Origin of the sequence: Salmonella sp. 741265050_HSA (genome assembly GCF_046569445.1) — a bacterium.
Classification (GTDB): domain Bacteria; phylum Pseudomonadota; class Gammaproteobacteria; order Enterobacterales; family Enterobacteriaceae; genus Salmonella; species Salmonella enterica.
Map to the genome: position 1 here is coordinate 1 of NZ_JBKFSV010000008.1, position 56701 is coordinate 56701.

The 56701-nt window shown below is 53.9% G+C and carries 59 protein-coding genes (1 of these 59 cut by a window edge); 34 read left to right on the top strand and 25 right to left on the bottom strand.

What is annotated here, in order from left to right; genetic code table 11:
• The 3 genes from ACLD4F_RS14405 to ACLD4F_RS14415 all read left to right on the top strand — a co-directional run.
• The coding region (locus ACLD4F_RS14405; RefSeq protein ID WP_411010872.1) for a biotin/lipoyl-containing protein at positions 1-1131 on the top strand (1131 nt) is incomplete at its 5' end.
• Positions 1132-1146: 15 nt separating this feature from the next.
• Positions 1147-2448, top strand: a complete 1302-nt coding sequence (locus tag ACLD4F_RS14410) for an oxalacetate decarboxylase subunit beta (RefSeq protein ID WP_001748593.1) — start codon at positions 1147-1149, stop codon at positions 2446-2448.
• A 19-nt stretch (positions 2449-2467) separates the two neighbouring features.
• Positions 2468-3199, top strand: a complete 732-nt coding sequence (locus ACLD4F_RS14415) for a triphosphoribosyl-dephospho-CoA synthase (RefSeq protein WP_000602026.1) — start codon at positions 2468-2470, stop codon at positions 3197-3199.
• A gap of 33 nt (positions 3200-3232) precedes the next feature.
• On the opposite strand, the gene degS is transcribed toward ACLD4F_RS14415, so the two are convergent.
• From degS to zapG, 3 genes are all read right to left on the bottom strand, one after another.
• Positions 3233-4303 (bottom strand): outer membrane-stress sensor serine endopeptidase DegS, encoded by a 1071-nt coding sequence (gene degS / locus ACLD4F_RS14420; RefSeq protein WP_000497705.1) that lies wholly within the window; start codon positions 4301-4303, stop codon positions 3233-3235.
• Positions 4304-4395: 92 nt separating this feature from the next.
• Positions 4396-5763, bottom strand: a complete 1368-nt coding sequence (gene degQ / locus ACLD4F_RS14425; protein WP_058331958.1) for a serine endoprotease DegQ — start codon at positions 5761-5763, stop codon at positions 4396-4398.
• 156 nt (positions 5764-5919) lie between these two features.
• Positions 5920-6318 (bottom strand): Z-ring associated protein ZapG, encoded by a 399-nt coding sequence (zapG, locus tag ACLD4F_RS14430; RefSeq protein WP_001519074.1) that lies wholly within the window; start codon positions 6316-6318, stop codon positions 5920-5922.
• A 192-nt stretch (positions 6319-6510) separates the two neighbouring features.
• Here zapG and zapE point away from each other — a divergent pair, with 192 nt between their 5' ends.
• From zapE to nanQ, 12 genes are all read left to right on the top strand, one after another.
• Positions 6511-7635: a cell division protein ZapE gene (gene zapE / locus ACLD4F_RS14435; RefSeq protein WP_079981808.1), complete on the top strand. Its 1125-nt coding sequence runs from the start codon at positions 6511-6513 to the stop codon at positions 7633-7635.
• A 301-nt stretch (positions 7636-7936) separates the two neighbouring features.
• On the top strand, positions 7937-8365 hold the full coding sequence (gene rplM / locus ACLD4F_RS14440) for a 50S ribosomal protein L13 (RefSeq protein WP_000847559.1): 429 nt from the start codon (positions 7937-7939) through the stop codon (positions 8363-8365).
• Positions 8366-8380: 15 nt separating this feature from the next.
• Complete coding sequence (gene rpsI / locus ACLD4F_RS14445; RefSeq protein WP_000829815.1) at positions 8381-8773, top strand: 30S ribosomal protein S9; 393 nt, start codon at positions 8381-8383, stop codon at positions 8771-8773.
• A 199-nt stretch (positions 8774-8972) separates the two neighbouring features.
• Positions 8973-9725, top strand: coding sequence for a DUF695 domain-containing protein (locus ACLD4F_RS14450; RefSeq protein WP_001739021.1), 753 nt, complete (start codon positions 8973-8975; stop codon positions 9723-9725).
• 262 nt (positions 9726-9987) lie between these two features.
• Positions 9988-10626 (top strand): stringent starvation protein SspA, encoded by a 639-nt coding sequence (sspA, locus tag ACLD4F_RS14455; protein ID WP_000257298.1) that lies wholly within the window; start codon positions 9988-9990, stop codon positions 10624-10626.
• 5 nt (positions 10627-10631) lie between these two features.
• The gene (gene sspB, locus ACLD4F_RS14460; protein WP_000366112.1) at positions 10632-11132 is read left to right on the top strand and encodes a ClpXP protease specificity-enhancing factor; all 501 of its coding nucleotides are present in this window, start codon (positions 10632-10634) and stop codon (positions 11130-11132) included.
• Between the two features lie 108 nt (positions 11133-11240).
• Positions 11241-12032: a transcriptional regulator NanR gene (nanR, locus tag ACLD4F_RS14465; RefSeq protein WP_000382926.1), complete on the top strand. Its 792-nt coding sequence runs from the start codon at positions 11241-11243 to the stop codon at positions 12030-12032.
• A 134-nt stretch (positions 12033-12166) separates the two neighbouring features.
• The gene (nanA, locus tag ACLD4F_RS14470; RefSeq protein WP_001029667.1) at positions 12167-13060 is read left to right on the top strand and encodes an N-acetylneuraminate lyase; all 894 of its coding nucleotides are present in this window, start codon (positions 12167-12169) and stop codon (positions 13058-13060) included.
• Positions 13061-13175: 115 nt separating this feature from the next.
• Positions 13176-14666, top strand: coding sequence for a sialic acid transporter NanT (gene nanT, locus ACLD4F_RS14475; RefSeq protein WP_000108071.1), 1491 nt, complete (start codon positions 13176-13178; stop codon positions 14664-14666).
• A gap of 46 nt (positions 14667-14712) precedes the next feature.
• A complete protein-coding gene (locus ACLD4F_RS14480; RefSeq protein ID WP_000054444.1) occupies positions 14713-15402 on the top strand; it encodes an N-acetylmannosamine-6-phosphate 2-epimerase in 690 nt (229 codons plus the stop codon).
• Positions 15399-16274, top strand: a complete 876-nt coding sequence (gene nanK / locus ACLD4F_RS14485; protein WP_000208982.1) for an N-acetylmannosamine kinase — start codon at positions 15399-15401, stop codon at positions 16272-16274. Before ACLD4F_RS14480 ends, nanK begins: the two co-directional genes overlap by 4 nt.
• Positions 16271-16738, top strand: coding sequence for an N-acetylneuraminate anomerase (nanQ, locus tag ACLD4F_RS14490; protein ID WP_058331954.1), 468 nt, complete (start codon positions 16271-16273; stop codon positions 16736-16738). Before nanK ends, nanQ begins: the two co-directional genes overlap by 4 nt.
• An 82-nt stretch (positions 16739-16820) precedes the next feature.
• Here the strand turns inward: nanQ and ACLD4F_RS14495 are convergent, their stop codons facing one another.
• The 4 genes from ACLD4F_RS14495 to tnpA all read right to left on the bottom strand — a co-directional run bounded on the left by ACLD4F_RS14495 (position 16821) and on the right by tnpA (position 21118).
• Positions 16821-18101 carry a cytosine deaminase gene (locus ACLD4F_RS14495; RefSeq protein ID WP_001180680.1) on the bottom strand — a complete coding sequence of 427 codons (1281 nt, stop codon included), beginning with the start codon at positions 18099-18101 and terminating at the stop codon, positions 16821-16823.
• Entirely contained in the window at positions 18088-19341 is a 1254-nt protein-coding gene (gene codB, locus ACLD4F_RS14500; RefSeq protein WP_411010907.1) for a cytosine permease, read from the bottom strand. The genes ACLD4F_RS14495 and codB overlap by 14 nt, the downstream gene beginning before the upstream one ends.
• Before the next feature lie 115 nt (positions 19342-19456).
• Entirely contained in the window at positions 19457-20560 is a 1104-nt protein-coding gene (locus ACLD4F_RS14505) for a YhcG family protein (RefSeq protein WP_023376143.1), read from the bottom strand.
• A gap of 153 nt (positions 20561-20713) precedes the next feature.
• On the bottom strand, positions 20714-21118 hold the full coding sequence (tnpA, locus tag ACLD4F_RS14510; RefSeq protein WP_170909864.1) for an IS200/IS605 family transposase: 405 nt from the start codon (positions 21116-21118) through the stop codon (positions 20714-20716).
• A 58-nt stretch (positions 21119-21176) separates the two neighbouring features.
• Between tnpA and ACLD4F_RS14515 the strand changes: the two genes are divergently transcribed.
• On the top strand, positions 21177-22382 hold the full coding sequence (locus tag ACLD4F_RS14515; RefSeq protein WP_170909866.1) for an RNA-guided endonuclease InsQ/TnpB family protein: 1206 nt from the start codon (positions 21177-21179) through the stop codon (positions 22380-22382).
• 204 nt (positions 22383-22586) lie between these two features.
• Here ACLD4F_RS14515 and gltD read toward each other — a convergent pair whose 3' ends face one another.
• Positions 22587-24005 (bottom strand): glutamate synthase subunit GltD, encoded by a 1419-nt coding sequence (gltD, locus tag ACLD4F_RS14520; protein ID WP_000081635.1) that lies wholly within the window; start codon positions 24003-24005, stop codon positions 22587-22589.
• 9 nt (positions 24006-24014) lie between these two features.
• Entirely contained in the window at positions 24015-28475 is a 4461-nt protein-coding gene (gltB, locus tag ACLD4F_RS14525) for a glutamate synthase large subunit (protein ID WP_001748595.1), read from the bottom strand.
• A gap of 671 nt (positions 28476-29146) precedes the next feature.
• Here gltB and ACLD4F_RS14530 point away from each other — a divergent pair.
• From ACLD4F_RS14530 to mtgA, 4 genes are all read left to right on the top strand, one after another.
• Positions 29147-30076, top strand: a complete 930-nt coding sequence (locus ACLD4F_RS14530; RefSeq protein ID WP_172496390.1) for a TIGR01212 family radical SAM protein — start codon at positions 29147-29149, stop codon at positions 30074-30076.
• 93 nt (positions 30077-30169) lie between these two features.
• Positions 30170-32506, top strand: coding sequence for an aerobic respiration two-component sensor histidine kinase ArcB (arcB, locus tag ACLD4F_RS14535; protein ID WP_000809819.1), 2337 nt, complete (start codon positions 30170-30172; stop codon positions 32504-32506).
• Positions 32507-32732: 226 nt separating this feature from the next.
• Complete coding sequence (gene elbB, locus ACLD4F_RS14540) at positions 32733-33386, top strand: isoprenoid biosynthesis glyoxalase ElbB (RefSeq protein WP_061383776.1); 654 nt, start codon at positions 32733-32735, stop codon at positions 33384-33386.
• Positions 33383-34111 (top strand): monofunctional biosynthetic peptidoglycan transglycosylase, encoded by a 729-nt coding sequence (gene mtgA, locus ACLD4F_RS14545; protein ID WP_061383777.1) that lies wholly within the window; start codon positions 33383-33385, stop codon positions 34109-34111. Before elbB ends, mtgA begins: the two co-directional genes overlap by 4 nt.
• A 73-nt stretch (positions 34112-34184) precedes the next feature.
• Here the strand turns inward: mtgA and yrbL are convergent, their stop codons facing one another.
• The 12 genes from yrbL to ACLD4F_RS14605 form a co-directional block, all read right to left on the bottom strand.
• Positions 34185-34817, bottom strand: a complete 633-nt coding sequence (gene yrbL / locus ACLD4F_RS14550) for a PhoP regulatory network protein YrbL (protein ID WP_262944049.1) — start codon at positions 34815-34817, stop codon at positions 34185-34187.
• A 245-nt stretch (positions 34818-35062) separates the two neighbouring features.
• Positions 35063-35335, bottom strand: a complete 273-nt coding sequence (npr, locus tag ACLD4F_RS14555) for a PTS phosphocarrier protein NPr (RefSeq protein ID WP_000216797.1) — start codon at positions 35333-35335, stop codon at positions 35063-35065.
• The gene (rapZ, locus tag ACLD4F_RS14560; RefSeq protein ID WP_000243749.1) at positions 35332-36186 is read right to left on the bottom strand and encodes an RNase adapter RapZ; all 855 of its coding nucleotides are present in this window, start codon (positions 36184-36186) and stop codon (positions 35332-35334) included. The genes npr and rapZ overlap by 4 nt, the downstream gene beginning before the upstream one ends.
• Positions 36187-36231: 45 nt before the next feature.
• Positions 36232-36723: a PTS IIA-like nitrogen regulatory protein PtsN gene (ptsN, locus tag ACLD4F_RS14565; protein ID WP_000609332.1), complete on the bottom strand. Its 492-nt coding sequence runs from the start codon at positions 36721-36723 to the stop codon at positions 36232-36234.
• 117 nt (positions 36724-36840) lie between these two features.
• Positions 36841-37128 (bottom strand): ribosome hibernation promoting factor, encoded by a 288-nt coding sequence (gene hpf / locus ACLD4F_RS14570; protein ID WP_001176589.1) that lies wholly within the window; start codon positions 37126-37128, stop codon positions 36841-36843.
• 22 nt (positions 37129-37150) lie between these two features.
• The gene (gene rpoN / locus ACLD4F_RS14575) at positions 37151-38584 is read right to left on the bottom strand and encodes an RNA polymerase factor sigma-54 (protein ID WP_000809020.1); all 1434 of its coding nucleotides are present in this window, start codon (positions 38582-38584) and stop codon (positions 37151-37153) included.
• A 47-nt stretch (positions 38585-38631) separates the two neighbouring features.
• Complete coding sequence (gene lptB, locus ACLD4F_RS14580) at positions 38632-39357, bottom strand: LPS export ABC transporter ATP-binding protein (RefSeq protein WP_000224104.1); 726 nt, start codon at positions 39355-39357, stop codon at positions 38632-38634.
• Positions 39358-39363: 6 nt separating this feature from the next.
• The gene (gene lptA, locus ACLD4F_RS14585) at positions 39364-39918 is read right to left on the bottom strand and encodes a lipopolysaccharide ABC transporter substrate-binding protein LptA (protein WP_000669770.1); all 555 of its coding nucleotides are present in this window, start codon (positions 39916-39918) and stop codon (positions 39364-39366) included.
• Positions 39887-40462 carry an LPS export ABC transporter periplasmic protein LptC gene (gene lptC, locus ACLD4F_RS14590; RefSeq protein ID WP_000047845.1) on the bottom strand — a complete coding sequence of 192 codons (576 nt, stop codon included), beginning with the start codon at positions 40460-40462 and terminating at the stop codon, positions 39887-39889. The genes lptA and lptC overlap by 32 nt, the downstream gene beginning before the upstream one ends.
• The gene (kdsC, locus tag ACLD4F_RS14595; protein ID WP_000030029.1) at positions 40459-41025 is read right to left on the bottom strand and encodes a 3-deoxy-manno-octulosonate-8-phosphatase KdsC; all 567 of its coding nucleotides are present in this window, start codon (positions 41023-41025) and stop codon (positions 40459-40461) included. The genes lptC and kdsC overlap by 4 nt, the downstream gene beginning before the upstream one ends.
• Positions 41026-41045: 20 nt before the next feature.
• Positions 41046-42032 (bottom strand): arabinose-5-phosphate isomerase KdsD, encoded by a 987-nt coding sequence (kdsD, locus tag ACLD4F_RS14600; RefSeq protein WP_000018619.1) that lies wholly within the window; start codon positions 42030-42032, stop codon positions 41046-41048.
• A 13-nt stretch (positions 42033-42045) separates the two neighbouring features.
• A complete protein-coding gene (locus ACLD4F_RS14605) occupies positions 42046-43023 on the bottom strand; it encodes a calcium/sodium antiporter (RefSeq protein ID WP_000922736.1) in 978 nt (325 codons plus the stop codon).
• Between the two features lie 212 nt (positions 43024-43235).
• Here ACLD4F_RS14605 and mlaF point away from each other — a divergent pair, with 212 nt between their 5' ends.
• The 7 genes from mlaF to murA all read left to right on the top strand — a co-directional run bounded on the left by mlaF (position 43236) and on the right by murA (position 48099).
• Complete coding sequence (gene mlaF, locus ACLD4F_RS14610) at positions 43236-44048, top strand: phospholipid ABC transporter ATP-binding protein MlaF (protein WP_000531566.1); 813 nt, start codon at positions 43236-43238, stop codon at positions 44046-44048.
• Positions 44049-44055: 7 nt separating this feature from the next.
• The gene (mlaE, locus tag ACLD4F_RS14615) at positions 44056-44838 is read left to right on the top strand and encodes a lipid asymmetry maintenance ABC transporter permease subunit MlaE (RefSeq protein ID WP_000925786.1); all 783 of its coding nucleotides are present in this window, start codon (positions 44056-44058) and stop codon (positions 44836-44838) included.
• Positions 44839-44842: 4 nt separating this feature from the next.
• A complete protein-coding gene (gene mlaD, locus ACLD4F_RS14620; RefSeq protein ID WP_001193591.1) occupies positions 44843-45394 on the top strand; it encodes an outer membrane lipid asymmetry maintenance protein MlaD in 552 nt (183 codons plus the stop codon).
• An 18-nt stretch (positions 45395-45412) separates the two neighbouring features.
• Positions 45413-46048 carry a phospholipid-binding protein MlaC gene (gene mlaC, locus ACLD4F_RS14625; RefSeq protein ID WP_000476475.1) on the top strand — a complete coding sequence of 212 codons (636 nt, stop codon included), beginning with the start codon at positions 45413-45415 and terminating at the stop codon, positions 46046-46048.
• The gene (gene mlaB, locus ACLD4F_RS14630; protein ID WP_000188844.1) at positions 46048-46344 is read left to right on the top strand and encodes a lipid asymmetry maintenance protein MlaB; all 297 of its coding nucleotides are present in this window, start codon (positions 46048-46050) and stop codon (positions 46342-46344) included. Before mlaC ends, mlaB begins: the two co-directional genes overlap by 1 nt.
• Positions 46345-46531: 187 nt before the next feature.
• Positions 46532-46786: a BolA family iron metabolism protein IbaG gene (gene ibaG / locus ACLD4F_RS14635; protein ID WP_001518349.1), complete on the top strand. Its 255-nt coding sequence runs from the start codon at positions 46532-46534 to the stop codon at positions 46784-46786.
• A gap of 53 nt (positions 46787-46839) precedes the next feature.
• On the top strand, positions 46840-48099 hold the full coding sequence (gene murA, locus ACLD4F_RS14640; RefSeq protein WP_000357288.1) for a UDP-N-acetylglucosamine 1-carboxyvinyltransferase: 1260 nt from the start codon (positions 46840-46842) through the stop codon (positions 48097-48099).
• A 57-nt stretch (positions 48100-48156) separates the two neighbouring features.
• Here the strand turns inward: murA and sfsB are convergent, their stop codons facing one another.
• Together sfsB and ispB are read right to left on the bottom strand one after the other, a co-directional pair.
• Entirely contained in the window at positions 48157-48444 is a 288-nt protein-coding gene (sfsB, locus tag ACLD4F_RS14645; RefSeq protein ID WP_000444168.1) for a DNA-binding transcriptional regulator SfsB, read from the bottom strand.
• Positions 48445-48676: 232 nt separating this feature from the next.
• Positions 48677-49648, bottom strand: coding sequence for an octaprenyl diphosphate synthase (ispB, locus tag ACLD4F_RS14650; protein ID WP_001047354.1), 972 nt, complete (start codon positions 49646-49648; stop codon positions 48677-48679).
• A 257-nt stretch (positions 49649-49905) separates the two neighbouring features.
• On the opposite strand from ispB, the gene rplU reads away from it, so the two are divergent.
• The 4 genes from rplU to cgtA all read left to right on the top strand — a co-directional run bounded on the left by rplU (position 49906) and on the right by cgtA (position 52777).
• On the top strand, positions 49906-50217 hold the full coding sequence (rplU, locus tag ACLD4F_RS14655) for a 50S ribosomal protein L21 (RefSeq protein WP_000271398.1): 312 nt from the start codon (positions 49906-49908) through the stop codon (positions 50215-50217).
• 19 nt (positions 50218-50236) lie between these two features.
• Positions 50237-50494 (top strand): 50S ribosomal protein L27, encoded by a 258-nt coding sequence (rpmA, locus tag ACLD4F_RS14660; protein ID WP_000940593.1) that lies wholly within the window; start codon positions 50237-50239, stop codon positions 50492-50494.
• Positions 50495-50623: 129 nt separating this feature from the next.
• The gene (locus ACLD4F_RS14665) at positions 50624-51589 is read left to right on the top strand and encodes a DMT family transporter (RefSeq protein WP_079943884.1); all 966 of its coding nucleotides are present in this window, start codon (positions 50624-50626) and stop codon (positions 51587-51589) included.
• A 15-nt stretch (positions 51590-51604) separates the two neighbouring features.
• Positions 51605-52777, top strand: a complete 1173-nt coding sequence (gene cgtA / locus ACLD4F_RS14670) for an Obg family GTPase CgtA (RefSeq protein ID WP_000673556.1) — start codon at positions 51605-51607, stop codon at positions 52775-52777.
• A 130-nt stretch (positions 52778-52907) separates the two neighbouring features.
• On the opposite strand, the gene dacB is transcribed toward cgtA, so the two are convergent.
• A complete protein-coding gene (gene dacB / locus ACLD4F_RS14675; protein WP_001212675.1) occupies positions 52908-54341 on the bottom strand; it encodes a serine-type D-Ala-D-Ala carboxypeptidase in 1434 nt (477 codons plus the stop codon).
• Positions 54342-54588: 247 nt separating this feature from the next.
• Here dacB and greA point away from each other — a divergent pair, with 247 nt between their 5' ends.
• Complete coding sequence (gene greA, locus ACLD4F_RS14680; protein ID WP_001148008.1) at positions 54589-55065, top strand: transcription elongation factor GreA; 477 nt, start codon at positions 54589-54591, stop codon at positions 55063-55065.
• Between the two features lie 155 nt (positions 55066-55220).
• On the opposite strand, the gene yhbY is transcribed toward greA, so the two are convergent.
• The gene (gene yhbY, locus ACLD4F_RS14685; protein WP_001592995.1) at positions 55221-55514 is read right to left on the bottom strand and encodes a ribosome assembly RNA-binding protein YhbY; all 294 of its coding nucleotides are present in this window, start codon (positions 55512-55514) and stop codon (positions 55221-55223) included.
• Positions 55515-55640: 126 nt separating this feature from the next.
• Between yhbY and rlmE the strand changes: the two genes are divergently transcribed.
• Positions 55641-56267: a 23S rRNA (uridine(2552)-2'-O)-methyltransferase RlmE gene (gene rlmE, locus ACLD4F_RS14690; protein WP_000145974.1), complete on the top strand. Its 627-nt coding sequence runs from the start codon at positions 55641-55643 to the stop codon at positions 56265-56267.
• Between the two features lie 103 nt (positions 56268-56370).
• Positions 56371-56701 carry the 5' portion of an ATP-dependent zinc metalloprotease FtsH gene (gene ftsH, locus ACLD4F_RS14695; protein WP_001107481.1) on the top strand. The gene runs 1604 nt beyond the window's last position, so 331 of the gene's 1935 nt are visible here — the first part of the coding sequence; the start codon lies at positions 56371-56373; the stop codon falls past the right edge of the window.

Genomic DNA, 56701 nt, shown 5'->3' on the forward strand with positions numbered 1-56701 from the left:
CTGCTGAAGGCTATCGAGGCGGGTGTTGACGGCGTGGACACGGCGATTTCCTCCATGAGCGCCACCTACGGCCACCCGGCCACCGAAGCGCTGGTGGCGACGTTGGCAGGTACTGAGCATGACACCGGTCTGGATATCCTGAAGCTGGAGAGCATCGCCGCGTACTTCCGCGAGGTGCGCAAAAAGTACCACGCCTTTGAAGGCCAACTGAAGGGCTACGACAGCCGCATCCTCGTGGCCCAGGTGCCGGGCGGAATGCTCACCAACCTGGAAGGCCAGCTGAAGCAGCAGAACGCGGCGGACAAACTCGACCAGGTGCTGGCGGAAATCCCCCGCGTGCGCGAGGACCTCGGCTTTATCCCGCTGGTGACCCCGACCTCGCAGATTGTCGGCACCCAGGCGGTGCTCAACGTCCTGACCGGCGAACGCTACAAAACCATCGCCAAAGAGACCGCCGGCATTCTGAAAGGCGAATACGGCCACACGCCGGTGCCGGTCAACGCCGCGCTACAGATCCGCGTGCTGGAAGGGGGCGCTCCGGTGACCTGCCGTCCGGCGGATTTACTCAAACCGGAACTGGCTGAACTGGAAGCGGACGTCAGGCGCCAGGCGCAGGAGAAGGGGATTACTCTGGCGGGAAACGCCATCGACGACGTGCTCACCGTGGCGCTGTTCCCGCAGATTGGCCTCAAATTCCTCGAAAACCGCCACAACCCGGCGGCGTTTGAGCCGGTACCGCAGGCGGAAGCCGCGCAGCCGGTGGCAAAAGCAGAGAAGCCTGCAGCTTCCGGTATCTACACCGTGGAAGTGGAAGGCAAAGCCTTTGTGGTGAAGGTCAGCGACGGCGGCGATATCAGCCAGCTCACTGCTGCCACCCCGTCTTCCGCACCGGTTCAGGCTGCCGCCCCGGCAGGCGCCGGCACCCCGGTCACCGCCCCGCTGGCGGGCAATATCTGGAAGGTGATTGCCACCGAGGGCCAGAGCGTGGCCGAAGGCGATGTGCTGCTGATTCTGGAAGCCATGAAGATGGAAACCGAAATCCGCGCCGCGCAGGCCGGGACGGTACACGGTATCGCGGTGAAGTCCGGGGACGCGGTTTCCGTCGGCGACACCCTGATGACGCTGGCGTAAGGACGAGGAGCGGAAATGGAAAGTCTGAACGCCCTGCTTCAGGGCATGGGGCTGATGCACCTTGGCGCAGGCCAGGCCATCATGCTGCTGGTGAGCCTGCTGCTGCTGTGGCTGGCGATAGCGAAGAAGTTCGAGCCGTTACTGCTGCTGCCAATTGGCTTCGGCGGCCTGCTCTCCAATATCCCGGAAGCGGGCATGGCGCTGACCGCGCTGGAGAGCCTGCTGGCCCATCACGACGCCGGGCAGCTGGCGGTGATTGCCGCGAAGCTGAACTGCGCGCCGGACGTGCACGCGATTAAAGAGGCATTAGCGCTGGCGCTGCCCTCCGTCCAGAGCCAGATGGAGAACCTGGCGGTGGACATGGGCTACACGCCGGGGGTGCTGGCGCTGTTCTATAAAGTGGCGATTGGCTCCGGTGTCGCACCGCTGGTCATCTTCATGGGCGTCGGCGCGATGACCGACTTCGGCCCGCTGCTGGCCAACCCGCGCACCCTGCTGCTGGGGGCGGCGGCGCAGTTCGGCATCTTCGCCACCGTGCTGGGGGCGCTGACGCTGAACTACTTCGGCCTGATTTCCTTCACCCTGCCGCAGGCGGCGGCGATAGGCATCATCGGCGGCGCGGACGGTCCGACGGCCATTTACCTGTCGGGCAAGCTGGCGCCGGAGCTGCTGGGGGCCATTGCGGTGGCGGCGTACTCGTATATGGCGCTGGTGCCGTTAATCCAGCCGCCGATTATGCGCGCGCTGACCAGCGAGAAAGAGCGCAAAATCCGCATGGTGCAGCTGCGTACGGTGAGTAAGCGGGAAAAAATCCTCTTTCCGGTGGTGCTGTTACTGCTGGTGGCGCTGCTGCTGCCGGACGCCGCGCCGCTGCTGGGGATGTTCTGCTTTGGCAATCTGATGCGTGAAAGCGGCGTGGTGGAGCGTCTGAGCGACACGGTACAGAACGGTCTGATTAATATCGTGACCATCTTCCTCGGACTGTCGGTGGGCGCCAAGCTGGTGGCGGACAAGTTCCTGCAGCCGCAGACGCTGGGCATTCTGCTGCTGGGTGTGATTGCCTTTGGTATCGGGACTGCCGCCGGGGTGCTGATGGCGAAGCTGCTGAACCTGTGCAGTAAGAACAAAATCAACCCGCTTATCGGTTCGGCGGGGGTGTCGGCAGTGCCGATGGCGGCCCGCGTATCGAACAAAGTGGGGCTGGAATCGGACCCGCAGAACTTCCTGCTGATGCATGCGATGGGGCCGAACGTGGCGGGTGTTATTGGTTCGGCCATTGCCGCCGGCGTGATGCTCAAGTACGTGCTGGCAATGTAATCCAATCTAATCGGGAGCAGTGATTCTGCTCCCGCAAAATGAGGACACAGTAATGAGTGAAATGGTTGCGTTTCGGCAAGGTACATCCATGCCATCCAGAGAAACCATCTTGCATTATGTTGTTGAGACGGTGAATCAGATAACTGAGCTTGAGCCAGCGCTGCATTTGCTGCCGTGGTCTGGCGTCAACTCAGCAATATATGAGCAACGTTTTGCACAGTGTTACGACGAGGGGCTTTGTGCCGCACAGACGTCGGCACCGAATGTTCCGCAGGGGATTCTGCCATCGACCGATTGGGCTCAGGGTATCGGGTTACTCTGTTTTGCCGCAGGGTATATGAGCGCAGGCGAGCGGCCATTAACACACAATCAGTTATGCGATTTCGTCAAACAGGCGGCTGTTGGTTTATCGCCGATTGAGGGGGAGGCGGCGAGCGGTTTCTCGACGGTACGTAGTATTGCATTACCCGTATTCAGGCGATTACAACGCGATGGTCACGCGTCTCGGATCCTGCTGTTACAAACGTTGCTGCATCTGGTCGCCTGGAAAAGCGCATCGCAGTATGCGCGTCAACAGGCGCAACGACTGCTCTGGATGGGCGGCATTCTGGGGGAAGGGGGCGAGTCTGGCTTATTGGCACTCGATAAGGCGCTGCGTGAAGAGGCCGTCGGGGAGAAAAGTCTCCCCGCTCTGCTGATCTTCACGAGTTTCCTGGCGCATTTTCCGGCAGGGCCAGTCTTTATTGACTAGCCGTCGAACGACGCGGGCAAAAGCAGCGTCGTTTTAGTTCGACGCCGGGTATTCCTGCACTGTCACCTGGAACGTGAGCTGCTTATCATCCCGCATTACCACGACCGGAATGACGGAGCCCGGGCGGATTTCCGCCACCTGATCCATCGTCTCCAGCGCGGACACGGCGGGTTTATTATTGACCGAAATAATCAAATCATTAACCTGAATACCGGCAAGCGCGGCGGGGCCGTTTGGCGTCACTTCATTAACGACAATGCCCTGAATCGGGTCCATGCCGCTACCCTGCTGCGCGTGCAGCGGCGCGATTTCTCGTCCGCCAATACCGATATAGCCGCGAATCACGCGACCGTCGCGGATAAGCTTATCCATAATTTTCGTGGCTAGCTGGAAAGGAATCGCAAAACCCAGGCCTTCCGGCGTTTCGCCATCGTTACTCTTATCAAAAGAGAGGGTGTTGATCCCCATCAGTTCGCCTAACGAGTTGACCAGCGCGCCGCCGGAATTACCGTGGTTAATCGAGGCGTCGGTCTGGAGAAAATTCTGTCGCCCCGTCGGGTTCAAGCCGATACGACCCGTTGCGCTGATGATCCCCTGGGTGATGGTCTGTCCCAGATTATATGGGTTGCCGATAGCCAGTACGACGTCGCCAATATGCGGTGTACGCTTTGTATTAATCGGGATGGTAGGTAGCCCGCCAGTGGCGTTGATCTTCAGCACCGCCAGATCGGTAAGCGAATCGGAGCCAACCAGTAGCGCTTCAAAGACGCGGCCATCCTGTAGCGCGACGATAATCTGATCGGCATCGTTAATCACGTGCTTGTTAGTAATAATATAACCGCGTTGATCCATGATCACGCCGGAACCCAGCGTGCGGATCTCCAGTTGATTATGCGCGGTACTGTTCATACTGCGGTTATAGACATTGACGACGGCAGGCGCGGCGCGGCGAACCGCAAAATTATAACTGGCTGGCGTCTCATCGGTACTGTCGAATTGCGGGACGGCGATAGGATTAATTTTGCGCAAAGAAGGCATGACGGCCAACAGAATAGCGCCGACAATTAAACCTATTGCGACCGAACGTAAGAGCTTCACAAACATGATGGAGGCGTCGTTAAAAAAGGGAACGGCAGCAGCATACCATGAGTTAACCGGACATCACATCGCAGGCTGATGCCCGGTTTAAGACAGGATTAGCGCAGCAATAGATAAATGTTCTCGTTGCCGCGTACTACCTGAAGAGCAATGATGGACGGTTTTGCCGCCATCACTTTGCGCATTTCGGCGATAGAACTGATGCGATCGCGATTAACGCCGGTGATAACATCATCTTTTTGCAAACCGGCCTGCGCGGCAGGACTGCTTTTTTCGACGCTATCAACCTTAACGCCTTTCGTCCCGTCTTTCAGCTGGCCGTCGCTCAACGTCGCGCCTTGCAACGCCGGGGCGATCATTTCGGCGCTGGCGGAAGAAGAGGTATTGGAATCCAGCGTGACTTCCACCTCCAGCTGCTTACCATCGCGCAGCAGGCCCAGCTTCACTTTCGTGCCCGGTTCGGTGGTGGCGATACGTGAACGCAGTTCGGCAAAGCTATTCAACGGTTTACCGTTAAGACTGATAATCACGTCTCCGGATTTCACTCCGGCCTTCGCCGAACCTGAATTGGGTAAAACCTCGCTGACAAAAGCGCCACGCTGAACGTTCAGTTTGAATGCCTTAGCGATATCAGCGGTCATTTCAGTGCCTTTAATTCCCAGCAATCCGCGTTTGATTTCGCCGAACTGAATCAACTGCTGCGCCAGCGTCTGCGCCATATTGGAAGGAATAGCAAAGCCAATGCCGATACTCCCGCCACCTGGTGCGAGGATCGCGGTATTAATCCCGATCAGCTCGCCGTTCAGGTTAAGCAGCGCGCCGCCGGAGTTGCCGCGGTTAATAGAGGCATCGGTTTGAATAAAGTTCTCAAGCCCTTCCAGATTAAGCCCGCTGCGTCCCAGCGCTGAAATAATCCCGGAGGTGGCGGTTTGTCCAAGACCAAACGGATTACCGACCGCCACGGCGAAATCGCCGACGCGGAGTTTGTCGGAATCGGCGATGGCAATTTGCGTTAACTTGCTGGGATTCTGAATTTGTAACAGAGCGATATCGCTCTGGTCGTCGCCGCCGATCAGCTTCGCGTCGAATTCGCGTCCGTCATTCAGTTGAATGCTGATCTTTTGTGCCTGATTAATCACATGATTATTGGTTAATACATAGCCTTTCGCGGCATCGATAATCACCCCCGAACCGAGTCCTTCAAACGGCTGGGACGGCTGGTCTGGCAGATCCTCGCCAAAGAATTTTTTAAACTCCTCCGGCACTTTTTGGCTCTGGGCGGCGGTTCCCTCGACTTTTACGCTGACGACAGCAGGCAGCACTTTCTCCAGCATAGGGGCAAGGCTTGGCAGCGTCGCCTGGCCTGGTACCTGGCCTGGTATCGATGCAAGGGCTGGAAACGGTGCCGAAAGAGTTAACCCGACACTTAACGCTAATGCACTTAACAGCTGGGTGTGTTTTTTCATGGATGCTGCTCTCGTACCTTGAATGAACGGATAGACAATTCAAAACAGATTGATGTTATTGAATTTTCAGCCTGGTAACAATGATAATAGCTGGGACAGGAAAGATAGAGAGAGGGCGCAAGCGATGCGCCCGATAAATTTCTTAACGGCGTGCGATTAATCGCGCTTTGCGCCGCTACGTAACAGGCCAGACGCGCCTTCAGAATAATCACGTGGCATTTGTACTGGTGCCTGATCGTTGCTCGCCTCAGACTCCGCCAGACGGTTACGGAACGGATTCGACTCCGCAGACATTTCCGGCAGCAGACTGCTGGAGCTTTTCGCCATATGCTGATACAGCTGGCGGTAATCATGCGCCATGGTATCCAGCAGTTCCGCGCTGCGGGCGAAGTGGCTAACCAGCTCTTCACGGTACTCTTCCAGCTCAGCTTTGTTTTTTTCCAGTTCGTACTGCAATGCCTGCTGTTGACGTAACTTACGATTACCAAAACGCATGGCCACGGCACCAATGATGATACCGACGACTAATCCAATTAGCGCATATTCCCAGGTCATGAACATCTCCCGTTGTCTTATGTTTCCGTAGGGTGTTGGCTCCAGGCTCCATGCCCGCGCCTGATTATGCCACTATAACCGCTAATTCCGTAGAAGTGGAATCCCGACAGCATATCGCGTAGTGTAGAACGGCCTTTTTTTCGTCAGCCGTGAACGACGGCACATCGATTTTCAAGGAATAACAATAACATTATGCAAAGCCTTTCCCCTACATCGCGTTATCTCCAGGCACTCAACGAAGGCACCCATCAGCCTGACAACGTACAGAAAGAGGCGGTCGACCGTCTGGAAACCCTTTATCAGGCGCTCACCGCGAAAAAATCGTCGGCTACGCCACCCGGCGGTCTGATAGCGCGACTGGGGAAATTATTAGGCAAAAACGAACCGGACGCGCAAATACCGGTTCGCGGGCTGTATATGTGGGGGGGCGTGGGGCGCGGCAAAACATGGCTCATGGATCTCTTCTACCACAGCCTGCCGGGCGAGCGAAAACTACGTCTGCATTTTCATCGGTTTATGCTGCGCGTGCATGAAGAACTTACCGCGTTACAGGGACAGATCGATCCGTTAGACATTATTGCCGATCGGTTTAAAACCGAGACGGACGTACTGTGTTTCGATGAGTTTTTCGTCACCGATATTACCGACGCCATGCTGCTGGGCGGTTTAATGAAAGCGCTTTTTGCACGCGGCATTACGCTGGTCGCGACCTCCAATATTCCGCCGGATGAACTCTACCGCAACGGTTTGCAACGCGCCCGCTTCCTGCCGGCTATCGATGCCATTAAACAGCACTGCGACATTATGAATGTGGACGCCGGCGTCGATTACCGACTGCGGACGCTGACGCAGGCCCATTTATGGCTAACGCCGCTTAATGATGAAACCCGGCGGCAAATGGATAAACTATGGTTGGCGTTAGCGGGGGCCGCGCGCGAGCACGCTCCGACGCTGGAAATCAATCATCGCCCTTTATCCACCCTGGGCGTTGAAAACCAAACGTTAGCGGTCTCTTTCGCTACGCTGTGCGTCGAGGCCCGCAGCCAGCATGATTACATTGCGCTCTCAAGGTTATTTCACACGGTTCTGCTGTTTGGCGTGCCGGTCATGACGCCGCTGATGGAGAACGAAGCGCGCCGCTTTATTGCTCTGGTGGATGAGTTTTACGAGCGCCACGTTAAGCTGGTGGTCAGCGCCGCCGCGCCGTTATATGAGATTTATCAGGGGGAGCGCCTCAAGTTTGAATTTCAGCGCTGTCTGTCACGCCTGCAAGAGATGCAGAGTGCGGAGTATCTCAAGCGGGAGCATATGCCGTAAGCCGGACAAGCGCAGCGCCCCGGCATTGTGCGGTATCATATCTGTGCAACCTCCCCTACCGGAGGGTGAACCAGGCCTGAATAAAACCCGCGGCAAATCGCAAAAAGGGGTCGATCTTTGACCTGGACTTCTCTATAATCCTGCGACCCCACGTTACAAGAGAGTTTTTTCCCAAACTTTCTCTGTGCCGGCCAAACATATCCGAGGGGGTAGGTTTACCGGACTTTGTCGTGTGAACCTCAACTATTTAAACGTTTGGGTGTTCACCAACGTGTAACTTATTTATTTGGGTAAGCTTTTAATGAAAACTTTTACAGCTAAACCAGAAACCGTAAAACGCGACTGGTATGTTGTTGACGCGACCGGTAAAACTCTGGGCCGTCTGGCTACTGAACTGGCTCGTCGCCTGCGCGGTAAGCACAAAGCGGAATACACTCCGCACGTAGATACCGGTGATTACATCATCGTTCTGAACGCTGACAAAGTTGCTGTAACCGGCAACAAGCGTACTGACAAAGTGTACTATCACCACACCGGCCACATCGGTGGTATCAAACAAGCGACCTTTGAAGAGATGATTGCCCGCCGTCCTGAGCGTGTGATTGAAATCGCGGTTAAAGGCATGCTGCCAAAAGGCCCGCTGGGTCGTGCTATGTTCCGTAAACTGAAAGTTTACGCGGGCAACGAGCACAACCACGCGGCACAGCAACCGCAAGTTCTTGACATCTAATCGGGATTATAGGCAATGGCTGAAAATCAATACTACGGCACTGGTCGCCGCAAAAGTTCCGCAGCTCGCGTGTTCATCAAACCGGGCAACGGTAAAATCGTTATCAACCAACGTTCTCTGGAACAGTACTTCGGTCGTGAAACTGCCCGCATGGTAGTTCGTCAGCCGCTGGAACTGGTCGACATGGTTGAGAAACTGGATCTGTACATCACTGTTAAAGGTGGTGGTATCTCTGGTCAGGCTGGTGCGATCCGTCACGGTATCACCCGCGCTCTGATGGAGTACGACGAGTCCCTGCGTGGCGAACTGCGTAAAGCTGGCTTCGTTACTCGTGACGCTCGTCAGGTTGAACGTAAGAAAGTCGGCCTGCGTAAAGCACGTCGTCGTCCGCAGTTCTCCAAACGTTAATGGGGTTCTGCTTCGGCAGACAACTGTTAGCGAAAAAACCCGCTTCGGCGGGTTTTTTTATGGCTAAAGTCCGAATCCAGTCTCTTTTCCTCCCTATCTTTAGCATTATTCTCATCTTATTCATTTTTCATGCACGCTCAGAGAAAAGGAAGTCACAGTGGGATTTTTTAACTCATTGTTTACTAAGAAAGAGTCGTTAATGCTGTCGAATAAATGGGAATTCTTTATAACAACGGTGGATGACCATGTTACGGGTATACGTGTGGATATCGGCGCCATTCAGGATGAAAAATTTGATCGCCTTATCCATACCGGGTTCTTACGTGTTCATTACACCAACTGTTATGAAAATGGTTTACCGCAGCCCGATGAAACACAGAGTTTAAATCGTATAGAGGACTGGCTTGATGAAAAGGGGAAGACGTTTCCGATCTGGCTGGTGGGTGTGGTTACCCAACAAGGCTGGCGCGATTTTGTGTTCATGTCGGAAGAGGATCTTAACTGGGAAAAGACGCTGGATAAATTGCTCGCTGGTGGCCCGGAAATCTCTTTTAGTTATAGAGAGAGTCACAATGATAAAGGAAACTTTTACCGCCAGTTCTTGTATCCAACCCGATACGACTGGAACTGGATACACGATTCCCGTGTGTGCCGGGGATTACAGGAACAAGGTGATGATCTGACGCTTCCGCGCGCTATTGATTATTATGCGACATTGCCTACAGAGGTCGCAGCGCGCGACCTGGCGCAAGATATTGCTGCATTACCGTATGGCATAACGCTGGTCAGTATTCGAATGAATGACCCGCAACAGGGGTTTATGGCGTCTTTTATCAGCACCGATGCTCCGCAACAATGGCATATGACAGAAATCACTTGCCAGCTTACCGATCTGGCTGAAAAACATGGCGGCAGTTTTGATGGCTGGGGCGCACCGGTAGTACAGGCATAACAGGCGAAAGACAATATCTCAGGTGGGGCGAGCATTTCAGACCAGGAATATCTCTTTTTCCCCAATTCCAGAATCGACTCACCACAAAGGTCACAAAATCTGGTAAACTATCATCCAATTTTCTGCCCAAATAGCGGGGAATGTTCATTTTTTGTCTCGTTTCTGAGCAATGATGGCTTTTTTCGCCCTGGGTGACATAACATCTGGCTGGTCACATTGTGGCTGGTAGCAGTAAAAATTCTGAATATACCTGGAGGTTTTCATGGCTGTCGCTGCCAACAAACGTTCGGTAATGACGCTGTTTTCTGGTCCTACTGACATCTATAGCCATCAGGTCCGCATTGTGTTGGCTGAAAAGGGTGTTAGTTTTGAGATCGAACATGTGGAAAAGGACAATCCACCTCAGGATCTGATTGACCTCAACCCGAATCAAAGCGTTCCGACACTGGTGGATCGTGAGCTGACCCTGTGGGAATCTCGCATCATTATGGAATATCTGGATGAGCGTTTCCCTCATCCGCCGCTGATGCCGGTTTATCCGGTCGCGCGCGGTGAAAGCCGTCTGTACATGCACCGTATTGAAAAAGACTGGTATACGCTGATGAACGTCATCGTAAACGGGTCTGCTTCCGAGGCCGACTCTGCGCGTAAACAACTGCGTGAAGAGCTGCTGGCGATTGCGCCGGTATTTGGTCAGAAACCGTATTTCCTGAGCGACGAATTCAGCCTGGTTGATTGCTACCTGGCGCCTCTCCTGTGGCGTTTACCGCAGTTGGGTATTGAATTCAGCGGTGCAGGGGCGAAAGAGCTGAAAGGCTATATGACCCGCGTCTTTGAGCGTGATTCTTTCCTGGCTTCTTTAACCGAAGCTGAACGTGAAATGCGCCTCGGTCGGGGTTAACCTGTATGGATTTGTCACAGTTGACGCCGCGTCGTCCCTATCTGTTGCGTGCTTTCTACGAGTGGTTGCTGGATAACCAGTTGACCCCGCATCTGGTGGTGGATGTGATGCTGCCTGGCGTGCATGTCCCTATGGAATATGCGCGTGATGGGCAAATCGTCCTCAATATTGCGCCGCGGGCGGTAGGTAATCTGGAGCTGTCTAATGATGAAGTGCGTTTTAATGCGCGCTTCGGCGGCGTTCCCCGTCAGGTTTCTGTGCCTTTGGCTGCGGTGCTGGCGATTTACGCCCGTGAAAACGGCGCAGGCACCATGTTTGAGCCTGAAGCCGCCTATGATGAAGACGTTGTCAGCTTAAATGATGATGACAATACCGCAGGCGCGGAAAGCGAGACCGTGATGTCCGTCATTGATGGCGATAAGCCCGACCACGATGACGACAGTAGTCCTGATGACGAGCCGCCTCCGCCGCGTGGCGGACGTCCGGCGCTACGCGTAGTAAAATAATCAACAGGCCCTGAAGGGCCTGTTTTGTTTGGTCTCCTCGCGGGTTCACCCTGCTTTTGAAGCTGTGTTACGATAAGCTTGCTATTATTTGCCACCGACCACTCATGAATGGACGTTATGAACGCATTTGATTCGCAAGCAGAAGATTCACCGACATCCCTCGGGCGTAGTTTGCGTCGCCGCCCGCTGGCGCGTAAAAAACTGTCTGAAATGGTTGAGGAAGAGCTGGAGCAGATGATCCGCCGTCATGAGTTTGGCGAGGGAGAACAGCTACCGTCTGAACGTGAATTAATGGCCTTCTTCAATGTAGGACGTCCCTCCGTGCGTGAAGCGTTAGCTGCGCTGAAGCGTAAAGGTCTGGTGCAAATCAATAACGGCGAACGCGCCCGCGTCTCGCGCCCCTCTGCTGATACCATCATCAGTGAACTGTCGGGTATGGCGAAAGATTTTCTTACTCATCCTGGCGGCATCGCTCACTTTGAACAGCTACGGCTTTTCTTTGAATCCAGCCTGGTACGCTATGCGGCGGAACATGCCACCGACGAGCAGATCGCGTTGTTAACGAAAGCGCTGGAAATTAATAGCCAGTCGCTGGATGACAACGCGCTGTTTATTCGTTCGGATGTCGAGTTTCACCGGGTGCTGGCTGAAATTCCCGGCAATCCGATCTTTATGGCTATTCATGTTGCTCTGCTGGACTGGCTAATCGCCGCTCGCCCAAGCGTTCCCGATCGTGAGCTGCATGAACATAATAACGTGAGTTATCAACAGCATATTGTGATTGTTGATGCCATTCGCCAGCGAGATCCCGATAAAGCGGATCGCGCTCTGCAAACCCACCTCAATAGCGTTTCCGCTACCTGGCACGCGCTCGGTAAAAAAAGTCAAAAAATGCGGTAGCGATCGCACCTCCGATCCCGGTTTAGTGAAGCAGATCGCACTATAAGCGTTCTGTATTATTTGCTGCTTATTTGATCTGGTATAACAGGTATAAAGGTAGGTAGTTAATATATTCATCATCCGTAGAGGTAGGTATGGCAAAAGCATTGCAAGGCGTAATGGCGGCGTTGTTGACCCCATTTGATCATCAGCAGCAACTGGATAGCGAAAGCCTGCGCCGTCTGGTGCGTTTTAACATCGGGCAGGGTATCGATGGGCTGTACGTTGGCGGTTCCACCGGGGAAGCATTCGTACAGAGCCTTGCTGAAAGAGAGCAGGTACTGGAGATTGTCGCCGAAGAGGCGAAGGGAAAAATCACGCTGATCGCCCATGTCGGGACGGTAAGCACCGCAGAAAGCCAGCAGCTTGCCAGCGCCGCAAAGCGTTACGGTTTTGATGCGGTCTCTGCGGTGACGCCTTTTTATTACCCTTTCAGTTTTGAAGAGCACTGTGACCATTATCGGGCAATCATTGATTCCGCAGATGGATTGCCGATGGTGGTATACAACATTCCGGCGTTAAGCGGTGTAAAACTTACCCTCGATCAGATCAATACGCTGGTGACCTTACCGGGCGTGAGCGCGCTGAAGCAAACCTCCGGCGATCTCTTCCAGATGGAGCAGATCCGCCGCGCGCATCCGGATCTGGTGCTGTACAACGGTTATGACGAAATCTTCGCTTCCGGCCTGCTGGCGGGCGCGGACGGCGGTATCGGCAGCACATACAACATTATGGGCTGGCGTTATCAGGGGATTGTTCAGGCATTACGTGAGGGCGATGTGGCGAAAGCGCAGCGTCTGCAAACCGAGTGCAATAAGGTTATTGATTTACTGATTAAAACCGGCGTATTCCGCGGCCTGAAAACGGTCCTGCATTATATGGACGTGGTATCGGTGCCGCTGTGTCGTAAACCGTTCGCGCCTGTTGATGAAAAATACCTGCCGGCGCTCAAGGCGCTGGCTCAACAACTGATGGAAGAAAAGGCGTAACAGCATAATGCCGGGGGCGCTACGCTTGCCCGGCCTACAACAGTGTGAGCGGTAGGCCGGATAAGGCGGAGCCGCCATTCGGCATAACGACAACAAAAATCGTCGGGAGAGTAAAATGAGTACTTCTACCCAAAACATCCCGTGGTATCGCCATCTCAACCGGGCGCAGTGGCGGGCATTTTCCGCTGCCTGGCTGGGATATCTGCTTGATGGTTTTGATTTTGTGTTGATTGCTCTTGTACTGACTGAGGTACAAAGCGAATTTGGGCTGACGACGGTACAGGCGGCAAGCCTGATTTCTGCGGCTTTTATCTCTCGCTGGTTCGGCGGGTTATTACTGGGCGCGATGGGCGATCGCTATGGGCGTCGTCTGGCGATGGTCAGCAGCATCATTCTGTTTTCGGTGGGAACCCTGGCCTGCGGGTTTGCGCCCGGTTACACCACCATGTTCATCGCCCGACTGGTGATTGGTATGGGCATGGCGGGCGAATATGGTTCCAGCGCGACCTATGTGATTGAAAGCTGGCCAAAACATTTACGCAATAAAGCCAGCGGTTTTCTGATTTCCGGCTTCTCCGTCGGCGCGGTCGTTGCCGCGCAGGTGTACAGCCTGGTGGTGCCTGTCTGGGGCTGGCGCGCGCTGTTTTTCATTGGCATTTTGCCAATTATCTTCGCTCTCTGGCTGCGAAAAAACATTCCGGAAGCGGAAGACTGGAAAGAGAAACACGCGGGTAAAGCGCCGGTACGTACGATGGTCGACATTCTTTATCGGGGCGAGCATCGCATCATCAACATTTTAATGACTTTCGCCGCCGCCGCTGCGCTGTGGTTCTGTTTTGCCGGTAACCTACAAAATGCTGCGATTGTGGCGGGGCTGGGACTACTGTGCGCGGTTATCTTTATCAGCTTTATGGTGCAGAGCAGCGGTAAACGCTGGCCCACTGGCGTCATGCTGATGCTGGTGGTACTGTTTGCTTTCCTCTATTCCTGGCCGATTCAGGCGCTATTACCCACTTATCTGAAAACCGAGCTGGCCTACGATCCGCATACGGTGGCGAATGTCCTGTTCTTTAGCGGATTTGGCGCGGCGGTTGGTTGCTGCGTAGGCGGTTTTCTTGGCGACTGGCTGGGAACGCGTAAAGCATATGTCTGTAGCCTGCTGGCCTCGCAAATCCTCATTATTCCGGTCTTTGCGATTGGCGGCACAAACGTCTGGGTTCTGGGTCTGCTACTGTTTTTCCAACAGATGTTGGGGCAGGGGATTGCCGGGATTCTGCCGAAACTGATCGGCGGTTACTTCGATACCGATCAGCGCGCGGCGGGGCTGGGCTTTACTTATAACGTCGGCGCGCTCGGCGGCGCGCTGGCGCCGATCCTGGGAGCGCTGATCGCTCAACGTCTGGATCTGGGCACTGCGCTGGCATCGCTCTCTTTCAGCCTGACGTTTGTCGTGATCCTGCTTATTGGGCTTGATATGCCGTCTCGCGTACAGCGTTGGCTACGTCCGGAAGCGTTACGCACCCATGATGCTATCGACGACAAACCGTTCAGCGGAGCCGTACCGCTTGGCAGTGGTAAAGGTGCCTTTGTAAAAACGAAAAGTTAATCCGCTTGCCCGGTTTTAAACCGGGCAATATTTGTAAGGGAGTAGTATGTCGTTACTTGAACAACTGGATAAAAATATTGCCGCTTCTGGCGGCCTGATTGTCTCCTGCCAGCCCGTTCCGGGCAGTCCGCTGGATAAGCCGGAGATTGTAGCGGCAATGGCGTTGGCGGCGGAACAGGCGGGCGCGGTTGCGGTGCGTATTGAAGGCATAGACAACCTGCGCGTGGCCCGCTCGCTCGTTTCGGTACCCATTATCGGCATTATCAAACGCGATCTGGACGACTCTCCAGTGCGCATTACCCCTTTTCTCGACGATGTAGATGCGCTGGCGCAGGCTGGCGCAGCTATTATCGCCGTTGATGGAACCGCTCGGCAACGGCCGGTAGCCGTTGAGGCGTTGTTGGCGCGCATTCATCACCACCATCTACTGGCGATGGCCGACTGCTCATCCGTGGACGATGGTCTCGCCTGCCAACGGTTGGGCGCGGACATTATCGGCACGACAATGTCCGGCTACACCACCCCCGATACGCCGGAGGAACCCGATCTGCCCTTAGTCAAAGCGTTGCATGACGCCGGATGCCGGGTAATAGCCGAAGGGCGCTATAACTCGCCAGCACTGGCGGCGGAGGCGATCCGCTATGGCGCATGGGCGGTGACGGTGGGGTCCGCCATTACCCGTCTGGAACATATCTGTGGATGGTATAACGACGCATTAAAAAAGGCGGCGTCATGACTACGTTAGCAATTGATATTGGCGGGACTAAACTTGCCGCCGCGCTCATCGACAACAACTTGCGCATTAGCCAGCGTCGCGAGCTGCCGACCCCCGCGAGCAAAACGCCGGATGCGTTACGTGAAGCATTAAAGGCGCTGGTTGAACCACTACGGGCAGAGGCGCGTCAGGTAGCGATAGCTTCTACCGGGATCATTCAGGAAGGGATGCTGCTGGCGCTAAACCCCCATAATCTGGGCGGCTTGCTACACTTTCCGTTAGTACAAACACTGGAAACGATCGCTGGCCTGCCGACGCTGGCGGTGAACGACGCGCAGGCGGCGGCCTGGGCGGAGTATCACGCGCTCCCTGATGATATCCGCGATATGGTATTTATCACCGTTTCAACCGGCGTTGGCGGCGGCGTTGTCTGCGACGGCAAGCTCCTTACCGGAAAAGGCGGTCTGGCCGGGCACCTGGGACACACCCTGGCGGACCCACACGGGCCCGTATGCGGCTGTGGACGCGTTGGTTGTGTAGAGGCCATCGCCTCCGGACGAGGGATGGCCGCGGCGGCGCGGGACGATCTGGCGGGATGCGACGCCAAAACCCTATTTATTCGCGCTGGCGAAGGTCATCAGCAGGCGCGACATCTGGTAAGCCAATCCGCGCAGGTAATAGCGCGAATGATCGCCGATGTGAAAGCGATTACCGACTGCCAGTGTGTGGTCATTGGCGGCAGCGTAGGGTTAGCTGAGGGATACCTGGAGCAGGTTCGCGCGTTTTTGATGCAAGAGCCTGAGCCTTATCACGTGGCGCTGAGCGCCGCTCGCTATCGGCATGACGCAGGATTATTAGGCGCTGCTTTGTTAGCTCAAGGAGACACATTATGATGATGGGGGAAGTACAGTCGTTGCCTTCTTGCGGGTTGCATCCGCGACTGCTGGATGCCTTGACTCTCGCGCTGGCGGCAAGGCCGCAGGAGAAAGCGCAGGGGCGCTATGAATTGCAGGGCGACAATATCTTTATGAATGTAATGCAGTTAACGACGCAAATGCCGGCCGAGAAGAAAGCGGAATTGCATGAACAATACATTGATATTCAGCTACTACTAACCGGCGTCGAGCGTATTGCGTTTGGGATGTCCGGTGCCGCTCGCCAGTGCGAGGAGATGCACGTTGAAGAGGATTACCAGCTTTGTAGTCAAATTGCCGACGAGCAGACTATTACGCTGCAAGCGGGGATGTTTGCTGTGTTTATGCCGGGAGAACCGCATAAACCGGGATGTGCAGTGGGTGAGCCAGATGACATCAAAAAAGTGGTAGTGAAAGTACGCGCCAGTCTGCTGGCGGCCTGAATCTCTTGCCGGAGCAGTCTTCCGAACGCAGCCCCTTACGGGGCTGCGTGGTGAATGTGCCGGAGAGCGCGGGTATGACGGGTTAACGCTTAAACGTCACGGCTTCCGGCTGGGTCAGGTGCAGCGTCGTCTGGCTCGGCACCGTCTCGGCAATCACCCGCCCGTGGCGAATCGAGTAACGGGCAGGCGTCTGGCGACGTACCGCATCGAATCCATTCTCAGCGGGTAAGATAACCAGATTCGCGGCATTGCCGACGCTCAGACCGTAGTCCTGTAAATGCAGGGTTTTTGCGCTGTGGGTAGTGATCAGATTTAACCCGTCGTTGATTTGCCCATACCCCATCAACTGGCAAACGTGTAACCCCATATGCAACACCTGCAGCATATTGGCGGTGCCTAATGGATACCACGGGTCGAAGACGTCATCATGGCCAAAGCAGACGTTGATCCCCGCTTCCAGCATCTCTTTCACCCGCGTGACGCCACGACGTTTCGGGTAAGTGTCAAACCGCCCTTGCAGATGAATATTCACCAGCGGGTTGGCGACGAAGTTAATCCCCGACATTTTCAACAGGCGGAACAGGCGTGACGCATACGCGCCGTTGTACGAGTGCATAGCCGTGGTGTGGCTGGCGGTCACGCGCGCCCCCATGCCATCACGATGCGCCAGTGCCGCGACCGTTTCGACAAAGCGAGACTGCTCGTCATCAATTTCGTCGCAGTGCACATCGATCAAGCGATCGTATTTCTGCGCCAGTGCAAAGATTTTGTGCAGCGATTCAACGCCATATTCCCGCGTGAACTCAAAGTGCGGAATGGCACCAATAACGTCAGCGCCCAAACGCACGGCTTCCTCTAACAGCGCTTCACCGTTGGGATAAGACAGAATACCTTCTTGCGGAAAGGCGACGATTTGCAGGTCTACCCACGGCGCAACCTCTTGCTTCACTTCCAGCATGGCTTTCAGCGCGGTGAGCGTAGGATCTGAAACGTCAACGTGAGTACGAACGTACTGGATGCCGTTAGCCATCTGCCATTTCAGGGTCTGCATCGCGCGCGCTTTCACATCTTCATGCGTGAGCATTGCTTTACGTTCTGCCCAGCGCTCAATCCCTTCAAACAGTGTGCCGGACTGGTTCCAGCTCGGTTCACCCGCCGTTTGCGTGGTATCCAGGTGGATATGTGGCTCAACAAACGGTGGAATAGCCAGACCGCCTTCGGCATCAAGCACTTCGCCCTGCGGTAACGATGCGGCTTCCTGAGGCTCAATCCGGCTAAAGCGCCCGTTTTCAATCGTAATCTGCCATAATCCTTCGTGTCCCTGCAGACGCGTCTGACGAATAGTGATGTTATTGTTCTGCATGGCTGACCTCTGGTGATTTAGCAAGGCTGCGGTTGAAAAGTGGATTCAGCAGGATATAGCTGAAGACGCCGCCGAGTACGGCGTTGACGGGCACAATACCAGGAACATAATGTCCGGCGGCGATGCCCAGCGCGACGGAAAGAATAGCAATCCAGTTAACGGGAATAAAGCGCACGGTATTGACGTCGGCATAGCGGCGACGGTTCAACAGATAGTCGGCAATAATCACTCCGCCAATCGGTGGGATGGCAGATGACAGGAACGTCAGCCAGCCGACAAAATTATTGTAAAGCCACAGCGCGCACACGGTACCGATAATCCCGTTCACCACCGACAGCGTACGGCTGGAAAGACCGGTAATATTGGCGAAGCCCAGACCCGATGCGTACAGCGCGTTATCGTTGGTGGTCCAGATATTCAGGCCAAGCACCACAATCGCGGGCAGCAGCAGCCCCTGCGCTATCATCACGTCAGAGATATCCGCCTGACCGACGGCGGCAGCGCCTGCCGCGCCAAAGATAAACATCAGCGAGTTGCCGAGGAAAAAAGCGACCATCGCAATCAGTACGGCGCTTTTGGCATGACGCCCGAAGCGGACGAAGTCGGCGGTCAATGTACCGGCGCTGACAAACGATCCCACCACCAGCGCCAGCGCGCTGGAAAAATCCAGCGGCGTCTGCGGCACTATCGTTTTTAAATGCTCCAGCCCACCCACGCCGCTGATCGCCAGCCAGACGGAGTAGCTGCCCAGAATAACGATCGCGGGTACGGCAATGATAGACAAAATGGTCAACGCCGAGATGCCGAAAAAAATGGTCAGGGTCATCAGTAGACCCGAAACGGCAATCAGAATATTGGCATCAATGCCCGTCGCTTTACTGACCGGAATAGCGAACATCGCTACGCCAACGCCAAACCAGCCCACTTGAGTACCGCCTAGCAGCAGCGAGGGAAGCCATGAGCCTTTAACGCCAAAGGAGTAACGTGCAAGGAGGTGGGTGGAGAGTCCGGTTTTTGCGCCGATGTAGCCAAGAAATGCAGTGTATATACCGAGGAGGAGGTTACCGAAGAAAACTGCGAGGAAGAAATCATTATAAGAAAGACCGGTGCCGAGTGTCCCTCCGGTCCACATACTGGCGGAAAAAAACGTTAAACCCAACATGACAAACGTCAGTGGAATCACGCCCTTCCGCGCCGCCAGAGGGACGGGGCCCTGGCTATAATTGTTGTCCTGCGACACAACGCCTCCATGAATTTTGCCCAAAAAATCCGCCGCATAATATACAGTTCTCAGAATAAAGCAAACGTTTTCGTGTGATATTTTTTTGATAATCATTCATGGCATTAATGGTTCGTTAGTTTTTCTCCGTTGTCAGTGAACCACCGCGTGTGAGTTGAGTTTCCAGCATGGTTTGCGAACGAATAAGTTCGTCTGTGAGTAATTTTTCGTCGGGCAACTGCACTTTGTACTCGCTCGCCATGATGGTGTTTGGCAGGCCAGTCAGCGCGTAATGCGCTTCCCCCGCGCCTTTCCCTGCGCACAAAACCAGGCCGACTGGCGGGTTTTCTCCGGGCATTGTCCAGTGCTCTTTGGCATAGTTCAGGTACATATTCATCTGCCCGGCATCCGCATAACCGAATTTGCCTACTTTCAGGTCAACGAGCAACAGGCAGCGCAAGCGACGATGGAAGAACAGCAGGTCGACGCGGAACCAGCTATCGTCTATGCGTAGTCGGCGTTGGCGGCCAACAAAAGCAAAATCGTCACCAAGCTCCAGCATAAAGTCCATCAGGTGGCTGAGCAGCGCGTCTTCGAGATCTGATTCGGAATACTCGTCCTTCAGGTTAAGAAATTCCAGAATGAACGGGTCGCGTATGGCTTGCTCCGGCAAAACGTTTGGCTCGGCGGGTGCAGGCTGCTGCAACATAGCGGATTTGTCGTGGGACAGTAGCGTTCGTTCGTAAAACTGAGTGGCGATTTGCCTGTCGAGCTGCCGTACGAACCAGCCGTTACGTAGCGTCTCTTTCTCGTAAAAAGTGCGGGCATCGGGATTTTTTACCGACAAGAGGCGGACATACGCCGACCAGGGAAGAGGGAATGTTTTGGCGAGCGGTATGAGATTTGAAGATTCCGCAGACAGTGTCTGCGGAATTTCAATATGTTGAAAACAAAGATAAAATGTACGGATTTGCCATAGGTTTCTGGTGGAAAAACCGCGCTTATAGCGCTGACTTAAATCTACCGATAATCGTTCGATAAGCTGAGTACCATAGGCCGCTCGCGCTTCTCCTCCCTGTTCAAATTCGACAATACGTCGGCCAATTTCCCAGTAGGTGGCAGTCATAATGGCATTGATGCTGCGCACGGTCTCGGTACGTGCCGTATCGACCAGACGAATAATGCCGTCATGAATTTGCTGATATTCATCAGACTGTGGCGCTAAAGTTGGATTCGTCATGTCATCCCTTTCGTGATAGTTTCATTGTGAAATTAGAACGCTATCAATACGCTTCAGGCGTAAACGGATCAATCCATCTTAACTCCAAAGGGTACTCCCGCCGACATAAGGCGGGAGGGGAATTTGGACGGGCTTGAAAAGCCCGAAGGATCATCAGCCACGCTGATGTTGAATGTATTGCTTCACAACTTCCAGCGGCGCACCTCCGCACGAGCCAGCAAAGTATGACCTCGACCAGAGCACGGCTTTTCCGTATGCTCCCCGCAAATCAATAAATTCGTTTCGCAGACGGCGGGATGTCACAGCTTTCAGTGAGTTAACCAGTACCGAAAGCTGCACTGTTGGTGGGTATTCGATCAGCATGTGGACATGATCGACGTCTCCGTTACTTTCTTTAAGTTCTGCACCAAAATCATGGCAGACTTCTGCTGCATACTGATGGAATGCAGCATAGTGTGACTCACCCAGTATCTTTCGACGGTATTTTGTTACAAAGACAAGATGAACATGCAAAAGGAAGGCGGCATGTCTTGAACGATTAATTTTATGCTTTTGCATTGAAGTTGACCGTAAAAACAGTAACATAGCAAACAAATCTCCTACACACTGAGTGATGATGCTAATCCTGAAAGCCTACAAATTCAGACTGGAACCAACGCCTGAACAGTCGCAGCGTTTGCGGCAGTTATGTGGTTGCGCCCGTTTTGTCTGGAATTTAGGTCTTGCGGAGACAAAGCGCATCCTTGGCTCAGGCGAAAAGTTACCTTCGGCTTTCGAGTTGAACAGGATGCTTACGGTGTGGAAAAAAATGCCGGAACACATCTTTTTACAGGATGCTTATACCGACAATCTGCAGCAAAAGTTGAAAGACCTGCATGCTGCATGGAAACGTTGCTTTGATAAAAAGCTCGCAGCTAAGGCCCCGGTATGGAAACGAAAAAATGAGGGCAGAGACTCAATCCGTTTTGTGAACTTTGAGAAATATTGCCGCCTTGAAAATCGCAGAGTGAAGCTACCGTCAGGTCTTGGGTGGGTAAAATTCCGGCAATCTCAACGTGTGAACGGTAAAATCAAAAATGCGACAATCAGTCAGTTAGCGGGACAGTGGTATATCTCGTTTCAGGTTGAAGTTAAAACGGCAGAACCCAATCACACAAGCACAACGATAGTCGGTCTGGACGCAGGAGTAACAAAACTCGCCACGCTTTCAGACGGTACGGTATACCAACCAGTCAACAGTTTTAAAGCAAGTCAGCGCAAGCTGGCAACACTCCAGCGGCAGTTAAGCCGTAAAGTCAGATTCAGCAGTAACTGGCAGAAACAAAAGCGAAAAGTCCAGCGTCTGCACTCGCACATAGCCAATATCCGGCGCGACTACCTTCATAAAGTTACCAGTGAAATCAGCAAAAACCACGCGATGATAGTCATTGAGGATTTGAAGGTGAGTAACATGTCGAAATCGGCAAAAGGTACAGCAGAACAGCACGGACGAAACGTCAAGGCCAAATCAGGTCTAAACCGTTCGATACTGGATCAGGGCTGGTATGAAATGCGCCGCCAGCTTGAGTACAAACAGCTCTGGCGTGGCGGTCAGGTGCTTGCGGTTCCGCCAGCATACACAAGCCAGCGTTGCGCGTGCTGTGGTCATACCGCGAAAGAAAATCGCCTGTCACAAAGTAAATTTGTGTGTCAGGCATGCGGATATACAGCGAACGCTGATGTAAATGGCGCTCGTAACATTTTAGCGGCGGGGCACGTCGTTCTTGCCTGTGGAGGGATGGTGCAGTCAGGCCGCCCGTCTGAAACAGGAACCAGACGCTGAGCAATCAGTCGTCACCCACTAATGGGAATCCCCCACCTGAGTCACGAAGTGCGAAGGTGGGGGAGGATGTCAAGAACGGATTTTACATGGCATTACATCTCGATTTACGAGCGGGTTTCCAGAATCGGCAGGAGAGATATTGAGGAGAGGAATATCGGCTCCCCAGCCATCAGCACAAGGCATCAACCAGGGGAGCCGGAAGGGTTACACTTCGAGGTAGTTCATAATCCCGTCAGCCGCTTTACGGCCTTCCGCAATCGCCGTCACCACCAGATCGGAACCGCGCACGATGTCGCCACCGGCGAAGATTTTCGGGTTGCTGGTCTGGAAAGCATTATCGCTGCGTTCCGGCGCGATAATTCGTCCCTGCGAGTCCAGCTCCACGCTGTGTTTCGCCAGCCATTCCATGCTGTGTGGACGAAAACCAAATGCCATCACCACCGCATCAGCCGGAACCACATGCTCGGAACCGGCGACGATCTCCGCCCGCCGACGGCCTTTGGCATCCGGTTCGCCCATTTCAGTGCGCACCATTTTTACGCCGCTCACTTTGCCGTTGGCATTGACTTCAATGCCCAGCGGTTGAACGTTAAACTGAAATTCGACACCTTCCTCGCGCGCGTTTTTCACTTCGCGTCTGGAACCCGGCATGTTCTCTTCATCACGACGATAAGCACAGGTTACGTGCGTTGCGCCCTGACGAATGGAGGTACGTACGCAGTCCATTGCGGTATCGCCGCCGCCCAGCACCACCACGCGCTTTCCTTCCATACTGACATATGGTTCGTCGCTGGTTTCGCCAAACCCCATGATCTGCTTCGTATTGGCGATCAGGAACGGCAGAGCGTCGAAAACCCCGTCCGCATCTTCATTTTCCAGCCCGCCGCGCATCGACTGATAGGTGCCGACGCCAAGGAATACCGCATCGTAATCTTTCAGCAGATCTTCAAGCTGTACATCACGACCCACTTCGGTATTAAGTTTGAACTCAATACCCATGCCGGTGAAGATCTCGCGACGGCGGGTCATCACCTCTTTTTCCAGTTTGAAAGCTGGAATACCGAAGGTCAGCAGGCCGCCGATTTCCGGATGGCGATCAAAGACCACCGCCTTCACGCCGTTGCGGGTCAGCACGTCGGCGCACGCCAGCCCTGCCGGACCTGCGCCGATAATCGCTACCCGTTTGTCCGTCTGGCGCACGCCGGTCATATCCGGGCGCCAGCCCATCTCAAACGCTTTATCGTTGATATAGCGCTCAATGTTACCGATGGTCACTGCGCCGAACTCATCGTGCAGCGTACAGGAGCCTTCGCACAGGCGGTCCTGCGGGCAGACGCGGCCACACACTTCCGGCAGGGTGTTGGTCTGGTGCGATAGCTCAGCCGCCTCAAAAATACGCCCTTCGTTAGCCAGTTTCAGCCAGTTCGGGATGTAGTTATGTACCGGACATTTCCACTCGCAGTAGGGGTTACCGCAGGACAAACAGCGATCCGCCTGGGCTTTCGCCTGACCTTCAGAAAACGGTTCGTAGATTTCAACAAACTCGATCTTACGGATCTTCAGCGGTTTCTTCGGCGGATCAACGCGCTGCAGGTCGATAAATTGATAAACATTCTGGCTCATTTCAATTCCTTACTGCGCCTGCACGCGCAATTCTGCCGCACTACGACTACGGTGGCCCAACAGGGCTTTGACATCGCTGGACTTGGGCTTAACTAACGCGAATTGGGTTGAGAAGCTTGACCACCTGGACAGGATCTCTTCGCCGCGTTGCGAACCAGTATGTTGCACGTGCTCGGTGATCAGGCCGCGCAGATGCTCTTCGTGGATAGCCAGCGAATCAACGTCCAGTACTTCTACCAGTTCCGGGTTCACGCGTTTACGGAATTCGCCATCTTCGTCCAGCACATAGGCGAAGCCGCCGGTCATCCCCGCGCCGAAGTTAACGCCGGTTTTACCCAGCACGCAGACGATGCCGCCGGTCATGTATTCACAGCCGTTGTCGCCGATGCCCTCTACCACGGTAATCGCCCCGGAGTTACGCACGCCGAAACGTTCGCCCGCGCGGCCCGCCGCGTACAGACGGCCACCGGTCGCTCCATACAGGCAGGTGTTGCCGATAATGCTGGCTTTATGACTGAGGAAGGCGGAACCTACCGGTGGTCTGATGGCGATCAAACCGCCTGCCATACCTTTACCGACATAGTCGTTGGCATCGCCAGTCAGATATAACTCCACACCGCCCGCGTTCCACACGCCAAAGCTCTGGCCTGCGGTACCGCTGAAGTGCGCTTTAATCGGATCGGAAGCCAGCCCCTGATCGCCGTGGGTCTGTGCGATGTAGCCGGAAAGCGACGCGCCGACGGAACGATCGGTGTTGCGGATGTCGAACCAGAAGGTTTTGCTCTGGCGCGCATCGACAAACGGTTTCGCTTGCTGCAACAGTTGCGCATTCAGCACGCCGTTATCAAACGGCGGGTTATTCTCGGTGCAGTACAGCGCTTTACCCGGATGAGGTTCAGCGGTTTCCAGTAGACGAGACAGCGCCAGCTTCTGCTGTTTAGCGGTGAAGCCCTCCAGCTCTTTCAGCAGGTCGGTGCGGCCAATCAAATCCACCAGGCGGGTCACGCCAAGCGAAGCCATCAGCTCGCGCACTTCGCGGGCGATAAATTCAAAGTAGTTGGTCACTTTGAACGGCAGGCCGTGATAGTGGTTCTTACGCAGTTTTTCATCCTGCGTCGCCACGCCGGTTGCGCAGTTGTTCAGATGGCAAATGCGCAGGTATTTACAGCCCAGCGCCACCATCGGACCGGTGCCGAAGCCGAAACTTTCCGCACCGAGAATTGCCGCTTTAATGATATCGACGCCGGTTTTCAGACCGCCGTCCACCTGCAGACGAATCTTGTGACGCAGACCGTTGGCGACCAGCGCCTGCTGGGTTTCAACAAGTCCGAGTTCCCACGGACAGCCCGCATATTTCACCGAAGAGAGCGGGCTGGCACCGGTACCGCCGTCGTAACCGGCGATAGTGATCAGATCCGCATAGGCTTTCGCCACGCCGGTCGCGATGGTGCCAACGCCCGGTTCGGACACCAGCTTCACGGAGATCATCGCCTTCGGGTTGACCTGCTTGAGGTCGAAAATGAGCTGCGCTAAGTCCTCGATAGAGTAGATATCGTGGTGCGGCGGCGGGGAGATCAGCGTCACGCCCGGCACTGAATAACGCAGTTTAGCAATGTACGGGGTAACTTTATCCCCCGGCAACTGACCGCCTTCGCCCGGTTTCGCGCCCTGAGCGACTTTAATCTGAATCACATCGGCATTGACCAGGTAGGCCGGTGTCACGCCAAAGCGACCAGAGGCCACCTGTTTGATACGCGACACTTTATTGGTGCCGTAGCGCGCAGGGTCTTCACCGCCTTCGCCGGAGTTGGAGTTGCCGCCGAGGCTGTTCATCGCTTCCGCCAGCGCTTCGTGTGCTTCCGGACTTAATGCGCCGATAGACATGGCTGCGGTATCAAAGCGTTTAAACAGCTCACTGGCGGGCTCAACCTCGTCGATAGTCACCGCCTCGCCGTCTGGATGTATCGCCAGCAGATCGCGCAGCGTTGCCGCCGGACGCTCATTGACCAGTTTGGCGTATTCCTGATAATCGCTGTATTCGCCGCTCTGTACCGCCTGTTGCAGGGTACGCACGACATCCGGGTTATAGGCGTGATATTCGCCGCCGTGGACGTACTTCAGCAGGCCGCCCGGGCTAATGGGTTTGCGCGCCAGCCAGGCGCGTTTGGAGAGATTCAGCAGATCCTGCTGGAAGTCATCAAAGCTCGCGCCGCCGATACGGCTGACCACGCCCTGGAAGCACAGGTTTACCACATCATCGTGCAGCCCAACCGCTTCAAACAGTTTGGAGCAACGGTAAGAGGCAATGGTCGAAATGCCCATTTTGGACATAATCTTGTACAGCCCCTTGTTGATGCCGTTACGGTAGTTCTGCATCACGGTACGGTAGTTTTTAGCGATGGCCTGGGTATCAATCAGACGCCCCAGCGTTTCGTAGGCCAGGTACGGATAGATGGCCGTTGCGCCAAAGCCGAGCAGTACCGCAAAGTGATGCGGATCGCGGGCGCTTCCGGTTTCTACGATGATGTTGGCGTCGCAGCGCAGGCTTTGTTCCACCAGACGCGTTTGCACCGCGCCCACCGCCATCGGCGCGGGGACCGGCAGGCGATTCTTACCGATATTGCGATCCGAGAGGACCAGCAGCACGGTGCCGTTGCGCACCATCTGTTCCGCTTTATCGCACAGCGCTTTAACCGTCGCGTCCAGTGTGGTTTCGGTGACATCAAAGGTAATGTCAAGCCAGTCGGCGCGGTAGTGATGCTCGCTCATGGTAGTGAGCTGTTTGAAATCGGAGTACAGCAGAATTGGCGATTTAAAACTCAGGCGATGGGCCTGACCTTCCGCTTCGCAGAAGACGTTCATTTCGCGACCGATGCTGGTGGCGAGCGACATGACGTGCGCTTCACGCAGCGGGTCGATAGGCGGGTTAGTGACCTGCGCGAACTGCTGGCGGAAGTAGTCGTAAATAATACGCGGCTGGCTGGAGAGCACGGCAAAGGGGGTATCGTCGCCCATTGAACCGACGGCTTCCTGGCCGTTTTCGCCCAATACGCGGATAACCGAGTCCAGCTCTTCGGCGCTGTAGTTAAACTGTTTCTGATAGCTGGCGAGCAGGTCATCGTCCAGTTCGCGGCTACCGACTTCTTCATCTGGCAACTCTTCAAACGGCACCAGACGGCGAACATTCTTTTCCATCCACGCTTTATACGGATGGCGGCTTTTCAGATCGTCATCGGTTTCCGCGGAATGCAGAATACGTCCGCCGCGGGTGTCGATCACCATCAGTTCGCCTGGGCCGACGCGGCCTTTCTCGACCACTTCATCCGGCTGATAGTCCCAGATACCGACTTCGGAGGCGCAGGTGATCAGCTTATCTTTGGTAATGACATAGCGTGCCGGGCGCAGGCCGTTACGGTCAAGGTTACAGGCGGCGAAGCGCCCGTCGGACATCACGATGCCTGCCGGACCGTCCCACGGCTCCATATGCATGGAGTTAAAGTCAAAGAAGGCGCGCAGATCCTGGTCCATATCGGGGTTGTTCTGCCAGGCGGGCGGCACCAACAGGCGCATGGCGCGGATGATGTCCATCCCGCCTGCCAGCAGCAGTTCCAGCATGTTGTCCAGCGAGCTGGAATCCGAACCGGTTTCGTTAACAAACGGCGCAGCGGACTGTAAATCCGGGATCAGCGGCGTCTGGAATTTATAGGTACGGGCGCGCGCCCACTGGCGGTTGCCGGTGATAGTGTTAATCTCGCCGTTATGCGCCAGGTAGCGGAACGGCTGCGCCAGCGGCCAACGCGGCACAGTGTTAGTGGAAAAGCGCTGGTGGAACAGGCAGATGGCCGATTCCAGACGCAGATCCGCAAGATCCAGGTAGAAGCGCGGCAGATCCGCCGGCATACACAGACCTTTATAAATGTTGACCAGGTTCGACAGGCTGCATACGTAGAAATCTTTGTCGTCCTGCAGGCGTTTTTCAATACGTCGGCGGGCGATAAACAGACGGCGCTCCATATCGCGCGGACGCCAGCCTGCCGGAGCGTTGACAAAAATCTGCTCAATACGCGGCAGAGAGGAGAGGGCGATTTCACCGAGCACGCCTTCATTGGTTGGCACATCGCGCCAGCCGACAATCGACAGGGTTTCCTGCTGTAATTCTTCTTCGACAATATGGCGTGACGCGGCGGCCAGTTCAGGATCTTTATTCAAAAAGATCATCCCGACGGCGTAGTTTTTGGCTAAGCGCCAGCCGCGCTCTTCGGCCACGATGCGAAAGAAACGGTCAGGTTTTTGTAACAGCAAGCCGCAACCGTCGCCGGTTTTACCGTCGGCAAGGATCGCGCCACGGTGCTGCATCCGGGCCAGCGCGTGTATGGCGGTACGCACTACCTTGTGGCTAGGTTCGCCTTCTATGTGGGCGATCAGGCCGAAACCACAGTTATCCTTCTCAAGGGATTTATCGTACAACATATCAGTGAACCTCCCCAGGCTCTACGGGACGCTCTCCCAACCGACGGCGCGCGGGCACAGCAAGAGCATGGCGACGGGGCTGGCGCATCATACGCTTACCTCGCATTCGCCCTCTTTGTGTCCTTTGCGCATTGGTAAATACGGTTAAGAGGGAATCTCAATTACTGCATAAATATGATGAGCAGACGGCTCATCCAGAAAGCTTCCAGCGGATCCCCAACTTATCGGGAATCCACACCCAGGTCAAATGGCAAACTGATTTATGCAAAAGTGTGCTGTAGCACAGATAACTTTTTGAATCTGTTGAAATTAAATGGTTTTTTATAGAAGGGCTGCTAATACGGAGCGGCAGAAAGCCTGTGATCTGTCTCACTATAAGAGCCGCTCGCCAGGCATTATCTTACCTTGCTTTTTCAAAAATCTTGGCATTTTATGCTGTTTTAAGCGTGAGAAGTATTGAATGCTACTGTTTTTATCGATGACCCAGCAAACGCTGAAAAAAGAGGGGAATATCAGGAAAAATCATCAGCGGGATTATGAATGAAATATCGTTTATTTTGCTTTATTATGCAATGGATAAAAGCCTTCCGGGACGATTGATCCAGGTCATCGCCAAAGGAGACTAAAAATGGCAGGCTTTGGCCTCTTTTTAAGAGGCGGTCTATCAGATTATGCAGTTACAGAAATTAGTCAATATGTTTGGTGGGGATCTTTTACGTCGGTATGGGCAAAAGGTTCATAAGCTGACGCTTCATGGCGGTTTTAGCTGCCCTAATCGCGACGGCACCATCGGGCGTGGCGGTTGCACCTTCTGTAATGTCGCCTCTTTTGCCGATGAGGCGCAGCAGCATCATTCGATTGCCGAGCAGCTTGCGCATCAGGCGCATCTGGTGAACCGCGCTAAACGCTATCTGGCCTATTTCCAGGCCTACACCAGCACCTTTGCAGAAGTGCAGGTGCTGCGTTCCATGTATCAACAGGCGGTCAGCCAGGCCAGTATCGTCGGGTTATGCGTCGGTACGCGTCCGGATTGCGTCCCGCAGGCAGTAGTAGATTTACTGTGTGAATATAAAGATCAAGGCTACGAGGTGTGGCTGGAACTGGGATTGCAAACCGCGCACGATAAAACCCTGCACCGAATTAACCGCGGGCATGACTTCGCCTGCTATCAGCGTACCACCCGGATTGCCCGGGAGCGCGGGCTGAAAGTGTGTGCGCATCTGATTGTGGGGCTGCCGGGAGAAGGGCAGGCAGAATGCCTGCAAACCATGGAGCGTGTGGTGGAGACGGGCGTTGACGGTATTAAACTGCATCCGCTGCATATTGTGAAAGGCAGTACGATGGCCAAAGCCTGGGAAGCGGGGCGGCTGAACGGCATCGAACTGGACGACTACACGCTAACGGCAGGTGAGATGATTCGTCATACGCCGCCGGAGGTGATTTATCACCGGATTTCAGCCAGCGCTCGCCGTCCGACGCTGCTTGCCCCGCTGTGGTGCGAGAATCGCTGGACGGGGATGGTTGAGCTGGACAGATACCTGAATGAGCATGGCGTGCAGGGCTCTGCGCTGGCCCGTCCCTGGATACCACCTATAGCGTAGCGTGATGAGGGGCGCTACGCATATTTCGCACAATATTCAACGCGGTTCCCATAATTGGGTATTATGTGCGAAGTTGCGGTGAAGGAATCCTCTATGAAGCAAATTCGTATGCTGGCGCAATACTATGTCGATCTGATGATGAAATTGGGTCTGGTGCGCTTTTCCATGCTCCTGGCGTTGGCATTGGTGGTGCTGGCGATTGTCGTGCAGATGGCGGTGACCATGGTGCTGCATGGTCAGGTTGAAAGTATCGACGTCATTCGTTCCATCTTTTTTGGCCTATTAATTACGCCCTGGGCGGTCTATTTCTTATCCGTTGTTGTTGAACAACTGGAAGAGTCAAGGCAGCGACTGTCGCGTCTGGTGCAAAAGCTGGAGGAGATGCGCGAGCGCGATCTCAAGCTTAACGTACAGTTGAAGGACAATATTGCCCAGCTTAATCAGGAAATTGCCGATCGCGAAAAAGCGGAAGCGGAGCTGCAAGAGACATTTGAACAGCTAAAAGTAGAAATTAAAGAGCGTGAAGAGGCGCAAATCCAGCTAGAACAGCAATCCTCATTTCTGCGCTCCTTTCTGGACGCCTCGCCGGATTTGGTTTTTTATCGTAATGAGGATAAAGAATTTTCCGGCTGTAACCGCGCAATGGAATTGCTAACCGGCAAGAGCGAAAAACAGCTGGTGCATTTGAAGCCGGAAGATGTGTACTCTCCCGAAGCGGCGGAGAAAGTCATTGAAACCGATGAAAAAGTATTCCGCCATAACGTCTCCCTGACCTACGAACAGTGGCTGGATTACCCGGACGGACGAAAAGCCTGCTTTGAAATTCGTAAAGTGCCTTATTACGACCGTGTCGGTAAACGTCATGGCCTGATGGGATTTGGTCGTGATATTACCGAACGTAAGCGTTATCAGGACGCGCTGGAGCGCGCCAGCCGCGACAAGACCACGTTTATCTCTACCATCAGTCATGAACTGCGCACCCCGCTTAACGGCATCGTTGGTTTAAGCCGCATCCTGCTGGATACCGATCTCACCGCCGAACAGGAAAAATACCTTAAGACAATCCATGTCTCCGCCGTAACGTTAGGCAATATTTTCAATGATATCATTGATATGGATAAGATGGAGCGGCGTAAGGTTCAGCTTGATAACCAACCGGTTGATTTCACCAGCTTTATGGCCGATCTGGAAAACCTTTCCGGTTTGCAGGCGCAGCAAAAAGGGCTACGTTTTGTGCTTGAGCCGACGCTGCCGCTGCCGCACAAAGTCATTACCGACGGAACGCGTCTGCGCCAGATTTTATGGAATTTGATCAGCAATGCGGTGAAATTTACTCAGCAGGGCCAGGTGACGGTGCGGGCGCGCTATGATGAAGGCGACATGCTGCACTTTGAAGTGGAAGATTCCGGGATCGGCATTCCGCAGGATGAGCAGGATAAAATTTTCGCCATGTATTATCAGGTGAAAGACAGTCATGGCGGTAAACCGGCGACGGGTACCGGTATCGGGCTGGCGGTCTCCCGTCGGCTGGCGAAAAATATGGGCGGCGATATTACCGTTTCCAGTCTGCCGGGCAAAGGATCGACCTTTACGCTAACGGTTCATGCGCCAGCGGTGGCGGAAGAGGTGGAGGACGCCTTTGATGAAGACGACATGCCGCTGCCGGCGCTGCATGTTCTGCTGGTCGAAGATATTGAACTGAACGTGATCGTAGCGCGTTCGGTACTGGAAAAACTGGGGAACAGCGTGGATGTCGCGATGACCGGCAAGGCGGCGCTGGAGATGTTCGCGCCGGGCGAATATGACCTGGTCTTACTGGATATTCAGTTACCGGATATGACGGGTCTGGATATTGCCAGAGAACTGACCCGTCGCCACACGCGGGAAGATTTACCGCCGCTGGTAGCGCTTACGGCTAACGTTCTGAAAGATAAAAAAGAGTATCTGGACGCTGGTATGGACGATGTGCTGAGTAAGCCGCTGTCGGTGCCAGCCTTAACCGCGATGATTAAAAAATTCTGGGATGCCACCGATAAAGAGGAGAGTACCGTGACGCCTGAAGAGAGCGATAAAGCGCAAGCGCTGCTGGATATCCCGATGCTGGAACAATACATCGAGTTGGTTGGGCCTAAATTGATCACCGACGGCCTCGCGGTGTTTGAAAAAATGATGCCTGGCTATTTAAGCGTGCTGGAGTCCAATCTGACGGCGCGTGACAAAAAAGGCGTCGTTGAGGAAGGGCATAAGATTAAAGGCGCCGCCGGTTCGGTAGGGCTGCGTCATCTGCAACAACTTGGCCAGCAAATCCAGTCGCCGGATCTTCCCGCCTGGGAAGATAATGTCGCGGAATGGATTGAAGAGATGAAGCAGGAGTGGCAGCACGATGTCGCGGTGCTGAAAGCCTGGGTGGCAAACGCGGAAAAAAAATGACCCCGGTTTGACCGGGGTGCGCGAATACTGCGCCAACACCAGGGAAATCGTGGCTGCGCCGTGCTTATTATGATGATGTCAAAGGCGCAGTCCTGTTTTCAGGCCGCACGCAGTTAAGATAGCAAATCCTAAATGATTTGTTACATGAATCATTTAAATGTGTGAAGCGTAGCATTTTAATCAAAATTATTAATGGGCTTGAGTCGGTTGCAGGAGGATGTTCACCATGAAAAAAATTGGCGTAGTGCTCAGCGGATGCGGCGTCTATGACGGCGCCGAAATTCATGAGGCCGTTCTGACGCTGTTGGCCATTGCCCGCAGCGGCGCGCAGGCTGTCTGCTTCGCGCCGGATAAACCACAAGCGGATGTTATTAATCACCTGACCGGCGAAGCGATGGCGGAAACGCGTAACGTCCTGATTGAGGCGGCGCGTATTACGCGGGGCGATATTCGTCCCCTGTCCCAGGCTCAGCCAGGGGAGCTGGATGCGCTCATTGTGCCTGGTGGTTTCGGCGCGGCGAAGAACCTGAGTAATTTCGCCAGCCAGGGGAGCGAATGCCGGGTGGATAGCGATGTCGTCGCGCTGGCGAAGGCCATGCACCAGTCCGGCAAGCCGCTGGGATTCATCTGTATCGCGCCCGCAATGTTGCCGAAAATCTTTGACTTCCCGCTACGTCTGACAATAGGGACGGATATTGATACCGCTGAAGTACTTGAAGAGATGGGCGCCGAACACGTACCTTGCCCGGTTGATGATATCGTTGTGGACGAGGATAACAAGGTCGTGACCACCCCTGCCTATATGCTGGCGCAGGATATCGCTCAGGCGGCAAGCGGCATTGATAAATTAGTGTCGCGCGTGCTGGTTCTGGCGGAATGAGCAAACGACGCATCGCGCCGTTAACGTTTTTGCGCCGTCTACTTTTACGTATCCTTGCTGCGCTCGCCGTCTTTTGGGGCGGCGGCATTGCGCTGTTTAGCGTGGTTCCGGTGCCTTTTTCGGCGGTGATGGCGGAACGGCAGATTAGCGCCTGGCTGAGTGGAGAGTTCGGTTATGTGGCGCATTCTGACTGGGTCAGTATGGCGGATATCTCGCCGTGGATGGGGCTGGCGGTAATTGCGGCGGAAGACCAGAAGTTCCCTGAGCACTGGGGCTTTGATGTTCCGGCGATTGAAAAAGCGCTGGCTCATAATGAGCGGAATGAGAGCCGTATTCGCGGCGCCTCTACGCTTTCGCAGCAAACGGCGAAAAATCTCTTTTTATGGGATGGACGCAGTTGGCTGCGCAAAGGTCTGGAGGCTGGGCTAACGCTGGGCATTGAAACTGTCTGGAGCAAAAAGCGCATCCTCACGGTTTATCTGAATATCGCGGAGTTTGGCGATGGTATTTTTGGCGTGGAGGCTGCGGCACAACGGTATTTTCATAAACCTGCCAGTCGCTTGAGTGTGTCTGAAGCCGCGTTGCTGGCGGCGGTATTGCCAAATCCGTTACGCTATAAGGCGAATGCGCCTTCTGGCTATGTGCGTAGCCGGCAGGCGTGGATTATGCGCCAGATGCGCCAACTGGGTGGGGAATCTTTTATGACGCGCAACCAGCTTAATTAATTTTGCCGAATGGCGGCGCGAAAGCCTTATCCGGCCTGCGATCTGTGTCGTCCAGGCCTGATAAGCACAGGTCTTAAGCCTCGTGAGAAGTAAGCGCCAGCCGTTTCTTGTTTTTTGGCTGCGCGTCCCTCTCCAGGGCAACGGCCAGCGCAGGCTGGGCGATAAACCGCTGCCACACTCTCTCCAGTTTGCGTTCACAGCACCATGTTGACCAGGTTGCCAGCGGGATAAAGGTACTTTCCCCCAGATTGTCGCAAACCACCGGAACCACTTCTGACTCGCTGATACGCTGGCAAAGGATGTTTTGCGGCTTCAGCGACATCGTCACAATATGGTTATCCAGCAGGTAGCGTTTCAGTTTTTTCAGTAGCCGCCGCAGGACAGCGACATCCTCTTCATAACGGCATTGCGCGGCGAACTCGGTCAGGGTAATAGAGGGCGCGCCGTTGAAATCGGTAATCATGTCGTAGACATAGCCGGTGCCGCAATCGGTTTCTACCGTGCCGTAATAACGGGGGATAGCGCTCCAGTCCGTCAGGTAGCGGGACAGATGCGCATAGTAGTTCAGTTCACGCCGAATCTCTTTATCACCGCCGTGGTTACGGTTGTAAATGACTTTTATGCAACGCCGGGCATTATCCGGATGCGTATAGCATTTACGATGTCGACCGGTGCCCAGCGGAGTCTGTTTGGATAAGAAGATCATGGCAAGTCCTGGAAAAATTTATTCACATAAATTTAGTATGGACAAAGAACTTAAATAAAACCTAAACGAAATTTTTTAAGGTTTTCTTAATGTTTTTATGCATAGGTAAAGCGCACGAAATGTACAAATCTTACGAAAGGGTGGGGCTGCGGGATAAGTGGCAGGCAGGCGTAACACGCCCGGTTTTGGGATGATTGTCATCAAATACCGGGACGGCGTTGGGGAAAATAGGGTATAGAGGAGGTTTAGTCTTCGTCAAAGCCGGAATTGAACAGCGCGATAACCGCCGCCAGCGCTTCAACTTCTTGCGGGCCGGTGGCTTCAATTTCGATCTGACGCCCTTTGGCGGAGTCGAGCATTAACAGAGCGATGACGCTATTTGCTTCCGCTTCGGTGCCTTCGTCATTGCGTAATAGCACCTCGGCGTCAAAACCCTGCATCAGTTCGAAAAGCTTCATGGCAGGCCGGGCATGCATGCCCAGCTTATTGGTGACTTCAACAGTTTGCTTTACGGTCATGTTTTGCGTTTTTCCAGCGTGCGATGGCGAGACTGGACATTTTTACCGCGCGAGCGGAAGTAGTCTGCCAGCTGTTCTGCAATATACACCGAACGGTGTTTCCCGCCGGTACAACCGATAGCGACGGTAAGGTAGCTGCGGTTGTTGGTCTCCAGCATCGGTAACCATAGCTCAAGATAGCTGCGAGTCTGATAGATAAAATTGTGAACTTCTGTGTGTCGGTCAAGAAACGCGGCTACCGGCTTATCAAGCCCGGTCATGGGGCGCAGTTTTGGATCCCAGTGCGGGTTGGGCAGAAAGCGGACATCAAACACATAGTCCGCATCAATCGGGATACCATGTTTAAAGCCGAAGGACTCAAATACCATCGTCAGTTCGCGCTCGCGTTTGCCCAACAGCCGGGTACGCAGCATCTCCGCCAGCTCATGGACGGACATTTCTGAAGTGTCGACGATCAGATCCGCACGTGAGCGTAACGGCTCCAGCAAGTCACTCTCTTTATCGATCGCACTCTCTAAAGAAAGATTTTTGCTGGAAAGCGGATGCAAACGGCGCGTGTCGCTGTAGCGGCGAATCAAGGTATTGCGGTCGGCATCAAGAAACAGCAATTGCGGCGAGAAAGCGCCAGGCAGATTATTCATCGCCTGTTCAAAAATCTCAGGTGATTCAGGCATATTGCGCACATCAATGCTGACGGCGGCGGAAATCTGGCGATCGGCCAGCGTTCGCGCCAGATCGGGCAACAGCACGACGGGGAGGTTATCCACGCAGTAAAATCCCATATCTTCCAGCGCGCGCAGAGCGACAGATTTACCTGATCCGGAACGCCCGCTGACGATCATCAGTACCATGTACCGTTTCTCCTCACAACGACAGAAATAAATGCCATTGAGTTGTTATGCCTCATTCTGCTCACCTTCGGTGTCAGTAATGATTTGATACAGCTCTTCATCATTCAGCGCCGCGCGCAGGCGGCGGCAGATCGTTTTATCCGCCAGACGTTTCGCCACCAGCGACAGCGTGTGCAGATGCGTTTTAGTTTGATCGGCGGGCACCAGCAGGGCGAAGAGGAGATCGACCGGCTGGTTATCGATGGCGTCGAACGCGATCGGCGTTTCGAGCTGAACGAACACGCCGACGGCGCGTAAGGTATCTTCTTCCAGTTTCCCGTGCGGGATGGCGATACCATTACCAATACCGGTACTGCCCATTTTTTCGCGTGTCAGAATGGCTTCAAACACGACCTGAGGAGGTAAACTGAGCTGTTTTGCCGCCAGTTCGCTGATGATTTCCAGCGCGCGTTTCTTACTCTGACAATGAACGCCGCTACGCGTACACTCCTGGTTAAGTACACTGCTCAGTTGTAGAGTCGTATCGTTATTTATCATAATTTCACCTAAGAACCTGTCCTGTCAGGTTGATGGCCAGGTTCGGAGCGCTAACTGTACAAATGGCCCGTTGTGTCACACAACAGGCCGTCCTGCACTGGCTAACTGCCCGGACAATTAGTGTTGTTTCAGTTTATCTTTATGCCTGGTTAACTGCCTTGCCAGTTTATCAATCAAGCCGTCAATGGCGGCATACATATCCTGGCCTTCCGCGCTGGCGTGAATTTCGCCGCCGTTAACGTGTAGCGTCGCATCCGAGATATGCGTGACCTTCTCCACTTTCAACACCACGTATACCTGATTAATCCGCTCAAAATACTGTTCAAGTTTGGCGAATTTTGTCGTCACAAATTCACGCAGGGCTTCAGTAATTTCGACATTATGTCCGGTGATATTGAGCTGCATAGTGTCTTCCTTATCGGTTGGGTCAAACCAGCTGTTTGCGTTGGTTTGACGGCGGAATGGATAAAGACTCTCGGTACTTCGCAACAGTGCGGCGCGCCACCATGATACCTTGTTCTGACAGCAGAGAGGTTAACTTGCTGTCGCTCAGTGGTTTCGCGGGGTTTTCCGCCGCAATTAACTTCTTCACCAGCGCGCGAATCGCGGTGGAAGAGGCTTCGCCTCCGCCTTCGGTATTGACGTGGCTGGAAAAGAAATATTTGAGTTCAAAAATACCGCGCGGGCTGTGCAAATACTTCTGCGTGGTCACGCGGGATATGGTGGATTCGTGCATCTCGACGGCCTGGGCGATATCCGCCAGTACCATCGGTTTCATATATTCTTCGCCCTGTTCAAAAAAGGCTTGCTGTTGCTCGACGATGCAGCGACTGACGCGCAGCAGCGTGTCGTTGCGGCTTTCAAGGCTTTTTATCAGCCATTTCGCATCCTGTAAATTACTGCGGATGAACTGGCTGTCGGCATCGTTGCGCGCGCTATTGCACATGGCGGCATAGTGCTGGTTAATCTGTAAACGGGGAATACTGTCGCTATTAAGCTCCACCGTCCAGCGACCGTTATGCTTGCGTACCAGCACATCCGGGATAACGTACTCCGGCTCGCCGGTCTGGATCGATTGACCGGGTCTGGGATCGAGCGACTGAATCAGGTTTACCGCCTCTTTCAGCACCTCTTCTTTTAGTCGGGTAACGCGCATCAACGTGCGGAAATCGTGGTTGGCCAGCAGATCAAGATGATCGCAGATAATAAGCCGCGCCTCTTCCAGCCACGGCGTGGATTTGTCGAATTGTGAAAGCTGGATCAGCAGACAGTCGCGAAGATCTTTTGCCGCGACGCCTACCGGATCAAAACGCTGAATACGCTTCAGGACGGCTTCGACCTCATCGAGATCCACCTCTACATCGCCCATGCTTTCGCGAATTTCGTCCAGGGATACGGTGAGATAGCCGGTATCATCTACCGCGTCGACAATGGATGTCGCAATAGCGCGATCGGTGTCCGAGAAGGGCGTTAGCTCAACCTGCCACATCAGATAATCCTGCAACGACTGCGTCGTTTCGCCCTGATAGACGGGCAGCTCATCGTCGATATAATCGCCGCTGGGGCCGGACGGCGTCCCGGCGGTGTAAATTTCATCCCAACTAGCGTCAAGCGGCAGCTCTTCCGGCATCTCTTTTTGTTCGAGCGCGTCGGCGGTATCGAGAGGATCGTTATCCTGAGGTTGCTGAGTGTCGATTTCGTCATGAAGATCGGTTTGCTCAAGCAGCGGGTTATTTTCCAGCGCTTGCTGGAGTTCCTGCTGAAGTTCCAGCGTAGACAACTGCAACAGACGGATGGCCTGTTGTAGCTGAGGCGTCATCGCCAGTTGTTGGCTAAGCCTGAGTTGCAAACCTTGCTTCATATTCAGAGTCGTTTTCTCCCGCTAGAGCAGCATAGCCCTCTACCCTATCAGAGTCTGAAGTCTTCCCCAAGATATACACGCTTAACGTGTTCGTCTTGCAGGATTTCTGTCGGCGTACCGTGGGCAATAAGGTGGCCCTGGCTCACGATATAGGCACGTTCACAGACTGCCAGCGTCTCACGGACGTTATGGTCGGTGATCAGCACGCCGAGCCCACTATCGCGCAGATGCTCGATAATGCGTTTTATGTCGATAACGGAAATCGGGTCGACGCCGGCAAAGGGTTCATCCAGCAGGATAAATTTGGGATTAGCGGCCAACGCGCGGGCTATTTCTACACGACGGCGTTCACCACCGGACAGCGCCTGTCCCATACTGTCGCGCAGATGCTCAATATGAAACTCTTCCATCAGCTCGTTGGCGCGGTCTTCTCGCTGTTCTGCGGTCAAATCGTCACGAATTTGCAGTACCGCCATCAGGTTATCAAATACGCTGAGACGGCGGAAAATAGAGGCTTCCTGCGGCAAATAGCCGATACCGCGGCGCGCGCGCGCGTGCAGCGGCAGCAGACTGATATCTTCATCATCGATGATGATATTGCCCGCGTCACGCGGCACGATACCGACGACCATATAAAAGGTGGTGGTTTTACCCGCGCCGTTTGGACCGAGCAGCCCGACAATCTCCCCGGAGTTAACGGTCAGACTGACATCTTCCACTACGCGACGGCCTTTATAGGCCTTCGCCAGATTCTTTGCAGTTAATGTTGCCATAACGAATTAGTTACTCTTCTTTTGCGCCGGAGTCTGGCCTTTGTTTTTGTCTTGCAACTGCGACGGCACCAGAACGGTGGTGACGCGTTTGCCTTTCTCGCTGAAGGCCTGCATTTTCTGCTCTTTCACCAGGTAGGTGATTTTGTCGCCGGTAATGTTGCTGTCAAGCTGCTCCAGATAAGCGTTGCCGGTCAGCACCACAAAATCTTTCGCCAGCTCGTAGTGCATATGGGAAGCGTGGCCTTTCACCGGCTTACCGTTGTCCTGCATCTGGTAGAAGGTGGCCGGATTGCCGTAACCGTCGATCACCTCTTTCCCCTGTTCGCCGCCAGGGCGGGTAACCACGACTTTATCGGCGTTGATCTTAATCGTGCCCTGGGTCATCACCACGTTGCCCGTAAAGGTCACGACGTTGCCTTGCATATCCAGCGACTGTTGATCCGAGTCAATATGAATAGGCTGTTCGGTATCGCCCGTGACGGCGAAAGCCGGAATGCTGGCGGCCAGCAGCGAGCCGGCAAGCATAAGATTAAGGCTGAGTTTGTTTGTTTTGAATTTCATAAGAGGTTCTAACCTTTTCAATCAGCTCGGCGTTCTTGCTGCGTAAGTTACCGCGCATTTTCAGTCCGCTGGAGTTAAATGTTGTGCCGTATAACGTCACCAGATCGTTCGAGGTAACATCCTGCGTCACCAGATTAATCTGCGCGTTATCGGTGGTAATTCTGCGTAATTGAGCGTCAGGCACCAGGGCGTTGACTTCAACATGGCCATACAGATAGAGCATCCGATCGTTAGTCAATTTGGCTTTATCGGCCTTGATCGACCATGTCGGCACTTTATCCTTATCAAAGGTGGTTAATACCGGTTGCGTAAACCATGAGACCGCCTGATCGGAAAAATATTCAACGTGCTGCGCGATCAGACGATAGCTCAACGCGCCTTCCGGACTGTACACGACGGTATCCGTATGCTCGCTTTTATACGTGGGATCGTTGCTGTTGACCATCACGGCAGCAGGATCGTCTTTATCCGCCAGATTGATACCAATCAGTACCAGAATGGCCAGTGACAGTAGAATGATAACCCAACGTCTGGTTTTACTCATATCGATTGCCCTTTGGCCTCATCCAGCTTGCCCTGCGCCAGCAGCAGCAAATCGCACACCTCACGTACCGCGCCGCGCCCGCCGGCAATGTGCGTCACATAGTCAGCGCGGGGGATCAGCAGCGGATGCGCATCCGCAACGGCAACGCTTAACCCCACTTTTTCCATCACTGGCCAGTCAATCAGATCATCGCCAACATAGGCAACATTTTCCGGCGCAATGGCCAGTTTTTCCAGCAGATCGCTAAAGGCGATCAGCTTATTCGACTGTCCCTGATAAAGATGGACAATCCCCAGCGTGGCGCAGCGATCTTCTACAAGTTTAGCCTTTCGTCCGGTAATAATGGCAACCTCGATATTGGAGGTCAAAGCACAGCGAATACCATAGCCGTCACGAACGTTGAAAGCCTTCAGTTCTTCGCCGTTATTGCCCATATAAATCAGGCCGTCAGACAATACGCCATCCACGTCCAGGATGAGCAGGCGGATATTCTCCGCTTTGGTCATGACATGGGTGCTGACGGGGCCATAACAGGTCGCAAGCGACGCACCTGCTTTACTCATCGTTAATTATCCTTGAGTTTCTACACGACGCCTGCACGCAGGAGATCATGCATATGTAACACACCGAGTAACTGGTCGCCATCAGCAACCAGTACGGAGGTGATATGGCGGGACTGCATTAAATTCAGCGCATCGACAGCGAGAATACCGGGACGCACGCGAATGCCCCCTGGCGTCATCACCTCGGCGATCCCCAACTGGCGCATATCGCCGCCCATATCGAACACGCGACGTAAATCGCCGTCGGTGAAGATACCGTCGATCTTCATGGATTCATCGCAAATGACGGTCATACCGAGATTTTTACGCGTAATTTCTAACAGCGCATCACGCAGGGTGGCATGTTTATTAACATGCGGGATCTCATCGCCAGTATGCATAATATCGCTTACGCGCAGCAGTAGCTTACGTCCCAGCGCGCCGCCAGGATGCGACAGAGCGAAATCCTCGGCGGTAAAGCCGCGCGCTTTTAACAACGCCACGGCGAGCGCGTCGCCCATCACCAGCGTTGCGGTGGTACTAGTGGTAGGCGCCAGGCCTAACGGACACGCTTCTTTGGGCACTTTAACACACAGATGCACATCTGCCGCACGCGCCATGCTGCTTTCCGGTCGCCCGGTAATGCAAATTAACGGTACGTGCAGCCGTTTAAGCACCGGTATTAGCGCCGCGATCTCGCTGGATTCGCCGGAGTTGGAGATAGCGATAACCACATCCTGCGGCGTAACCATCCCCAAATCGCCGTGCGCGGCTTCGCCTGGATGTACAAAAAAGGAAGAGGTGCCGGTACTGGCGAACGTGGCGGCCATTTTCCGTCCGATATGACCGGATTTTCCCATCCCCATGACCACCACTTTTCCGGTGCAGTTGAACATTTTTTCACAGGCCAGCGTGAAATGCTGGTTGATATATTGATCAAGCTCCGCCAGGCCTTCACGTTCAATTTCCAGGACCTCTTTGCCTGCCTGCTGAAAGTCAAACCCCGGTTGCAACGCTAAATGCGACATAATCCGTTTCCAGTTATCCAACAAGAAGTGGCGATAGCCAATAGAGCATCGCCAGCCATACGATAAACCCGCCGGTCAGCAGTATACCTGCGCCCCGACCAATCTGACGCGGATGCCGCCAGCAAAGTAAAGCGAAAACCACGCTAACCAGCAACATCACGCTATAATCACGCCCAAATGCCAGCGGGTTGATCTCCCCCGGCGCGATCAGCGCAGGCAGTCCCAGCACGATGGCGAGATTAAAAATATTGGCGCCAATGAGATTACCAACGGCAATATCATTTTCGCCTTTTCGCACGCCGGCAATCGCCGTCGCCAGTTCTGGCAGACTGGTGCCGACGGCGATGACTGTCAGACCGAGCGTTAATTCACTCATGGCGAAATAGTTCGCCAGCACCGTAGCGTTATCGATTACCATGCGCGTCGCCATCGGCATGATGACCAGCGCAATGCCCAGCCATAAGAACGCGACGGGGAGCCCGCCTTCGCGCGGCAGCTCCGCCAGTTGTTCGCGGGTGAGGCTGTCATTCCCCTGGCGTTCGGCCAGACGCGCGATTTTAACAATGAATAACAGCCATAGCACAGCCAGAAGCAGGAGAAAGATACCATCACTGCGGCTTAACTGTCCGTCATGCAGTACGGAACCGGCTACCACGCTAACAAATAACATTAATGGCAATTCGCGACGTAAAACATCGGAATGCACGGTAAATGGACGAACCAGCGCCGCCAGCCCTAAGATCAGCAAAATATTGGTGATGTTAGAACCGAGCGCCGCGCCGACGGCCAAATCGAGCTGACCGTGTAGCGATGCGGCGGCCGACACAATAATTTCCGGCAGCGAGGTGCCAATACTCACGACCGTCATCCCGATGATCAGCGGGGGAATACCGAATGTACGGCATAAAATAGAGGCCGCAAACACCAGACGATCGGCGCCGTAGGCCACCAGAAGCAAACCAATTATGAGTAGCGCCATCGCTAAAAGCATCTAAAGTCCTTTCTTCAGGTATACTCGCCGGTCCCCTGGAAGGGATATCTGGAAGCCGTAACGAAGTCCTAATTTTGACTTTATGCGGCTAAAAAGTAAAACGAATGCCAGCTTTCGCTAACCCTGTCAGTTAATATTCTGTAATTATGTCGAACCCATGGTTAAATTCAGCGCCATGGTTACCTCAACAAGGCAATACGAAGGATGAATCAATGGGTCAGTCTGCGGCCAATTTAGTCGATATGCGCGACGTCAGCTTTTCCCGTGGCGAACGCTGCATTTTCGATAATATTTCCCTGACGGTGCCGCGCGGGAAGATCACGGCGATCATGGGGCCGTCGGGCATCGGTAAAACCACGCTGTTGCGCCTGATTGGCGGACAGATCCCGCCGGATAAGGGCGAGATCTTATTTGATGGCGAGAATGTGCCGGCCATGTCCCGTTCGCGGCTCTACACCGTCCGTAAACGTATGAGTATGCTGTTTCAGTCGGGAGCGCTGTTTACCGACATGAACGTGTTTGACAATGTGGCCTATCCGCTACGGGAGCACACCAATTTACCCGCGCCGCTGCTAAAAAGCGTCGTGATGATGAAACTGGAAGCTGTCGGGCTGCGCGGCGCGGCAAAACTGATGCCTTCCGAGCTCTCCGGTGGGATGGCGCGCCGCGCCGCGTTGGCGCGCGCCATCGCTCTGGAACCGGATCTCATCATGTTCGATGAGCCGTTTGTCGGCCAGGACCCGATTACCATGGGCGTTCTGGTGAAGCTGATTTCAGAATTGAACAGCGCGCTGGGCGTGACCTGCGTGGTGGTCTCGCATGATGTGCCAGAGGTGCTCAGTATTGCGGATCACGCCTGGATCATGGCGGACAAAAAAATCGTCGCTCACGGTAGCGCTCAGGCGTTGCAGGAGAATACGGACCCGCGCGTGCGTCAGTTCCTTGACGGCATTGCCGACGGGCCGGTTCCGTTCCGCTATCCGGCGGGCGACTATCACCTTGATTTACTCGAAACAGGGAGTTAAGCCACTCATGCTGTTAAATGCGCTGGCAGCACTCGGACACAGCGGGATCAAAACCGTCAGGACGTTCGGGCGCGCCGGGTTAATGTTATTCAATGCGATTATCGGTAAGCCGGAGTTTCGCAAACATGCGCCGCTGCTGGTGCGCCAGCTTTATAATGTGGGCGTCTTGTCGATGCTTATCATTATTGTCTCCGGCGTATTCATCGGTATGGTGCTGGGGCTGCAAGGCTATCTGGTTCTGACTACTTACAGCGCGGAGACCAGTCTTGGCATGTTAGTGGCACTTTCGCTGCTGCGCGAGCTGGGGCCGGTGGTCGCGGCGTTGCTGTTTGCCGGGCGGGCCGGGTCGGCGTTGACGGCGGAAATCGGCCTGATGCGGGCGACGGAGCAGCTCTCCAGTATGGAGATGATGGCGGTCGATCCATTGCGCCGGGTGATTTCGCCGCGCTTCTGGGCGGGCGTGATTTCGTTGCCGCTACTGACCATTATCTTTGTGGCGGTCGGTATCTGGGGCGGCTCGCTGGTCGGCGTAAGCTGGAAGGGAATCGACGCCGGGTTCTTCTGGTCCGCGATGCAGAATGCCGTCGACTGGCGTATGGACCTGGTGAACTGTCTGATAAAGAGCGTGGTGTTCGCCATTACGGTAACATGGATTGCGTTATTCAACGGTTATGACGCAATACCGACTTCTGCCGGGATTAGCCGGGCAACGACGCGTACCGTGGTTCACGCATCGTTGGCCGTTCTGGGGCTGGATTTTGTGCTGACCGCACTGATGTTTGGGAATTGAGTTCATGCAAACGAAAAAAAATGAAATTTGGGTAGGCGTTTTTTTGCTGGTAGCGTTGCTGGCGGCGCTGTTTGTTTGCCTGAAGGCGGCAAATGTGACCTCTATGCGCACGGAGCCGACCTATAAGGTTTATGCGACCTTCGATAACATCGGCGGTCTGAAAGTGCGTTCCCCGGTACGCATCGGCGGGGTGGTTGTCGGGCGGGTTGAAGATATCTCGCTTGATCCGAAAACATACCTGCCGCGCGTAACGCTCGACATCGAAGAGCGTTATAACCATATTCCCGATACCAGCTCGTTGAGTATTCGTACTTCCGGGCTGCTGGGGGAGCAATATCTGGCATTAAACGTCGGTTTTGAAGATCCTGAGCTGGGAACGTCTATCCTCAAAGATGGGAGTACGATTCAGGACACCAAGTCTGCAATGGTGCTGGAAGATATGATTGGCCAGTTCCTTTATAACAGCAAAGGCGACGACAATAAGAATTCTGGCGATGCGCCAGCCGCAACGGAAGGCCATACTGAAGCCACAACGCCCGCGGGCGAAACGAAATAATCTCAGGAGAATTGAGGCATGTTTAAACGACTGATGATGGTGGCCCTGCTGGTCATTGCGCCATTAAGCGCAGCAACGGCAGCGGATCAGAGCAATCCTTATAAACTGATGAACGAGGCGGCGCAGAAAACTTTTGATCGCCTGAAAAACGAACAGCCGAAAATTCGTGCCAACCCGGATTACCTGCGCGACGTTGTTGATCAGGAACTTCTGCCGTACGTGCAGGTAAAATATGCCGGCGCGCTGGTGTTGGGCCGCTACTACAAAGAGGCGACCCCGGCGCAGCGTGAAGCCTATTTTGCAGCGTTTCGCGAATACCTGAAACAGGCCTACGGTCAGGCGCTGGCGATGTACCACGGTCAGACTTACCAGATAGCGCCTGAGCAACCGCTGGGCGATGCGACCATTGTGCCTATCCGTGTAACGATTATCGATCCCAACGGTCGTCCGCCGGTACGCCTGGATTTCCAGTGGCGCAAAAACACTCAGACCGGCAACTGGCAGGCGTATGACATGATTGCGGAAGGTGTCAGCATGATCACCACCAAGCAAAATGAGTGGAGCGATCTGCTGCGTACTAAAGGCATCGACGGCCTGACCGCACAACTGAAATCTATCTCTCAACAGAAAATTACTTTGGACGAGAAACAGTAATGACGCCGCAACTCACCTGGACGCGTGAGGCGGACACTCTGGTGCTGGCGGGAGAGCTGGATCAGGACGTGTTGGCGCCGCTATGGGACGCGCGCGTAGAAGCGATGACTGGCGTTACCCGTATCGACCTGAGCCAGATCTCCAGGGTGGATACGGGGGGACTGGCGCTGCTGGCGCACCTTGTGAACCAGGCAAAAAAGCAGGGCAATGCCGTGTCGCTGTCTGGCGTTAACGACAAGGTTTACGCGCTGGCGCAATTATATAACTTGCCCGAAGACGTACTTCCCCGTATGTAATGAATGCCGGATGGTTTATCCGGCCTACACTTCGCATGATCCCCGTAGGCCGGATAAGTTGCGTTAGCAGCACCATCCGGCACTTTTACCGCGCTGATTTATCAGCGTAATCTTTTGCTTATTTAAGACGGCGCGACTTTGCTCTAAGATGTTGGGCTGTTTTCACTATTTGACGAATAAAGAACCCATGGAAAATCATGAAATTCAGAGTGTGCTGATGAATGCCCTCTCCCTCCAGGAAGTCCACGTCTCCGGCGATGGCAGTCACTTTCAGGTTATTGCCGTGGGCGAGATGTTTGACGGCATGAGCCGGGTCAAGAAACAGCAAACGGTCTATGGGCCGCTAATGGAGTACATTGCGGACAACCGTATCCATGCCGTATCGATCAAAGCATATACCCCGGCGGAATGGGCGCGCGATCGTAAACTTAACGGATTTTAAGCTACGGGTAACCTGCCGGTAGCGGAGATGAATGCTTAACTGAGAATACAATAATGGATAAATTTCGTGTACAGGGGCCAACGACGCTCCAGGGCGAAGTCACAATTTCCGGCGCCAAAAACGCCGCGCTGCCGATCCTGTTCGCCGCTCTGCTGGCAGAAGAACCGGTAGAGATCCAAAACGTTCCAAAACTGAAAGACGTGGATACGTCGATGAAGCTCCTGAGCCAATTAGGTGCGAAAGTGGAACGCAATGGATCGGTACACATTGACGCCAGCCAGGTGAACGTGTTCTGCGCGCCTTATGATCTGGTTAAGACCATGCGCGCCTCGATATGGGCGCTGGGGCCGCTGGTTGCCCGTTTTGGTCAGGGACAAGTCTCTCTGCCGGGGGGCTGTACTATCGGCGCGCGTCCGGTTGATCTGCATATTACCGGTCTGGAACAACTGGGTGCGACCATCAAGCTGGAAGAGGGCTACGTAAAGGCCTCCGTCGAAGGACGTCTTAAAGGGGCGCATATCGTGATGGATAAGGTCAGCGTCGGCGCGACCGTCACCATTATGTGCGCCGCTACGCTGGCGGAAGGGACGACCATCATTGAAAACGCCGCGCGCGAGCCGGAAATTGTCGACACCGCTAACTTCTTGGTTACTCTGGGGGCGAAGATCGCCGGGCAGGGCACCGATCGTATTACGATCGAGGGCGTAGAGCGTCTGGGCGGCGGCGTTTATCGTGTGCTGCCGGATCGTATCGAAACGGGGACTTTCCTGGTGGCGGCAGCGATCTCTCGCGGCAAAATCCTCTGCCGTAACGCGCAACCGGACACTCTGGACGCGGTACTGGCGAAACTGCGCGATGCTGGCGCGGATATCGAAGTGGGCGAGGACTGGATTAGTCTGGACATGCACGGCAAACGACCGAAGGCGGTCAATGTCCGTACCGCGCCGCACCCGGCATTCCCGACCGATATGCAGGCGCAGTTCACGTTGCTGAACCTGGTGGCGGAAGGGACGGGCTTTATCACTGAAACCGTCTTTGAAAACCGTTTTATGCACGTGCCTGAACTCAGTCGCATGGGCGCGCGTGCGGAAATTGAAAGCAATACCGTCATATGCCATGGCGTAGAAACGCTCTCTGGCGCCCAGGTCATGGCGACAGATCTGCGGGCATCTGCGAGCCTGGTGCTGGCGGGCTGTATTGCGGAAGGCACGACGATTGTGGATCGCATTTATCACATCGATCGCGGTTATGAGCGCATCGAAGACAAACTGCGCGCGCTAGGCGCGAATATTGAACGCGTGAAAGGCGAATAACCTTCTGTACGCTGAATAACCCCCGCGAACGCGATGCGGGGGTTGTTTTACAGGCTCTTACTCTACATTCTGTTTGTTTTTATTACGCGCTCTCATAAGCCGCGTTCTGTCGATAAACTCATGCGTGCGCGGATCGTGATAACGCGATGGCCAAATAACCCAGGGTTCCGTTCCCAATGCTTTCGCGATAATCAACTCTCCTTTCGGCCACGGGCGCGTTAATGCATTGGCCAGCGTGGATGAACTCAATCCATTCCGACGTGACTCAGCGGCCATTGACGTCCCTTTTTTACGTAGTCCGGCAATGATATCGGCCGGATGCCAGTCAATAAGCTTGCTTTCCATACATCCATCACTCCTTAGGTTAATCACTTACGGTTTTAACAACCCGACGACGTTCGATACTATAACGCTTCGTGAAAGAATGTTCTAAAAAGTTCATGTAAGTGGCGGCAATATTCAGAATATGCCAGGGGAAGCTCTATATGGCTATATGAAAAGACAGGGAACAAAGTATCTGGAGTTTATTGGAACTTAATGGGATATCCCGCGCAGTACGCGGGATAAGAGAACGGCATTAACGATCGCGCTGCACCGCGATGTGTGCGAGACCGATTAGCGCCTCACGCCATGGAGTATCCGGCAATATCTGCAACGCGGATATCGCTTTGTCGGCTTCTTCTTCCGCTCGCTGACGCGTCCATTCCAGCGAGCCGCAGGTGGTCATCGCTTCCAAAACCGGTTCCAGAAGATGACGACCATTACCTTGTTCAATAGCGGTACGGATCATCGCTGACTGTTCTGGCGTACCGTGGCGCATGGCGTGAAGCAACGGTAAGGTAGGTTTGCCCTCATTGAGGTCATCACCCACATTTTTACCGAGATGCTCGCCGTCGGCGCTGTAATCCAGCAGATCGTCAATGAGCTGGAAAGCCGTACCAAGGTAGCGGCCATAGTCCTGCAACCCTTTCTCTTGCTCAGGCGTACAACCGGCAAGAATACCGGAGCACTGGGCGGCGGCTTCGAACAGACGGGCCGTTTTACTGTAAATCACCCGCATGTAATTTTCTTCGGTAATGTCCGGGTCATTCACGTTCATCAATTGCAGCACTTCGCCTTCTGCAATCACGTTGACTGCTTCCGACATCACTTCCAGCACTTTTAACGAGCCGAGGCTGGTCATCATCTGGAAGGCGCGGGTATAGATAAAGTCGCCGACCAACACGCTGGCGGCATTACCGAAAGCGGCATTTGCCGTCGCTTTGCCGCGACGCATATCGGATTCATCCACCACATCATCATGTAGCAGCGTCGCCGTGTGGATAAACTCGATCAGAGCGGCGATAGTCACGTGCGCGTTACCCTGATAACCCACCGCGCGTGCGGCAAGAACGGCAATCATCGGACGAATGCGTTTTCCGCCGCCGCTAATAATGTAATATCCTAGCTGATTAATCAGTTGAACGTCGGAATTAAGCTGTTCAAGGATTGTCGCATTGACACCCGCCATATCTTGCGCGGTTAACTCGTTGATTTTTTCTAAATTCATCGCAAAAGCCGGGCTTATCGCCCCGATTATCCCATGTCTGAATGAGGTAACGTAGGGTTTATGGTTAGAAATATACCCTGATTGTACTGAAAAAACGCCGCAGATAAACGTTACCGTATGCGTTGTGTTTTTTTTCTTCATGTATTGATGGTAGCACTTGTCAAAGCCGTGCAATTTGCGTAATATTCGCGCCCTATTGTGAATATTTATAGCGCGCTCTGAATCATTGAAAGGTGTGCGCGGAAGCGGAGTTTTTTATGTACGCGGTTTTCCAAAGTGGTGGTAAACAACACCGAGTAAGCGAAGGTCAGACCGTTCGCCTGGAAAAGCTGGACATCGCAACTGGCGAAACTATCGAGTTCGCTGAAGTTCTGATGGTCGCAAACGGTGAAGAAGTCAAAATCGGCGTTCCTTTCGTTGATGGCGGCGTAATCAAAGCTGAAGTTGTTGCCCACGGTCGTGGCGAGAAAGTTAAAATCGTTAAGTTTCGTCGCCGTAAACACTACCGTAAGCAGCAGGGCCATCGTCAGTGGTTCACTGATGTGAAAATTACCGGCATCAGCGCTTAAGATTAGGGGAGCAGATTAAATGGCACATAAAAAGGCTGGCGGCTCGACTCGTAACGGTCGCGATTCTGAAGCTAAACGTCTGGGCGTAAAACGCTTTGGCGGTGAAGCAGTTCTGGCAGGCAGCATCATCGTTCGTCAACGTGGTACTAAATTCCACGCTGGCACCAACGTTGGTTGCGGTCGTGACCACACTCTGTTTGCTAAAGCAGACGGTAAAGTGAAATTCGAAGTTAAAGGCCCGAAAAACCGTAAATACATCAGCATCGTTGCTGAGTAAGTTTTTTGTGGTCCGGTAACGGATGAAAGCCCCGCACCTGTTGCGGGGCTTTTTACATTCGATGGCCGACTAAAATATACCCGTGTGGCTGTGCGAATGCCGTTAACGGGTCTTTGCAGGGAACACGGCATGAAGCAGCAGGCAGGCATTGGCATTCTTTTAGCGCTCACTACCGCGATGTGCTGGGGAGCGTTGCCAATAGCAATGAAGCAAGTGCTGGAGGTGATGGAGCCTTCAACCATTGTCTTCTACCGCTTCTTAATGGCCAGTATTGGCCTCGGGGCGATACTGGCAGTAAAAAGAAAGCTGCCGCCGCTGCGTATTTTTCGTAAGCCGCGCTGGTTGGTGTTATTAGCGATAGCGACCTGCGGACTGTTCGGTAATTTCATTTTGTTCAGTTCTTCCCTGCAATATTTAAGCCCAACCGCGTCGCAGGTTATCGGCCAGCTCTCGCCGGTTGGCATGATGGTCGCCAGCGTCTTTATTCTGAAAGAAAAGATGCGCGGTACGCAGGTGATTGGCGCGCTGATGTTATTGAGCGGGCTGGTGATGTTTTTTAACACCAGTCTGATCGAGATTTTTACCCGACTGACCGACTACACCTGGGGCGTTATTTTTGGCGTAGGTGCGGCGATGGTGTGGGTGAGCTATGGCGTGGCGCAAAAAGTATTATTGCGACGTCTGGCCTCGCAGCAGATCCTGTTTTTACTGTACACTTTATGTACGATAGCGCTCTTGCCGCTGGCAAAACCGATGGTGATAGCGCAACTGAGCGACTGGCAGCTCGCCTGTTTGATTTTCTGCGCGTTAAATACGCTGGTAGGATATGGCGCCCTGGCGGAAGCGATGGCGCGTTGGCAGGCGGCGCAGGTGAGCGCGATAATCACGCTTACACCGCTATTTACCCTGCTGTTTTCAGATCTTTTATCTATGGCCTGGCCCGATTTCTTCGCCAGACCGATGTTAAACCTTTTAGGTTATCTCGGTGCGTTTGTCGTGGTTGCGGGCGCGATGTATTCCGCCATTGGTCATCGTATTTGGGGCGGTTTACGCAAGCATGAAACGGTGGTTTCGCAACCCCGCTCAGGCGAATGATTTACGGAGAATAAAATGAAGTTTGTTGATGAAGCATCGATTCTGGTCGTTGCAGGCGATGGCGGTAATGGCTGTGTGAGCTTCCGCCGCGAAAAATATATCCCGAAAGGCGGCCCGGACGGCGGTGATGGCGGCGACGGCGGCGACGTCTGGATGGAAGCCGATGAAAACCTGAATACGCTGATCGATTACCGCTTTGAAAAATCGTTCCGCGCTGAACGTGGTCAGAATGGCGCGAGCCGCGACTGTACCGGTAAACGCGGTAAAGACGTGACCATTAAAGTGCCGGTCGGTACGCGCGTTATCGACCAGGGAACCGGTGAAACGATGGGCGACATGACCAAACACGGTCAGCGTCTGTTGGTCGCGAAGGGCGGCTGGCATGGGTTAGGCAATACCCGTTTTAAATCCTCGGTTAACCGTACGCCGCGCCAGAAAACCAATGGTACGCCGGGCGATAAGCGCGACCTGCTGCTGGAACTGATGCTGCTGGCGGATGTCGGGATGCTGGGGATGCCAAACGCCGGTAAATCAACGTTCATTCGCGCGGTATCGGCAGCAAAACCGAAAGTCGCGGACTATCCGTTTACCACGCTGGTGCCGAGCCTGGGCGTGGTACGTATGGACAGCGAAAAGAGTTTTGTGGTGGCCGACATTCCGGGGTTGATCGAAGGCGCGGCGGAAGGCGCGGGCCTGGGGATTCGCTTCCTGAAGCACCTCGAACGTTGCCGCGTACTGCTGCACCTCATTGATATCGATCCGATCGACGGTTCCGATCCGGTGGAAAACGCCCGTATCATTATTGGCGAACTGGAAAAATACAGCCAGGATCTGGCGGCTAAACCGCGCTGGTTAGTGTTCAACAAGATCGATCTGATGGATAAAACCGAAGCGGAAGAGAAAGCGAAAGCGATCGCCGAAGCGTTGGGCTGGGAAGGGAAATACTATCTGATTTCCGCTGCCAGTCAGCTAGGGGTGAAAGATCTCTGCTGGGATGTGATGACCTTTATCATCGAGAATCCGATCGCGCAGGCTGAAGAAGCAAAACAGCCGGAAAAAGTCGAGTTCATGTGGGACGATTATCATCGCCAGCAGTTGGCTGAAGTGGAAGAAGACGCAGACGATGACTGGGATGACGACTGGGATGAAGACGACGAAGAAGGCGTCGAGTTCATCTACAAACGTTAATCTCGTAGCCGGATGGCGCTTACGCTTATCCGGCCTATAAAAGCCAACGGGCCGCATTTGCGGCCCGTTTTATTATGTTCGTTGTAGGCCGGATAAGACGCGTTAGCGCCGCCATCCGGCAATAATGCACTCAGTTATTCTGATAAATATCCTTGTACAATCGACTCTCGAAGCGTACCAGCGGAATACGTCGATTACGCTGATCGGCAGGTGGAACCGCGTAGCCGGACAAATACTGTACAAATGCCATCCGTTGCCCGCTTGCGGTGGTAATAAAGCCCGCCAGATTATACACGCCCTGCAGTGACCCGGTTTTCGCTGAAACCTTACCGTCTACGCCCGCCTGATGCAGCCCGGCGCGGTATTGTAATGAACCATCATAGCCCGCCAGCGGCAGCATAGAGATAAAGTTAAGCTCGTTATCGTGTTGGGCGATATATTGCAGCACCTGCATCATCGTGGCGGGAGCGATCAGATTATGGCGAGAAAGACCGGAACCGTCGGCAATAATGGTATTGCCGATATCAATTCCCGCCTGTTGGCGTAGGATCTGGCGAACGGCATCCGATCCCGCCCGCCAGGTGCCAGGCACGTTAAACCTGACATGACCAATCATCCGAAAAACAGTATCGGCGATCATGTTGTCTGACTTTTTCAGCATAATCTTAAGCAGATCGTGCAGTGGCGCCGACTGTTTACTGGCGACGATCGTTCCGGGCTCGTTAACCTGCGTCTGGCGCAGCAGCGTGCCGCGGTAAGTTATCCCGGCCTCTTTCAGTTCCTGCTTGAGGATCGCGCCCGCGTAGCTGGCGCCGTCCTGAATAGCAAAGGCCAGCGGCAGCGGGTCGGCGCGCTGTGGTAAACAGCCGGTAAGCGTATAACGGTTCAAATCGCCAGGCACAACATCCAGCTCGCAATACTGCGCGTCTGCCGAACCGCGCGGCAGAGTCCGTACCTGGCTGAACATCGTTACCGGATAATAAGAGGCCACGCGAATAAAGGCTAAATCGTTTGGTTTTTGCGCGCTATAAAGCGACACAGAAAAACAGTTGCGGTCAACAATGGCGGCGGCGGGAGGCGCGCTGAAACACTGCGTCAGGTCGTTCCACGGCCAGCCTGGCGCTTTATCGTGGCTGGCGAAAATCGACGTGTCGATAAGCACATTGCCGTCGATTTGCGTGACGCCTGACTTTTTCAGCGTCGCGACCATATTGCGAATATCCTGACGTCTTAGCGTTGGATCGCCACCGAAGCGCGCAATTAAGTCACCTTTCAGGATGCCGTTATCGACGTTGCCTTTAGTCTCCAGCGTGGTCGTAAAACGGAAATCCGGGCCGAGTTGAATCAGCGCCGCCAGCGCGGTAATCACCTTTTGGGTACTGGCGGGAAGCGCCATCTGCTGACTATGATAATCAATAGCCGGCGCGGGCGCGCCAATCTTTTGCACCATCAGCGCGAGGTTGGCGCCGGCCGGAAGCTGTTTGATGTATTCGTCAATATTCGCGGCCTGAACGCTGAACGCTATACTGGTGGTCAATCCGATGATAAATCTGGAAAATCGCATAATCTCGCGCTAACACCCTGGAAACAAGCCGTCATACTACGGCGCAACGCCCTAAAAAGTAAACGATGACCCATAGGGAACTCCAGGGTAAAATGGTTATCAAAGAGGAAATTGTAGCTGACCTGGGACTGCGCGCCCGGGTTGGTGTTTTTTTGCTTCTGACCCTGGTATGGCATATGCCGGGGCTGGCTTAGCAGCCGGGGTAGAGTTCATTGCCCCCTACAGGAATGTTCAAGAGGTATAACAAATGCAAGCTATTCCGATGACCTTACGCGGAGCCGAAAAACTGCGCGAAGAGCTGGATTTTCTGAAATCTGTGCGCCGTCCTGAAATCATCGCCGCTATCGCCGAAGCGCGCGAACATGGCGATTTAAAAGAAAACGCGGAGTATCATGCTGCACGCGAACAGCAGGGTTTCTGCGAAGGGCGCATTAAAGATATCGAAGCAAAACTGTCGAATGCGCAGGTGATTGATGTCACTAAAATGCCGAACAATGGTCGCGTGATTTTCGGCGCTACCGTCACGGTGCTGAACCTGGACACCGACGAAGAGCAGACCTACCGCATTGTTGGCGACGATGAGGCGGATTTTAAGCAAAATCTCATTTCGGTAAACTCGCCAATCGCTCGCGGCCTGATCGGCAAAGAGCAGGATGACGTCGTGGTGATCAAAACGCCTGGCGGCGATGTGGAATACGAAGTGCTTAAAGTGGAATACCTTTAAGTAGTACTCAATACGCAAATTGTTGGTGTATTGTAAAGAAAGGAAAAAGGCCGCATAGCGGCCTTTTATCAACGGAGAGAGCGTGGCATTTTGCTCTCCTGCTCGTGGAAAACCCCTCGTTTTACACAGATTTTGTGTTCGACTTTAGGATATCCTTAACGCGGCAGCGAGATTTTACGCTCTTTAGTTGGGCGATACAGCACCAGCGTTTTACCGATGACCTGTACGTTACAGGCGCCGGTTTCGCGCACGATAGCGTCCACGATCAAGGTTTTTGTTTCGCGATCTTCCGAGGCGATTTTCACCTTGATAAGTTCATGGTGCTCTAACGCTTGTTCAATCTCGGCCAGTACCCCTTCGGTCAAACCATTATTGCCAAGCATAACAACAGGCTTGAGCGGATGTGCCAGACCTTTTAGGTGCTGTTTTTGTTTAGTACTCAGATTCATCGTATATTTTTGCTTACGTTGGGATTGAAAACGGGTCATTCTACCGCCATCTCCCTTATATCGCCAAATAGGCGTGTAGAAATTTACGCCATTGGCTACGATGAACTGCCCCGACGGGAAAGTTAAATGACAGGTAAAAAGCGTTCTGCCAGCTCAAGCCGCTGGCTTCAGGAACACTTTAGCGATAAATATGTTCAACAGGCGCAGAAAAAGGGGCTACGCTCCCGTGCCTGGTTTAAACTTGATGAAATACAGCAAAGTGACAAACTTTTTAAGCCGGGAATGACGGTAGTCGATCTCGGCGCTGCGCCAGGAGGCTGGTCACAGTATGTGGTCACGCAGATTGGCGGCAAAGGCCGCATCATCGCTTGTGATCTTTTACCTATGGATCCTATCGTTGGTGTGGACTTTCTTCAGGGCGATTTTCGTGATGAACTTGTCATGAAAGCGTTACTGGAACGCGTGGGTGACAGTAAAGTACAAGTTGTCATGTCGGATATGGCACCAAACATGAGCGGAACACCGGCGGTGGATATCCCCCGCGCCATGTATCTGGTGGAGCTGGCGTTAGAGATGTGCCGCGATGTGCTGGCGCCAGGCGGAAGTTTTGTAGTGAAGGTGTTCCAGGGCGAAGGTTTCGATGAGTATCTAAGGGAAATTCGCTCCCTGTTTACGAAGGTTAAAGTTCGTAAGCCGGACTCTTCGCGTGCGCGTTCGCGTGAAGTGTACATTGTAGCGACCGGGCGAAAGTGATAACCGGCAGATTTCAGACGTAAGGTTTGAAAGAAACTGGATATAGAGTATCCTGACGCTGTTTTTAACACAGTTGTAATAAGAGGTTAATCCCTTGAGTGACATGGCGAAAAACCTAATACTCTGGCTGGTCATTGCCGTTGTGCTGATGTCAGTATTCCAGAGCTTTGGGCCCAGCGAGTCTAATGGCCGTAAGGTGGATTACTCTACCTTCCTGCAAGAGGTCAATCAGGACCAGGTTCGCGAAGCGCGTATCAACGGACGTGAGATCAACGTTACCAAGAAAGATAGTAACCGTTACACGACTTACATTCCGATTAATGATCCGAAGCTGCTTGATAACCTGCTGACTAAAAACGTCAAGGTTGTTGGCGAACCACCTGAAGAGCCAAGCCTGCTGGCTTCTATCTTCATTTCCTGGTTCCCGATGCTGT

Coding starts and splice junctions, on each gene's coding strand:
- mtgA (WP_061383777.1), top strand. CDS start 33,383: ATGAGCAAACGACGCATCGCGCCGTTAACGTTTTTGCGCCGTCTACTT.
- zapE (WP_079981808.1), top strand. CDS start 6,511: ATGCAAAGCCTTTCCCCTACATCGCGTTATCTCCAGGCACTCAACGAA.
- dacB (WP_001212675.1), bottom strand. CDS start 54,341: ATGCGATTTTCCAGATTTATCATCGGATTGACCACCAGTATAGCGTTC.
- nanA (WP_001029667.1), top strand. CDS start 12,167: ATGGCAAAAGCATTGCAAGGCGTAATGGCGGCGTTGTTGACCCCATTT.
- ispB (WP_001047354.1), bottom strand. CDS start 49,648: ATGAATTTAGAAAAAATCAACGAGTTAACCGCGCAAGATATGGCGGGT.
- gltD (WP_000081635.1), bottom strand. CDS start 24,005: ATGAGCCAGAATGTTTATCAATTTATCGACCTGCAGCGCGTTGATCCG.
- arcB (WP_000809819.1), top strand. CDS start 30,170: ATGAAGCAAATTCGTATGCTGGCGCAATACTATGTCGATCTGATGATG.
- kdsD (WP_000018619.1), bottom strand. CDS start 42,032: ATGTCGCATTTAGCGTTGCAACCGGGGTTTGACTTTCAGCAGGCAGGC.
- murA (WP_000357288.1), top strand. CDS start 46,840: ATGGATAAATTTCGTGTACAGGGGCCAACGACGCTCCAGGGCGAAGTC.
- rpsI (WP_000829815.1), top strand. CDS start 8,381: ATGGCTGAAAATCAATACTACGGCACTGGTCGCCGCAAAAGTTCCGCA.
- degS (WP_000497705.1), bottom strand. CDS start 4,303: ATGTTTGTGAAGCTCTTACGTTCGGTCGCAATAGGTTTAATTGTCGGC.
- sspA (WP_000257298.1), top strand. CDS start 9,988: ATGGCTGTCGCTGCCAACAAACGTTCGGTAATGACGCTGTTTTCTGGT.
- ACLD4F_RS14450 (WP_001739021.1), top strand. CDS start 8,973: ATGCTGTCGAATAAATGGGAATTCTTTATAACAACGGTGGATGACCAT.
- mlaB (WP_000188844.1), top strand. CDS start 46,048: ATGACGCCGCAACTCACCTGGACGCGTGAGGCGGACACTCTGGTGCTG.
- sspB (WP_000366112.1), top strand. CDS start 10,632: ATGGATTTGTCACAGTTGACGCCGCGTCGTCCCTATCTGTTGCGTGCT.
- lptB (WP_000224104.1), bottom strand. CDS start 39,357: ATGGCAACATTAACTGCAAAGAATCTGGCGAAGGCCTATAAAGGCCGT.
- elbB (WP_061383776.1), top strand. CDS start 32,733: ATGAAAAAAATTGGCGTAGTGCTCAGCGGATGCGGCGTCTATGACGGC.
- ptsN (WP_000609332.1), bottom strand. CDS start 36,723: ATGATAAATAACGATACGACTCTACAACTGAGCAGTGTACTTAACCAG.
- rapZ (WP_000243749.1), bottom strand. CDS start 36,186: ATGGTACTGATGATCGTCAGCGGGCGTTCCGGATCAGGTAAATCTGTC.
- yrbL (WP_262944049.1), bottom strand. CDS start 34,817: ATGATCTTCTTATCCAAACAGACTCCGCTGGGCACCGGTCGACATCGT.
- greA (WP_001148008.1), top strand. CDS start 54,589: ATGCAAGCTATTCCGATGACCTTACGCGGAGCCGAAAAACTGCGCGAA.
- mlaF (WP_000531566.1), top strand. CDS start 43,236: ATGGGTCAGTCTGCGGCCAATTTAGTCGATATGCGCGACGTCAGCTTT.
- ACLD4F_RS14515 (WP_170909866.1), top strand. CDS start 21,177: ATGCTAATCCTGAAAGCCTACAAATTCAGACTGGAACCAACGCCTGAA.
- degQ (WP_058331958.1), bottom strand. CDS start 5,763: ATGAAAAAACACACCCAGCTGTTAAGTGCATTAGCGTTAAGTGTCGGG.
- hpf (WP_001176589.1), bottom strand. CDS start 37,128: ATGCAGCTCAATATCACCGGACATAATGTCGAAATTACTGAAGCCCTG.
- mlaE (WP_000925786.1), top strand. CDS start 44,056: ATGCTGTTAAATGCGCTGGCAGCACTCGGACACAGCGGGATCAAAACC.
- ACLD4F_RS14480 (WP_000054444.1), top strand. CDS start 14,713: ATGTCGTTACTTGAACAACTGGATAAAAATATTGCCGCTTCTGGCGGC.
- yhbY (WP_001592995.1), bottom strand. CDS start 55,514: ATGAATCTGAGTACTAAACAAAAACAGCACCTAAAAGGTCTGGCACAT.
- nanT (WP_000108071.1), top strand. CDS start 13,176: ATGAGTACTTCTACCCAAAACATCCCGTGGTATCGCCATCTCAACCGG.
- ibaG (WP_001518349.1), top strand. CDS start 46,532: ATGGAAAATCATGAAATTCAGAGTGTGCTGATGAATGCCCTCTCCCTC.
- rplM (WP_000847559.1), top strand. CDS start 7,937: ATGAAAACTTTTACAGCTAAACCAGAAACCGTAAAACGCGACTGGTAT.
- ACLD4F_RS14530 (WP_172496390.1), top strand. CDS start 29,147: ATGCAGTTACAGAAATTAGTCAATATGTTTGGTGGGGATCTTTTACGT.
- rpmA (WP_000940593.1), top strand. CDS start 50,237: ATGGCACATAAAAAGGCTGGCGGCTCGACTCGTAACGGTCGCGATTCT.
- npr (WP_000216797.1), bottom strand. CDS start 35,335: ATGACCGTAAAGCAAACTGTTGAAGTCACCAATAAGCTGGGCATGCAT.
- zapG (WP_001519074.1), bottom strand. CDS start 6,318: ATGACCTGGGAATATGCGCTAATTGGATTAGTCGTCGGTATCATCATT.
- nanR (WP_000382926.1), top strand. CDS start 11,241: ATGGACGTTATGAACGCATTTGATTCGCAAGCAGAAGATTCACCGACA.
- mlaC (WP_000476475.1), top strand. CDS start 45,413: ATGTTTAAACGACTGATGATGGTGGCCCTGCTGGTCATTGCGCCATTA.
- ACLD4F_RS14665 (WP_079943884.1), top strand. CDS start 50,624: ATGAAGCAGCAGGCAGGCATTGGCATTCTTTTAGCGCTCACTACCGCG.
- sfsB (WP_000444168.1), bottom strand. CDS start 48,444: ATGGAAAGCAAGCTTATTGACTGGCATCCGGCCGATATCATTGCCGGA.
- ACLD4F_RS14605 (WP_000922736.1), bottom strand. CDS start 43,023: ATGCTTTTAGCGATGGCGCTACTCATAATTGGTTTGCTTCTGGTGGCC.
- ACLD4F_RS14495 (WP_001180680.1), bottom strand. CDS start 18,101: ATGCAGAACAATAACATCACTATTCGTCAGACGCGTCTGCAGGGACAC.
- cgtA (WP_000673556.1), top strand. CDS start 51,605: ATGAAGTTTGTTGATGAAGCATCGATTCTGGTCGTTGCAGGCGATGGC.
- ACLD4F_RS14505 (WP_023376143.1), bottom strand. CDS start 20,560: ATGACGAATCCAACTTTAGCGCCACAGTCTGATGAATATCAGCAAATT.
- nanQ (WP_058331954.1), top strand. CDS start 16,271: ATGATGATGGGGGAAGTACAGTCGTTGCCTTCTTGCGGGTTGCATCCG.
- rplU (WP_000271398.1), top strand. CDS start 49,906: ATGTACGCGGTTTTCCAAAGTGGTGGTAAACAACACCGAGTAAGCGAA.
- ACLD4F_RS14410 (WP_001748593.1), top strand. CDS start 1,147: ATGGAAAGTCTGAACGCCCTGCTTCAGGGCATGGGGCTGATGCACCTT.
- tnpA (WP_170909864.1), bottom strand. CDS start 21,118: ATGCAAAAGCATAAAATTAATCGTTCAAGACATGCCGCCTTCCTTTTG.
- lptA (WP_000669770.1), bottom strand. CDS start 39,918: ATGAAATTCAAAACAAACAAACTCAGCCTTAATCTTATGCTTGCCGGC.
- nanK (WP_000208982.1), top strand. CDS start 15,399: ATGACTACGTTAGCAATTGATATTGGCGGGACTAAACTTGCCGCCGCG.
- kdsC (WP_000030029.1), bottom strand. CDS start 41,025: ATGAGTAAAGCAGGTGCGTCGCTTGCGACCTGTTATGGCCCCGTCAGC.
- rlmE (WP_000145974.1), top strand. CDS start 55,641: ATGACAGGTAAAAAGCGTTCTGCCAGCTCAAGCCGCTGGCTTCAGGAA.
- rpoN (WP_000809020.1), bottom strand. CDS start 38,584: ATGAAGCAAGGTTTGCAACTCAGGCTTAGCCAACAACTGGCGATGACG.
- mlaD (WP_001193591.1), top strand. CDS start 44,843: ATGCAAACGAAAAAAAATGAAATTTGGGTAGGCGTTTTTTTGCTGGTA.
- gltB (WP_001748595.1), bottom strand. CDS start 28,475: ATGTTGTACGATAAATCCCTTGAGAAGGATAACTGTGGTTTCGGCCTG.
- lptC (WP_000047845.1), bottom strand. CDS start 40,462: ATGAGTAAAACCAGACGTTGGGTTATCATTCTACTGTCACTGGCCATT.